The organism is Paenibacillus arenilitoris (assembly GCF_014705655.1).
Classification (GTDB): domain Bacteria; phylum Bacillota; class Bacilli; order Paenibacillales; family Paenibacillaceae; genus Pristimantibacillus; species Pristimantibacillus arenilitoris.
The window spans coordinates 57672-115342 of record NZ_JACXIY010000012.1; the positions used below are offsets into that span (position 1 = coordinate 57672).

The 57671-nt window shown below is 51.8% G+C and carries 54 protein-coding genes (2 of these 54 cut by a window edge); 38 read left to right on the forward strand and 16 right to left on the reverse strand.

Going from position 1 to position 57671, the window contains the following annotated elements:
- The 5 genes from IDH41_RS09420 to IDH41_RS09440 form a co-directional block, all read left to right on the forward strand.
- Nucleotides 1-201, forward strand: the end of a protein-coding gene (locus tag IDH41_RS09420) for a D-sedoheptulose-7-phosphate isomerase (RefSeq protein WP_190860376.1). 432 nt of this gene lie to the left of the window's left edge; only the last 201 of its 633 coding nucleotides appear in the window; its start codon lies off the left edge, out of view; it ends in the stop codon at nucleotides 199-201.
- Nucleotides 198-1187: an ROK family protein gene (locus tag IDH41_RS09425; RefSeq protein WP_190860378.1), complete on the forward strand. Its 990-nt coding sequence runs from the start codon at nucleotides 198-200 to the stop codon at nucleotides 1185-1187. The genes IDH41_RS09420 and IDH41_RS09425 overlap by 4 nt, the downstream gene beginning before the upstream one ends.
- A gap of 6 nt (nucleotides 1188-1193) precedes the next feature.
- On the forward strand, nucleotides 1194-3359 hold the full coding sequence (locus IDH41_RS09430; RefSeq protein ID WP_190860380.1) for a Sip1-related alpha-galactosidase: 2166 nt from the start codon (nucleotides 1194-1196) through the stop codon (nucleotides 3357-3359).
- 77 nt (nucleotides 3360-3436) lie between these two features.
- Entirely contained in the window at nucleotides 3437-6601 is a 3165-nt protein-coding gene (locus tag IDH41_RS09435) for an FAD-dependent oxidoreductase (RefSeq protein WP_190860382.1), read from the forward strand.
- 96 nt (nucleotides 6602-6697) lie between these two features.
- Entirely contained in the window at nucleotides 6698-8185 is a 1488-nt protein-coding gene (locus IDH41_RS09440) for an FGGY-family carbohydrate kinase (RefSeq protein ID WP_190860385.1), read from the forward strand.
- A gap of 535 nt (nucleotides 8186-8720) precedes the next feature.
- Here IDH41_RS09440 and IDH41_RS09445 read toward each other — a convergent pair.
- On the reverse strand, nucleotides 8721-9572 hold the full coding sequence (locus IDH41_RS09445) for a helix-turn-helix domain-containing protein (RefSeq protein WP_190860387.1): 852 nt from the start codon (nucleotides 9570-9572) through the stop codon (nucleotides 8721-8723).
- A 121-nt stretch (nucleotides 9573-9693) separates the two neighbouring features.
- Here IDH41_RS09445 and IDH41_RS09450 point away from each other — a divergent pair, with 121 nt between their 5' ends.
- The 7 genes from IDH41_RS09450 to IDH41_RS09480 all read left to right on the forward strand — a co-directional run bounded on the left by IDH41_RS09450 (nucleotide 9694) and on the right by IDH41_RS09480 (nucleotide 20113).
- A complete protein-coding gene (locus tag IDH41_RS09450) occupies nucleotides 9694-11628 on the forward strand; it encodes a glycoside hydrolase family 127 protein (protein WP_190860389.1) in 1935 nt (644 codons plus the stop codon).
- Between the two features lie 122 nt (nucleotides 11629-11750).
- Nucleotides 11751-12005, forward strand: coding sequence for a hypothetical protein (locus tag IDH41_RS09455; protein WP_190860391.1), 255 nt, complete (start codon nucleotides 11751-11753; stop codon nucleotides 12003-12005).
- A 360-nt stretch (nucleotides 12006-12365) separates the two neighbouring features.
- On the forward strand, nucleotides 12366-13418 hold the full coding sequence (locus IDH41_RS09460; RefSeq protein WP_190860393.1) for a LacI family DNA-binding transcriptional regulator: 1053 nt from the start codon (nucleotides 12366-12368) through the stop codon (nucleotides 13416-13418).
- 287 nt (nucleotides 13419-13705) lie between these two features.
- Nucleotides 13706-16501: a beta-galactosidase gene (locus IDH41_RS09465; RefSeq protein WP_190860395.1), complete on the forward strand. Its 2796-nt coding sequence runs from the start codon at nucleotides 13706-13708 to the stop codon at nucleotides 16499-16501.
- Between the two features lie 25 nt (nucleotides 16502-16526).
- A complete protein-coding gene (locus IDH41_RS09470; protein ID WP_190860397.1) occupies nucleotides 16527-17492 on the forward strand; it encodes an ABC transporter permease in 966 nt (321 codons plus the stop codon).
- Between the two features lie 12 nt (nucleotides 17493-17504).
- Entirely contained in the window at nucleotides 17505-18416 is a 912-nt protein-coding gene (locus tag IDH41_RS09475; RefSeq protein ID WP_190860399.1) for a carbohydrate ABC transporter permease, read from the forward strand.
- A gap of 74 nt (nucleotides 18417-18490) precedes the next feature.
- A complete protein-coding gene (locus tag IDH41_RS09480) occupies nucleotides 18491-20113 on the forward strand; it encodes an ABC transporter substrate-binding protein (protein WP_190860401.1) in 1623 nt (540 codons plus the stop codon).
- A gap of 162 nt (nucleotides 20114-20275) precedes the next feature.
- Here the strand turns inward: IDH41_RS09480 and IDH41_RS09485 are convergent, their stop codons facing one another.
- Nucleotides 20276-20701, reverse strand: coding sequence for a VOC family protein (locus tag IDH41_RS09485; protein ID WP_190860403.1), 426 nt, complete (start codon nucleotides 20699-20701; stop codon nucleotides 20276-20278).
- A gap of 222 nt (nucleotides 20702-20923) precedes the next feature.
- Here IDH41_RS09485 and IDH41_RS09490 point away from each other — a divergent pair, with 222 nt between their 5' ends.
- The 4 genes from IDH41_RS09490 (at nucleotide 20924) to IDH41_RS09505 (ending at nucleotide 25302) form a co-directional block, all read left to right on the forward strand.
- Complete coding sequence (locus IDH41_RS09490) at nucleotides 20924-21802, forward strand: sigma-70 family RNA polymerase sigma factor (protein WP_190860405.1); 879 nt, start codon at nucleotides 20924-20926, stop codon at nucleotides 21800-21802.
- 178 nt (nucleotides 21803-21980) lie between these two features.
- The gene (locus IDH41_RS09495) at nucleotides 21981-23675 is read left to right on the forward strand and encodes a M3 family oligoendopeptidase (protein WP_190860407.1); all 1695 of its coding nucleotides are present in this window, start codon (nucleotides 21981-21983) and stop codon (nucleotides 23673-23675) included.
- A 223-nt stretch (nucleotides 23676-23898) separates the two neighbouring features.
- A complete protein-coding gene (locus IDH41_RS09500; RefSeq protein ID WP_190860409.1) occupies nucleotides 23899-24426 on the forward strand; it encodes a histidine phosphatase family protein in 528 nt (175 codons plus the stop codon).
- A gap of 207 nt (nucleotides 24427-24633) precedes the next feature.
- Complete coding sequence (locus IDH41_RS09505) at nucleotides 24634-25302, forward strand: DNA alkylation repair protein (RefSeq protein WP_190860411.1); 669 nt, start codon at nucleotides 24634-24636, stop codon at nucleotides 25300-25302.
- 261 nt (nucleotides 25303-25563) lie between these two features.
- Here the strand turns inward: IDH41_RS09505 and IDH41_RS09510 are convergent, their stop codons facing one another.
- From IDH41_RS09510 to IDH41_RS09535, 6 genes are all read right to left on the reverse strand, one after another.
- Complete coding sequence (locus tag IDH41_RS09510; RefSeq protein WP_190860413.1) at nucleotides 25564-26310, reverse strand: response regulator transcription factor; 747 nt, start codon at nucleotides 26308-26310, stop codon at nucleotides 25564-25566.
- Entirely contained in the window at nucleotides 26307-28052 is a 1746-nt protein-coding gene (locus tag IDH41_RS09515; protein ID WP_190860415.1) for a sensor histidine kinase, read from the reverse strand. The genes IDH41_RS09510 and IDH41_RS09515 overlap by 4 nt, the downstream gene beginning before the upstream one ends.
- 100 nt (nucleotides 28053-28152) lie before the next feature.
- Entirely contained in the window at nucleotides 28153-29721 is a 1569-nt protein-coding gene (locus tag IDH41_RS09520) for an extracellular solute-binding protein (RefSeq protein WP_190860417.1), read from the reverse strand.
- Between the two features lie 65 nt (nucleotides 29722-29786).
- On the reverse strand, nucleotides 29787-30668 hold the full coding sequence (locus tag IDH41_RS09525; protein WP_190860419.1) for a carbohydrate ABC transporter permease: 882 nt from the start codon (nucleotides 30666-30668) through the stop codon (nucleotides 29787-29789).
- Nucleotides 30669-30684: 16 nt separating this feature from the next.
- Nucleotides 30685-31662 (reverse strand): ABC transporter permease, encoded by a 978-nt coding sequence (locus IDH41_RS09530; protein ID WP_190860606.1) that lies wholly within the window; start codon nucleotides 31660-31662, stop codon nucleotides 30685-30687.
- Nucleotides 31663-31882: 220 nt separating this feature from the next.
- A complete protein-coding gene (locus IDH41_RS09535) occupies nucleotides 31883-34984 on the reverse strand; it encodes a glycoside hydrolase family 2 TIM barrel-domain containing protein (protein WP_190860421.1) in 3102 nt (1033 codons plus the stop codon).
- Nucleotides 34985-35123: 139 nt separating this feature from the next.
- Here IDH41_RS09535 and IDH41_RS09540 point away from each other — a divergent pair, with 139 nt between their 5' ends.
- A complete protein-coding gene (locus IDH41_RS09540; RefSeq protein WP_190860423.1) occupies nucleotides 35124-35963 on the forward strand; it encodes a helix-turn-helix domain-containing protein in 840 nt (279 codons plus the stop codon).
- Between the two features lie 139 nt (nucleotides 35964-36102).
- On the opposite strand, the gene IDH41_RS09545 is transcribed toward IDH41_RS09540, so the two are convergent.
- From IDH41_RS09545 to IDH41_RS09555, 3 genes are all read right to left on the reverse strand, one after another.
- Nucleotides 36103-37143, reverse strand: coding sequence for an alpha/beta hydrolase (locus IDH41_RS09545; RefSeq protein ID WP_190860425.1), 1041 nt, complete (start codon nucleotides 37141-37143; stop codon nucleotides 36103-36105).
- 286 nt (nucleotides 37144-37429) lie between these two features.
- A complete protein-coding gene (locus tag IDH41_RS09550) occupies nucleotides 37430-37606 on the reverse strand; it encodes a hypothetical protein (RefSeq protein ID WP_190860427.1) in 177 nt (58 codons plus the stop codon).
- Between the two features lie 198 nt (nucleotides 37607-37804).
- Nucleotides 37805-38821, reverse strand: a complete 1017-nt coding sequence (locus IDH41_RS09555; RefSeq protein ID WP_190860608.1) for a phosphotransferase — start codon at nucleotides 38819-38821, stop codon at nucleotides 37805-37807.
- 876 nt (nucleotides 38822-39697) lie between these two features.
- Between IDH41_RS09555 and IDH41_RS09560 the strand changes: the two genes are divergently transcribed.
- Nucleotides 39698-40069: a VOC family protein gene (locus IDH41_RS09560; protein ID WP_190860429.1), complete on the forward strand. Its 372-nt coding sequence runs from the start codon at nucleotides 39698-39700 to the stop codon at nucleotides 40067-40069.
- A 341-nt stretch (nucleotides 40070-40410) separates the two neighbouring features.
- Here the strand turns inward: IDH41_RS09560 and IDH41_RS09565 are convergent, their stop codons facing one another.
- The gene (locus tag IDH41_RS09565; RefSeq protein WP_190860431.1) at nucleotides 40411-40692 is read right to left on the reverse strand and encodes a hypothetical protein; all 282 of its coding nucleotides are present in this window, start codon (nucleotides 40690-40692) and stop codon (nucleotides 40411-40413) included.
- Nucleotides 40693-40817: 125 nt separating this feature from the next.
- On the opposite strand from IDH41_RS09565, the gene IDH41_RS09570 reads away from it, so the two are divergent.
- Nucleotides 40818-41591 carry an RQC-minor-1 family DNA-binding protein gene (locus IDH41_RS09570; RefSeq protein ID WP_190860433.1) on the forward strand — a complete coding sequence of 258 codons (774 nt, stop codon included), beginning with the start codon at nucleotides 40818-40820 and terminating at the stop codon, nucleotides 41589-41591.
- Nucleotides 41592-41614: 23 nt separating this feature from the next.
- Here IDH41_RS09570 and IDH41_RS09575 read toward each other — a convergent pair whose 3' ends face one another.
- Nucleotides 41615-42547, reverse strand: a complete 933-nt coding sequence (locus IDH41_RS09575) for an NAD(P)-dependent oxidoreductase (RefSeq protein ID WP_190860435.1) — start codon at nucleotides 42545-42547, stop codon at nucleotides 41615-41617.
- Nucleotides 42548-42636: 89 nt separating this feature from the next.
- Between IDH41_RS09575 and IDH41_RS09580 the strand changes: the two genes are divergently transcribed.
- Entirely contained in the window at nucleotides 42637-43026 is a 390-nt protein-coding gene (locus IDH41_RS09580) for a MerR family transcriptional regulator (protein WP_190860437.1), read from the forward strand.
- Between the two features lie 42 nt (nucleotides 43027-43068).
- Here IDH41_RS09580 and IDH41_RS09585 read toward each other — a convergent pair whose 3' ends face one another.
- Nucleotides 43069-43827, reverse strand: a complete 759-nt coding sequence (locus tag IDH41_RS09585; RefSeq protein ID WP_190860439.1) for an SDR family oxidoreductase — start codon at nucleotides 43825-43827, stop codon at nucleotides 43069-43071.
- Between the two features lie 515 nt (nucleotides 43828-44342).
- Here IDH41_RS09585 and IDH41_RS09590 point away from each other — a divergent pair.
- The 11 genes from IDH41_RS09590 (at nucleotide 44343) to IDH41_RS09640 (ending at nucleotide 51024) form a co-directional block, all read left to right on the forward strand.
- Entirely contained in the window at nucleotides 44343-44759 is a 417-nt protein-coding gene (locus IDH41_RS09590; RefSeq protein ID WP_223829598.1) for a VOC family protein, read from the forward strand.
- 265 nt (nucleotides 44760-45024) lie between these two features.
- Nucleotides 45025-45336 carry an antibiotic biosynthesis monooxygenase family protein gene (locus tag IDH41_RS09595; RefSeq protein WP_190860441.1) on the forward strand — a complete coding sequence of 104 codons (312 nt, stop codon included), beginning with the start codon at nucleotides 45025-45027 and terminating at the stop codon, nucleotides 45334-45336.
- A complete protein-coding gene (locus IDH41_RS09600) occupies nucleotides 45336-45581 on the forward strand; it encodes a DUF2798 domain-containing protein (RefSeq protein ID WP_190860443.1) in 246 nt (81 codons plus the stop codon). The genes IDH41_RS09595 and IDH41_RS09600 overlap by 1 nt, the downstream gene beginning before the upstream one ends.
- A gap of 4 nt (nucleotides 45582-45585) precedes the next feature.
- Nucleotides 45586-46044, forward strand: coding sequence for a MarR family winged helix-turn-helix transcriptional regulator (locus IDH41_RS09605; RefSeq protein WP_190860445.1), 459 nt, complete (start codon nucleotides 45586-45588; stop codon nucleotides 46042-46044).
- Nucleotides 46045-46494: 450 nt separating this feature from the next.
- Nucleotides 46495-46740 (forward strand): type II toxin-antitoxin system prevent-host-death family antitoxin, encoded by a 246-nt coding sequence (locus IDH41_RS09610; protein ID WP_190860447.1) that lies wholly within the window; start codon nucleotides 46495-46497, stop codon nucleotides 46738-46740.
- A 3-nt stretch (nucleotides 46741-46743) separates the two neighbouring features.
- Nucleotides 46744-47073: a type II toxin-antitoxin system RelE/ParE family toxin gene (locus tag IDH41_RS09615; protein ID WP_190860449.1), complete on the forward strand. Its 330-nt coding sequence runs from the start codon at nucleotides 46744-46746 to the stop codon at nucleotides 47071-47073.
- A 177-nt stretch (nucleotides 47074-47250) separates the two neighbouring features.
- Nucleotides 47251-47622 carry a hypothetical protein gene (locus IDH41_RS09620; RefSeq protein WP_190860451.1) on the forward strand — a complete coding sequence of 124 codons (372 nt, stop codon included), beginning with the start codon at nucleotides 47251-47253 and terminating at the stop codon, nucleotides 47620-47622.
- 289 nt (nucleotides 47623-47911) lie between these two features.
- Nucleotides 47912-48349, forward strand: a complete 438-nt coding sequence (locus IDH41_RS09625; protein ID WP_223829610.1) for a DUF5412 family protein — start codon at nucleotides 47912-47914, stop codon at nucleotides 48347-48349.
- 374 nt (nucleotides 48350-48723) lie between these two features.
- Nucleotides 48724-49149 (forward strand): NUDIX hydrolase, encoded by a 426-nt coding sequence (locus IDH41_RS09630; protein WP_190860453.1) that lies wholly within the window; start codon nucleotides 48724-48726, stop codon nucleotides 49147-49149.
- Nucleotides 49150-49260: 111 nt separating this feature from the next.
- A complete protein-coding gene (locus IDH41_RS09635; RefSeq protein WP_190860455.1) occupies nucleotides 49261-49902 on the forward strand; it encodes a zinc dependent phospholipase C family protein in 642 nt (213 codons plus the stop codon).
- Between the two features lie 282 nt (nucleotides 49903-50184).
- Nucleotides 50185-51024: a GyrI-like domain-containing protein gene (locus IDH41_RS09640; RefSeq protein WP_190860457.1), complete on the forward strand. Its 840-nt coding sequence runs from the start codon at nucleotides 50185-50187 to the stop codon at nucleotides 51022-51024.
- A gap of 117 nt (nucleotides 51025-51141) precedes the next feature.
- On the opposite strand, the gene IDH41_RS09645 is transcribed toward IDH41_RS09640, so the two are convergent.
- On the reverse strand, nucleotides 51142-51705 hold the full coding sequence (locus IDH41_RS09645; protein ID WP_190860460.1) for a winged helix-turn-helix transcriptional regulator: 564 nt from the start codon (nucleotides 51703-51705) through the stop codon (nucleotides 51142-51144).
- Nucleotides 51702-52064 carry a VOC family protein gene (locus IDH41_RS09650; RefSeq protein ID WP_190860462.1) on the reverse strand — a complete coding sequence of 121 codons (363 nt, stop codon included), beginning with the start codon at nucleotides 52062-52064 and terminating at the stop codon, nucleotides 51702-51704. Before IDH41_RS09650 ends, IDH41_RS09645 begins: the two co-directional genes overlap by 4 nt.
- A gap of 288 nt (nucleotides 52065-52352) precedes the next feature.
- On the opposite strand from IDH41_RS09650, the gene IDH41_RS09655 reads away from it, so the two are divergent.
- From IDH41_RS09655 to IDH41_RS09685, 7 genes are all read left to right on the forward strand, one after another.
- The gene (locus IDH41_RS09655) at nucleotides 52353-52799 is read left to right on the forward strand and encodes an RrF2 family transcriptional regulator (RefSeq protein WP_190860464.1); all 447 of its coding nucleotides are present in this window, start codon (nucleotides 52353-52355) and stop codon (nucleotides 52797-52799) included.
- Nucleotides 52800-52928: 129 nt separating this feature from the next.
- Nucleotides 52929-53570, forward strand: coding sequence for an NAD(P)-dependent oxidoreductase (locus IDH41_RS09660; RefSeq protein WP_190860466.1), 642 nt, complete (start codon nucleotides 52929-52931; stop codon nucleotides 53568-53570).
- 12 nt (nucleotides 53571-53582) lie between these two features.
- Nucleotides 53583-53894, forward strand: a complete 312-nt coding sequence (locus IDH41_RS09665; protein WP_190860469.1) for a DoxX family protein — start codon at nucleotides 53583-53585, stop codon at nucleotides 53892-53894.
- Nucleotides 53895-54388: 494 nt separating this feature from the next.
- Nucleotides 54389-55153, forward strand: coding sequence for a sugar phosphate isomerase/epimerase family protein (locus IDH41_RS09670; protein ID WP_190860471.1), 765 nt, complete (start codon nucleotides 54389-54391; stop codon nucleotides 55151-55153).
- A 371-nt stretch (nucleotides 55154-55524) separates the two neighbouring features.
- Entirely contained in the window at nucleotides 55525-56331 is an 807-nt protein-coding gene (locus IDH41_RS09675; protein WP_223829611.1) for a carbohydrate ABC transporter permease, read from the forward strand.
- A complete protein-coding gene (locus IDH41_RS09680; protein WP_190860473.1) occupies nucleotides 56328-57158 on the forward strand; it encodes a carbohydrate ABC transporter permease in 831 nt (276 codons plus the stop codon). Before IDH41_RS09675 ends, IDH41_RS09680 begins: the two co-directional genes overlap by 4 nt.
- Nucleotides 57159-57255: 97 nt before the next feature.
- Nucleotides 57256-57671 carry the 5' end (the start) of a response regulator transcription factor gene (locus IDH41_RS09685; protein WP_190860475.1) on the forward strand. It continues 1135 nt past the right edge of the window, so the window shows 416 of its 1551 coding nt (coding positions 1-416); its start codon is at nucleotides 57256-57258; its stop codon lies off the right edge, out of view.

Consider the following 57671-nt stretch of genomic DNA (forward strand, 5'->3'; position numbering starts at 1 on the left):
AACGTCGTTCGCGCCGTGCAGGTGGCCAAATCGCTAGGCATGGCGACGATCGGCTTGACGGGCCAAAGCGGCGGCCGGCTGCATTCGCTGTGCGACGTCACGATCCGCGTGCCGTACGAGTCGACGCCGGATATCCAGGAGCGTCATCTCCCGATCTACCATACGCTTTGCATCATGCTGGAGGAGGCGTTCTTCGGATGACGGTTCTGCTGGGCGGCGTGGATATCGGCGGGACGAAGTGCGCGGCCGTGCTCGGCAGGGCATCCGGGGACGGGATCGAAATCGTGGCGAAGCGCGGCTTCCCGACCCCGGGCAGTCCTCGCGAGGCGATGGAGGCACTCGGCTCCGCGCTTGTAGAGCTTATGGAGGAGCATCGCGTCTCCGGGCTGCGGGCGATCGGCATTAGCTGCGGCGGTCCGCTGGACAGCGCGGCGGGGCTCATCCTGTCGCCTCCGAACTTGCCGGGCTGGGACAGGATCGACGTCGTGACGCCGCTGAAGGAACGGTTCGGCGTGCCGGTCGGGCTGCAGAACGACGCCAACGCCTGCGCCCTCGCCGAATGGAAGTGGGGAGCGGGGAAGGGCTCGCGGAACATGATTTTCTTGACCTTCGGAACGGGAATGGGAGCGGGACTCATCCTGGACGGGCGCTTGTATTCGGGAACGAACGACATGGCCGGCGAGGTCGGCCATATGCGGCTGGAGCATGACGGGCCGGTAGGCTACGGCAAGGCGGGATCCTTCGAAGGCTTCTGCAGCGGCGGCGGCATCGCGAAGCTTGCACGCGCGAAGGCGCTCGAGTGGCTGGCGGACGGACGCGCCACGCTGCTCTGCTCGAAGCCGGGCGAGGCGGACGGCATTACCGCCAAGCTGGTCGGGGACGCCGCAAGGGCGGGTGACGAGCTCGCGCTGGACGTGATGGGCACGGTCGGGCGGCAGCTCGGACGGGGCCTCGCGGTACTCGTCGACGTGCTGAATCCGGAGCGGATCGTAATCGGCAGCATCTACGCGCGGCAGCAGGCGCTGCTTGAGCCGGGCATGCTGGAGCAATTGCAGGTGGAGGCGCTGTCGCTGTCGCTGCGAGCGTGCCGCATCGTGCCGGCCGGGCTCGGCGAGCAGGTCGGCGACGCGGCGAGCTTGTCGGTCGCGCAGTACGCGCTGACCCGCGAACAGGAAGAAGGAGGCTAGGCCATTATGTTTACTTATAACGATTCATCCGCTTCCGCGGCGTCCGTCATGGACGGCGGCCGGAAGGCGCTCGGCGGCTTCGGCGTGACCGTTCGCCTCGAACAAGGGGAGAAGGAGCTGGCGTTCGTCTCGCAGGAGGAGAAGCGGGGGGCCGACGAGCTCGGCAGCCATACGATTATCGAGCGCGTGTATCAGGACGACGCGGAGCGGCCCGAAGCGGTCGTCCGGCTCAAGCTCCGCTGCTACGACCGGTTCGTCCTCGCCTTCGCGGACGGCCGGATCGTCAGCGAGAACGATTTCGGCAACCACCGCGCCTTCGCCCCGGACAACGGGATTACGATCAAGCTCGGCAAGCCGGAAGGCATCGAAGGGGTGCTTGCCAATTACCAGCATAAAGATTGGTGGACGCGCCCGCATTTCGATACGGACCTGACGAAGCTGCCGGGACGCACGCTTTCGCTGCTATGGCGGACGGACGGGGCGTATTACCATATGCTGCCGGTATGCGGCACGCAGTACCGCACGGACCTTGCGGGCGGCACTTCGAACGAGGAAGCGTTGCATGTCCGGATTTCCTCGCATCAAGGCGGCATGACGCGCTGCGATACGTTCGCGTTCCTGCTGGGGGTAGGGGAGGATCCTTACGAGCTGGCGGAGCAAGGCGTCGAGACGGCGCTTCGCGAGCTTGGCTATCCGACGCTCCCGCGCCGAAGGAAGACGTACCCGGAAGTGCTGGATTATTTGGGCTGGTGCAGCTGGGACGCCTTCTACCACAAGGTGGACGAGGAAGGGCTGCTGGCGAAGGCGGGCGAGCTGCGGGAGAGCGGCCTGCCGGTCAAGTGGGTCATGATCGACGACGGCTGGTCGGACATCGCCGACCGCAAGCTTCAAGCCTTCGACGCGGATCCGGCGAAGTTTCCGCAAGGCCTCGCGCATACGATCGGCGCCTTGAAGGAGCGCTTCGGGGTCGGCTGGGTCGGCGTCTGGCATACGATCGCCGGCTATTGGAACGGCATCCATCCGGAGAGCGAGCTTGCGGCCAAGTACGCCGATTACTTGTTCGAGACGAACCGGGGCAATGTGATTCCTTACCCGGACGCGGCAAAGGGCTTCGGCTTCTGGCATGCGTGGCACGGTTATTTGAAGCGCCAGGGCGTCGATTTCGTGAAGGTCGACAGCCAGAGCGCGGTGAACAACTTCCTGCGCCACCACCGTCCGGTAGGGGCGTCGGCGGCCGCGGCCCATTCGGCGCTGGAGGCGTCGGTGTCGATGCATTTCGACCGAACGATCATTAACTGCATGGGCATGGCGTCCGAAAACATTTGGCACCGCCCGGTGTCGGCCGTGTCGCGCAACAGCGACGACTTCGTTCCCCGGGAGCGGAGCGGGTTCCGGGAGCACGCGCTGCAGAACGCGTACAACTCGTATTTTCACGGACCGTTCTATTGGGGCGACTGGGACATGTTCTGGACGCAAAACCATGACGATGTGCAGAACGCGGCGCTGCGCGCGGTAAGCGGCGGACCGGTCTACTTCAGCGACGCGCTCGGGAAGACCGATCCTTTGATGCTATGGCCGCTTATTTACGGTGACGGCAGGATCATCCGCTGCGACCGGACGGCGAATCCGACGCCGGATTGCTTGACCGTTCAGCCATCGGACGCCGGCATGCCGCTTAAGCTGTGGAATACCGCTGGGGGCGCGGGTGTCGTGGCGGCTTTCCATATCGGGGAAGGCGCGGCAGCCGCGGCGGGCACGGTGTCGGCGCAAGACGTGCCGGGGTTGACGGACGGCCCGGTGCTGCTTTACGATTTCTTCGCGAAGACGGTCCGCAAGCTGGCTTCGGGAGAGAAGGCGGCATTCGAGCTTGAGGCGGAGGGGTGCAAGCTGTATTTGCTCGTACCGGCGGCCGCGGACGGCGGCGCGACGCCGATCGGGCTGACGAACAAATACGTTTCGACCCACGCCGTACGGGAGCGTCGCGCATCTGGCGGTACGACGGTCGTGACGCTGGCCGAGGGCGGCAGCTTCGCCTTCGCCGCGGAACGGAAGCCTTCCGGGGTGCGCGTGAACGGAACGGAAGCGTCGTTCGCGGAGCGGCCCGGCGGCTATTTCGAAGTGGACTGCCAGGACGCCCGCGGAGAAGTTACGATCGAAATCGTCCAAGCGTAAGCTTGGGCTTTTCGTATTCGGCTACCCGTCCGCCGCGCCTCGCGCGCGGCTTCAAATAAGCGAAGGATGTGAATAAAATGAACGGAATGCTGACTGCCGCCGACCTGCCCGTGCTGTTCGAGGCGGATGCGGCGGTGATTTGCGGCTCTTTCGCCGGCATCGCCTGCGCGGTGCGGCTCGCGGCGCGGGGGAAGAAGGTCGTCGTGCTCGAGCCGAGGACGTACCTCGGCCGGGAATTGACCGCAACGCTCCGGCCGTGGCTGACGCTGCCGGAAGGCACGCGCCCGGAGCTGCTGCCGCTGCCGGTCCGGCATATTTTGAAGGGGCAAGGCGAGGCGGCGGAAGGCCGCGATGTGCCGCTGCACCCCGATTCGCTGAAGCGCGGCCTGGAGGATTTGCTGGCGGAGCATGGCATCGACCTGCTGTACGCGACTTTGCCGATCGCGGTTATGCGCGCATCGGGGCGAGCGGCGGGGCTTGTCGTCGCGAACAAGTCGGGCCGCCAGGCGGTGCGCTGCCCGCTCGTCGTCGACGCGACCGAAACGGCGCTTTCGGCCGCCTTGTGCGGGGAGGACGCTCAGGCATACGCGGGGGGCTCCACGGCGCTTTATCGGCGTACGCTGGAATTTACGGGCGTTGCCTTGGACGCGGATACGGCGCTGGAGGTGCCGGCGGATATCGGCGTCGCCGGCAACCGGATCGCGCTGCGCCAAGGCTACCTGGGCAAGGAGCATCGGCTGGCCGAATTCGGCTTTGCCGCGGACAGCGGCAACCGGCTGGCTTCGGACAGGGACCGCGAGGCGGAGGCGCGGCGCATCGGCATGCGGCTGGCCAAGCACTTGATGAACGAGGTGCCGGCGTTCCGCAAGGCGACCTTCGCCGCGGCTTCGCACGAGCTGCTCGGTCCGTTCCCGATCGATGCGGGTAGCGAGGCGGAACGGAGTGGCCGATTCGAGCCGGAAGAGCTTGCCTCTTCCGTGCCCGGCGTATATGTCCTCGGAGCGCGGCTCATCCGGCATGGCGACGCGTCGCTGCTGGATCCGGTGCAGGCCGCAGCGGCCGGCGAGCGTCTGGCGGACGCTCTGCTTGCGAAGCAGACCGATACGGATGTACCGGACTGCGAAACGTATGAAGCCGTTGCGGGAGCAAGCGGTTTGTCCGGCGGCGCGGAGGATTGGGAGATCATCGTTCCGGCTCTGACCGGAAGCGACGGGACGGGGCGAACGGTTTGCGTGGGGGCTCAGCCGATCCCCCTCCTTAAGCACGCGGACGTCCTCGTTGCCGGCGGCGGAACGAGCGGCGCCTGCGCTTCGATTACGGCGGCGCGGGAAGGGATGGATACGCTGCTGCTCGAGCTGAATCCCGGCCTCGGCGGCACCGGCACCTTCGGCGGCGTCGACAGCTATTGGTTCGGCAAGCGGGACGGCTACGCGGCGCAAATCACGGAGGACGTGCTGGCCGTGCAGCGCGACATCCGCTACAAGGGACATAAGTGGAACCTCGAGGCGAAGATGTACGCTCTGCTTCGGATGGCGAATCAGGCGGGCGTCGATCCGTTGTTCAACGCCATTACGTTCGGCGCGGTCAAAAGCGGAAGCCGCGTAATCGGCGCCGTCGCGGCAACCCGCTGGGGCGCTTATGCGGCAACGGCGCATGCCGTGATCGACGCGACCGGCGACGGCGACGTCGCGGCGATGGCCGGCGCGCCGTTCGTCTACGGCTCCGAGAAGGATCATACCGTCATGTGGTATTCGCTCGCCCAGTTCCAGACGCCGGTCAAGCTGCAGAACAATTTCACGAGCATGGTCGACGTATCGAACGCGCTCGATTACACGCGGGCGATCCTGGCCGGCCGCCGCCGGGGCAGCGGCTGCCACGATCACGGCATCTACGTCGCGACGAGGGAGAGCCGGCATATGATCGGCGACGTCGTCATGCGGCTGACCGATCAGCTGCTTCACCGCCGCTGGCCGGACGTAGTCAACGTCCATTTCAGCAACCATGACGTGAAGGGCGTCAGCGGCGCGGAGTGGGTGAACGTCGGCTTGATTCCGCCGAATCTGGAAATCGAAATCCCTTACCGCATGCTGCTGCCGCGAGGGCTGGAGGGCATTCTCGTCGTCGGCAAGGCGATATCGGCGACGCATGACGCCCTGCCGGCGATCCGGATGCAGTCGGATCTCGAGAACCTGGGCGCGGTTGCCGCGCTGGCGGCGGCGCAGGCCGTGCGGTCGAGGATCGCGCCGAGGAGCATCGACGTTAAGGCGCTGCAGCGGAGGCTGGTTCGGGAGCGGCTCATCCCCGAAGAGACGCTTGCGAGAGAGCTTGCTCCGCTGCTCTACGCCGACGACGAGCTGAGCCGGCTGGTCGATTCCATCGAGTCCGAGGAGCCGCTCTACGAATATTCGAACATGCGGATGAACGAGGTGTACCGCGCGGCGATGCCGTTCGTCGAGATTTGCTCGGCGGGGCCGCGGATCGTTCCTTACGCAGAGCGCGCCATGGCGGAGGCGGTCGGCGTGAAGCGGATTCGGCTGGCGCAGGCGCTCGCCATGCTCGGCTCGAGCGAAGGCGTGCCGGTCCTGATCGACGCGATCATGGCCGAATTGACCGGCGACGGGCTGCCGGTCAGGACGGCGGACATTATGTACGTGCAGCTCCCGCCCGATCACGGGGCGATGCCGGACGTCGCGTACTTGCTTTATTCGCTCGCGCAGGCGGCGGATCCGCGCTCGGTTCCGGTATGGGAGAGGGTGGCGGCGCTGCTCCGTCCGGACGAGGACGATTTCAAAGATACGCGGCAAGGCATCTTTTATTACGTCGACGCGGTTTGCCGGGGCGCGGAGCGGCTTGGCGACAGGCGGGCGATTGCGGTTCTCGAGCGGCTGCATGCCATCCCGCTGTTCAAGGATCAGCAAAGCCTGAGCGGCGCTCAGCCGGACTATTTTCTGGAGCGGCGGTCGATGCTCGAGCTTGCGATAGGACGCGCGCTGGCAAGATGCGGAAGTCCGGCGGGGTATGACATTTTGATCCGCTACTTGGACGATGTTCGTTCGCTGCTCGCGAAGAACGCGCTGCTGGAGCTGCAGCGGCTTGGCGGCCGAAGCTTAGGCAAGGACGCGCGGCAATGGCGCGTCTGGCTGGAAGAGGCGAAGCCATATGAGAGCACTTACCCGCTGACGATGCAATTGGATATCGAGCCTGACAGCGAATCGCTGCTGCGCCGGATCGAGCCGAGGTAATGGCGTTACGGCCGTACAGGAGATTTTGCGGGGAACGGCGTTGTCCGGCGTTGGCTGATCGCGGCCGGAAACATCTTCGGGGATGGAGGGAAACGGATGATTATCGGACTGGATATCGGGACGACCAACATGAAGGCCGGCCTCTTTGACGAGAGAGGGCGGCTGCTTGCCGAGGCGAGCAGCCCTAACGAGTGCCGAACGCATGCCGACGGATTTGCCTATTACGACCCCGAACGGCTATGGACGGAAGTCGCGGCCATGATCCGCCGGCTCGCGGCCGGGGAGCCGAAGCGGACGGTGCGGGCGATCGGCATCGCGAGCATGGCGGAAAGCGGCCTGCTCGCGGACAGGAGCACGGGCAAGCCGCGGTCGCCGATCGTTCCGTGGTTCGAGCGGTGCTCGCTCGAGCAGGCGAAGGCGATCGAGAATGAAGTCGACGCCTTCGAGCGGTTCCGCGCGACGGGATTGCGGCCTTCGTTCAAGTACGGCCTGGCCAAGCTGCTGTGGCTGAAGGAGAGGAACGGGGACGCGCTTCGCTCCGCCGTATGGCTGTCCGTCTCTTCGTATATCGCCAACCGGCTGACGGGGAGGCTGGCGGAGGATTATACGCTTGCGGCAAGGACTTACGCATTCCGCATGGCGGATAAACGCTGGGACGCGCCGCTGCTTCGGCATTTCGGCCTGGAGGAGGCGTTGTTCCCGCCCGCCGTGCCGGCCGGCGCCGCGGCCGGCAGCGTGACGACATCGGCCGCGGAGGCGCTGGGGCTGCCGGACGGCGTCCCGGTGTTCCTTGCCGGGCACGACCATGTGTGCGCTTCGCTCGCGGTCGGCTCTTCGCTTGACGGCGGCATTTACAACTCGATGGGGACGGCCGAGACGGTCGTTGGCGCGTTCGCGGCCAGGGAGCTTACGAAAGCGGATTTTGCCTCCGGGCTCGCTTATGGGTTCCACCCGGTGCCGGGCCATTTGTTCTGGCTCGGCGGGCATTCCTCGTCCGGAGGATCGGTGGAATGGATGAGGGGGATTCTCGGCGACGAGAAAGTCGGCTACGAACGAATTTTGGAGCTGCTGGATGAAGCTCCGCCTTCGCCAAGCGGCATCATCTATCTTCCTTATTTGACGGGATGCGGGGCGCCGACGCCCGATCCTTACGCCAAAGCGGCTTTCATCGGCCTTACGGCGCGCCATGGCCGAGGGGAGCTGCTGCGGGCGGTGCTGGAGGGCAGCGCCTATCAAATGGAGTCGATCCGCCGCTGCGCGGAAGCGGTATCCGGCAGCCCGATCCGCCTGATGCGCGTCGTGGGCGGAGGGGTCCGCAACCGCCGCTGGCTGCAAATCAAGGCGGACGTGTCCGGCATTACGCTGGAGGCGCCGGACATTCCGGAGGCCGCGCTCGCGGGCGCCGCGATTACGGCCGGCGTCGGCTTCGGCCTGTACGGCTCTTACGAAGAGGCGGCCCGGGTTTTCGCGGCCGGCGGCCGTATGAAAGCGGTGTTCGAGCCGGACCCGGAACGCCATGCCAGGTACGCCGAGCTGTACGAGCGGCAGTTTCTGAAGTTCTGCCGCGCGTTGGCCGGGGCATGAGAGGATGGATTCCTAATAAGGAGGCTGTCTCAAAGGCCGTGATACGACCCGAGAGACAGCCCTTCCTGGCTTCGATTGCCATGAGACGACGGTGCTAGTTTCAAAAAATGAAACTAAATTGCTCTTAGCGCCACTCACACCTTCCGTAGTTTCAATATTTGAATTTATTCGTTTCCACTCGCGCTGCATCTATCGAAATTATGCTACTAGTTTCAAAATTTGAAACTAAACGTCTACGAATTATTCTTCTTTCGTGTTTAGTTTCAGTTTTTGAAATTGAAAAGGTAAGCCTAGAGGTCGGATGGCTTTCGCTCGCCCGCAGATTGCGAAGGCAAGGCGGCAATCGGTCAAAACGAGAAATTCGGTGAAGGACAGCTTCCCAAGCCCCGCTATCGGTGGTGCAAGGATAACTCCTTAGCATCACCTTTTTTCGATTACATCCTTTTTTTGATGAAGCGAACCGTCCATTTTGCTAGCAAACCTGCTTTAGGGACAGCCCTAGTCAGCCGCATTTCGTTCCGAGAGCACGATTCCCTCAATTCAAATACTGCCTTCGAAATTTAAGTGGAGATAGACCGAAGCTTTGTTTAAAACAAGCTGAAAAATAAGGCGAATAACGGAACCCCACCTCATCGGCAATCCGTTCGATCGACCATTCCGTCGTGACGAGCAGGCGTTTCGCCCGCTCCAACCGGAAATGGTGCAAGTACTCGATGGGCGTGCGGCCATATTTGGATTTCATACAACGAACGATGTAATTGGGGTGAAAATGCAAAGCAGCCGATAGCGTTTCGTTGGTGATTTTTTCCTTGTAGTTCTTTTGAATGTAGGCTGCCGTTTGTTCCGCCAACCGGTCTGCCACAGAGCGAGTGCGGCTTGACCCGCTTTCCAGCATGGCGAGCAATTGGGCAAGCAGCCGTTGTTCCTCCCAGAAGAAAGAATCGTCCGGCAGATCAAGCAGCTGCTGCATCAGGCCGAATGCCTCTTGAAGGTTGGACAGCCGAGACTGCTTCGGCAGACGCAGCGTGTAAGGATTGATAAAAGGCCGGGACGAGAAGAGAGCTCTGACCGATTCGGATTGAACAAGTCTTTCCCGCCTGACCGTATGCTCGAAATGAACCCAGTAAAACGACGTATCCCGATCGCAAGGCCGAATCGAATAATGCTCCCCGTCCGGAAGCAGAAGCAGCGTATCTCCCTCCGTCAGCGTCCATTGCCGATTATTTTCTCCAATATGAAGTTCTCCATTAATGACCATCAACAAATCGTATAGGCCGAGATTTTTTCGATTCGTGTGATTGTCGCCGGCCCGGAAGTCTGAGCGACCCGAACCCAAATAGTAGGGCAAGGGAGGCGTCTTTAATTCGATCATCGCATCTTCGCTCATCGTCTGCCTCCAATTGTGTTATTTATTATAAAAAAAGGTTCAATCCATTTCTATTTAACCGCTATCCCACAGCATATAATTGATTTTACCAAGAGTCAATTTCTATAGGAGGATATTCCAAATGGAGAACACGCAAACCTATATTCGGGACGACTTCTGGCAAGATTATACGGAATTGGTGCGTCAGACCGTCATTCCTTATCAATGGGAAGCTTTGAATGATCGGATTGAGGGAGCGGAGCCCAGCCACGCCATTCGAAATTTCCGGATTGCCGCGGGGCTGGAGGAAGGGGAGTTCGGAGGCTGGATATTTCAAGACAGCGATCTCTACAAATGGTTGGAAGCGGTCGCCTACACGCTTCGTCATTATCCCGATCCCGAGCTGGAGAAGACGGCAGACGGCGCCATCGACCTGATCGGACAAGCCCAGCATGAGAACGGGTACTTGAATACTTATTTTTCGATCAAAGAACCGGGAAAGCAATGGACGAATCTCTACGAAGCGCATGAGCTTTATTGCGCAGGCCATCTGATCGAAGCCGCGGTCGCCTATTACCAAAGCACGGGCAAGCGCAAGCTGCTGGACATGGCTTGCCGCTTCGCCGATCTGATCGATCGTCTCTTTGGAGAGGAGCCGGGCCAAATCCGGGCGTATTGCGGACATCAAGAGATCGAGCTTGCGCTGGTGAAGCTGTACAAGGCGACGGGAGAAGAACGTTATTTGAACCTGAGCAGCTACTTCATCGACGAACGGGGAAGCAAGCCCAACTATTTCATTGGAGAATGGGAGCGCCGCGGCAGGACGAGCATTTGGTCGCAAGGCATGCCCAATCTCGAGGTGTATCAGAGCCATCTTCCCGTACGCGATCAAACCGCGGCTGTCGGCCATTCCGTTCGAGCTGTTTACATGTACACGGCCATGGCCGATCTGGCGCTGCTGACCGGCGACGACAAGCTGCGCGAAGCTTGCGAGAGACTATGGGACAATACGACCCGCAAGCAGATGTACATTACCGGAGGGATCGGTTCGACTCATCTTGGCGAAGCGTTTACGTTCGACTACGATTTGCCCAACGATACGGTATATGCGGAAACCTGCGCTTCGATCGGTCTGATTTTTTGGGCGCGCAGGATGCTGAGGATTGAAGCGAAGAGCGATTACGCGGATGTGATGGAAAGAGCGTTGTACAACAACGTGCTCGGAAGCATGTCCAGGGACGGCAAGCATTTCTTCTATGTGAATCCGCTTGAAGTGTGGCCGGACGCAAGCAGCAAAAATCCGGACAGGTTCCACGTGAAGCCCGTTCGCCAGAAGTGGTTCGGCTGCTCCTGCTGCCCGCCGAACGTTGCCCGGTTGCTAAGCTCGCTGAACGATTACATTTATGATGTGTCCGATCATGGCAAGACGGTTTATACTCATCTGTTTATTGGCAGCGAGCTCGGCTTCGAGACCGCGAACCGCAAGGTGACGCTGCGTCAGAGATCCGAATTGCCTTGGAGCGGCAGAGTCGAATTTGCGATCTCGGTTTCGGACAAGGCTAACGCCGCGTTTGAGCTTGCGCTGCGAATCCCCGACTGGTTCCAAAAGGGTCTTCCCGTGCTGAAAGTTAACGGAGCAGAGCACGCCTATCGCGTGGAGAACGGATACGCCAAGCTTGAACGGGATTGGTCGGACGGCGATACGTTGGAATGGCTGTTGCCGCTTGAATCGAAGCTGATCGCAGCCAACCCGTTAATCCGGGCCAATGCCGGCAAAGCAGCCATTCAACGCGGACCGCTCGTGTACTGCGTGGAAGAGACGGATAACGGAGCGCCGCTTGCTTCCATTTCATTGGCCGAGGAACCGAACCTAACGGATCGGTTTGTATCCGATTTGCTCGGCGGCTGCATCGTCGTGGAAGGCGACGGGTTGGCGGCGGACGAATCCGAGTGGCCTGCGGATAAGCCCTATCAGCCGCTCGGCAAGCGGAGCAAGCCTGTCAGGTTCAAGGCGATTCCTTATTATTTATGGGGCAATCGCAAGCCTGGCGAGATGAGCGTCTGGCTTCGATATTGATCATTCCAATATTTCGCATAAAAAAAAAGTTCTGAAGGTCCCTGGGAGTTCCCAAGGACCATTCAGGCTTATCCGGTACGGCGGTGATGAACATGAAATCGGGAAATGACCGGAGGACGGGTATGGATCGAATGACCTTGAAAAATCGCATCCTTTTGCTTTTTTCCGCGGCAACGCTTATCCCTTTTAGCTTTACCTGCGAGGCTTACGTTTACATCGAATCCGGGTTCAAGTTAACGCGGAGCATTCTTGATCTTGATGGAGTCAGCAAACATACGGTGGTCTCCCTCATTTCTAAAGCCGATTACAACCGGGAAAAAAATCAATGTCGGCTTGTTACGGAGGCTGACACTCCTTGTCGCCCGATCTCCAAGTAACCGCCGGCATCGCGCCGAATCATGACAAAAGCATCCGCCTCGACTAGTGTCAAAATTTGAAACTAAACCTCCGATCGCCGCTCCTTATCCACTAATAGTTTCAAAATTTGCACCTACTCGCCCCATATCCTCGCCATCCCCCTTGCCCCGCGCCTATTAATCTCAAAAACTGAAACTATACCGCCATTCCAGTCGGAAATCCTGCGATTAATTTCAATATTTGAAACTCACACCGAAGCAGCCGGTTTCCCGCCGCCGTTCATTCCGGCCCGAAATACGCACGCGAGTCCTCGTTTCCATTTCTACTAAAGTCTGTTATTCTACTGAAGTACGCATTTTACGGGCTGAGGAGGAGCAACGATGAAACCGGTTACTGTCTATGATATTGCAAGGGAAGCGAACGTCTCAGTAGCCACGGTGTCGCGCGTCATCAACAACACGGCCCCGGTGAAAAAGTCGACGAGGGAGAAGGTGCTGGAGCTCATCCACAAGTACCAGTTCCAGCCGAACGCGCTGGCCAGAAGCTTGTTCAAGAAGGAGACCGGGATGATCGGCGTCATTTTGCCGGACATTACGAACCCGTTTTTTCCCGAGGTGCTTGCCGGGCTGGACCAGGAGGCGAGAAGCAAAGGGTACACGTTCTTCCTATGCGATACGGTGTCGACGAACGGGGATTCCGTGGAGCAGTACGTGCGCGAATCGCAATATTTGAACATTTTGATGGAAAAGCAGGTAGACGGAATCGTCATGATCGGCGGCCGGATCAATCTGGCGAAGCCGGAGCGGGAGCTGGTGAGCGAGGTCGCGGAAGCGAGCAAGCGCGTGCCGCTGCTGCTCATTAACGGCAGCTTGCCCGGCGAGAGCATGACCCGCATTTACGCGGACGAGCGTGAAGGCGCCGAGCTGGCGACGCAGCATTTGATCGATCTGGGCCATCGCGACATCGCCTTCGCCGGCGGCTTCAAGAAAATGTCCAATACCCTCCAGCGCATTCAAGGCTTTGTTCGGACGATGGAGAAAAACGGCCTGCAGGCGAAGAAGGAATGGATGCTCGACGGCGGATTTTCCGTGGAAAGCGGCAAGGCGTTCCTGAACCGGTTGCTTGAGCTGCCGGAGCGGCCGACGGCCATCTTTTGCGCTAACGATCTCGTCGCGATCGGGGCGATGAAGGCGGCCAGCAAAGCCGGGCTGCGCGTACCGCAGGACCTGTCGCTCGTCGGATTCGACGATATTCCGTACGCGTCCAACAGCATTCCGGAGCTGACGACCGTTTCCTTGAAATGCTACGACGTCGGCAAAGGTGCGGCGGAGCTGCTGCACCAGATGATTACGAAGAACAAAGTGAACAAAAACACGAAAATCAGACCCGAGCTGATCGTCCGCGAGACTACGGCTTGCCCGAGCAGAAATTAGCCGGGTCAAAAATTTTATTATTGACAACGCTTACAACGTTGAATACAATCAAATTGTCAAAACATTGCCGGTTGGCGGCGATTCAAATGTAACCCGTTTCATTTCGCAACCGTAAACGCGCCATACGATTCAAAGCACAAAATACACGACAGATTACCGTAACAGAAAGCAAGAGCTATTTGCATCGGTCGCTAGAGTGTATTTATTTTTTTGCCGAAATGTAACGGGTTTCATGAAACGGGTTACACTATTCGAGCTTATCTATCCTTTTATTCGGAGGAATCGACATGAGCATGGAAACGAGGCCGAAGACGGTCGTACAATTCGATTCGGACGCGGTACGCATACACGGCAAGCCGCACATTCTGCTGTGCGCCTCGCTGTTCTATTTCCGGATACCGCGCAGGCTGTGGAAGGAGAGGATGCTCCAGCTGAAGGCGTTCGGCTATAACAGCATCGACGTGTATTTCCCTTGGAACTACCATGAACGCCGGGAAGGGGAATGGGATTTCGACGGCGAGCGCGACGTTGCGGCCTTCCTGGATACGGCGAAGGAAACGGGGCTTTGGGTCGTTGCCAGACCCGGCCCGTACATTTGCTCGGAATGGGACGGCGGCGCGCTCCCGGCCTACCTGCTCGCGAAGGAGGACATGAAGCTGCGCGACAACGATCCCGCCTTTCTCGGCGCGGTCGCAAGCTGGTTCGACCGGATTTTGCCGATTCTGAAGGCTTATCAGGAGGGCGAGGGCGGATCGGTCATCGCCGTGCAGCTCGACAACGAGCTGGACTTCTACGGCTGCGACGATCCGCCGGGCTACATTGCGGCGCTGCGCGACATGGCGCTCGCCCGCGGCATTGCCGTTCCGCTGTTCGCCTGCGCCGGACAGGGCGGATTGCCTCAAGCATCGGGACTTGCGGACGGCGTGATGCCGACCTGCAACTTCTATCCCGACGACCGGGACCCGGAATTCGAGGAGAAGGTGCTGCATTACCGGAGAACGCTTGCGGAGCGAGGCTATCCGCTGCTCGTGACGGAGACGAACCGCGCGCATTATTTGCTCCGGCGGCTGCTGTCCTGCGGCGCCAAGCTGCTGGGCCCGTACCTGCAAGCATCCGGAACGGACTTCGGCTTCACGAACGCGACGAACAATTGGGGCAAGCCGCTGGCATTTATGGCTTCCGATTACGATTTCGGGGGCATGATCTCGCCGGAAGGCCATATTCGGGAGGAGGCGTACGAGGGCCGTCTTCTCGGCCGGTTGATCGAAGCCTACGGCGCCTCGCTTGCGGAAGCGGCGGCGGAGGAGGATACCGTCTGGACGCTTGAGGGGGACGCCGTTAATTCGGCGGGGCCGTTCGCGCTGCGGTTGAAGACGGGCGGCAGCCTGCTGTTCGTTACGAATTTGGAGGATCGGGACAAAGAAGCGGCGATCGCGCCGGCATCGGATGCGAATGCGAGCGTCTCCGTTTCGTTCACGCTGCGGGCCGGCCGCTCCTTAACGCTCCCTTCGCAAGTGCCGCTTATCCAATGGGGCTGGGAAGGCGTGCTCGAATATTCGACCGCCGAGCTCTATATGGCGGAGGAGACGGCGGGCGGAACGGTGCTTGCGCTGCATACGGAAGGCCGGGGAGAGATCGGCCTGAAGTTCGGCGGGCCGGTAGAGGTCTCGGCGGAACAAGCGGCGGTAAGCGGGCAGGACGGAACCGTTATCGTCCGCTTCGACGGGCAGACGGACGCTGCCTGCGTCATCCAAGACCCAACCGGACGCCGATTGAAGCTGCTTATCCACGACCGATTGAAAGCGCTTCACATGGAAGGTTTGGACGAGAACGGAGATGCTCGGATCGGCGAGGCTCTCCGCTATCCGGACCTACCGTCCGAGGAGGCGGCCGCGGATTGGACGCTCGGCGGGTTCGAAGCTTCGGAGCCGATGACGGCTCCGAACGAGCGGATAAGCAGGGATAAGGCGGATTATTTGGAGCGCGAGGGCATTTACCGGGGCTATGCCTGGTACGAAGCGGCTGTCCGGGTGCCGGAAGGCCGGTCGGTGAAAGGCGTGCTGATCCGGCAGGGCAGCGACGCGGTGTCGCTGTATGCGGGAGGCGAATACGCCGGAACGGTTACCCCGGGAGGCGGAACCGCCTATATCCCGCTTGGCGAAGAGCCGGCGAACGGCCGGTTGGTTGCAAGGACGGAAATTTGGGGCCATTCGAACTTCGACGACATTCGGCTCCCTGCCCTTCGCCTGAATGCGATGAAAGGGCTGAGGGGAATGGCGGCCGTTACGGAGGTGCGGGAGCTTAGCCGGAACTGGAGTCTTTATCGCGCGAAGGACCGGACGCTGCGGAAGGAGCATATCGAACCGGCCGATGACGGCCTGTGGCCGGTCGTAGGCTTCGGCGGCTGGATGTCGCCCGATCATCCCGCCTTCGAATATTACCGGAAATCGTTCGCGGCGTCGGAGGACGCAAGCTCGTGGACGCTGCATTTTCAAGGATTGGGGTCGCTCGCGAGACTGTTCGTGAACGGAGAGGAAGTCGGCGCGGTCCATCCGTTCGACCCTTACGTGGACATAACGCCTTACGTGACGGCAGGCGAGACGGTTCGGCTGACGGTATTTCTGGAGCGCGTGCTCGGCTTGCCGGCAGGTCGGGTGACGTTGTACGAGGGCGTCGAAGCGGAGGGCTGGACGATAAGCGGCGCGGAGGAGGAAGCGCTCCTTGAACATGCGAAGTCGCATCGGGACGCAGCGGTTCAGGCAAATTTCCCCGTGACGCTGCAGGCGGGCGAGACGGCTTGGCTGCAAGCCCGCACGGTGAACTCGGAGCAAGGAAGCGGCTGGCGTGCGAAGGTGAGCGGCTCCGGTCTTAAGCTGACCGCGTTCATGGAAGGGAGGATCGTCGGCCGGCTATGGCTGCCTTGCGAATCGAACCGGCCCGTCGTGACGGGCGGCAGCCCGGATTCCTTCTACCTGCCGGGCGTATGGTACGCGGACGGGAAGGCGGCTCTCTCGATTTTGCTCGAGGCGGTCGACCCGGGCAAGCAGGGAACGCTGGAATCGATTCGGTTCGTATCGGTCTAGCCCATCATGACTAGGAGGGATGAGAATGGCTGCCATTGCCGAAATCGCGCAGGAAACGAAGCCGCAGCGCGTCAGTAGCGGAAGAGCAAGACGGTTCTGGAATAACCGGACGCTTCTTCTCATGTGTTTGCCGGCGATCGCGTTTTTCATCATATTCGCTTATTTGCCGATGCCAGGCCTGTACTTGGCCTTCATTAATTACAACTACTCGGACGGCATCTTCAAAAGCCCGTTCGTCGCCTTCGACAACTTCCGGTTTCTCGTCATCAACGGGGACCTGTGGCGGCTTTCGTTCAATACCGTCGCCTATAACCTGGTCTTCATCGTGCTCGGCAACGTGCTGCAGATCATGGTCGCCATCCTGCTGAACGAAATCCGCAAGAAGTGGTTCAAGAAGGTTACGCAGACGATCATGTTTTTGCCGCATTTTATATCCGCCGTCCTGATCGGCCTCATCGCCTATAATATTTTGAGCTACGACTACGGCTACTTGAACACCGTGCTGGAATCGCTCGGCATGGAGCCCGTGAAGACGTACTCCAACCCGAACATCTGGCCGTTCATCATCGTGCTCACGTTTTTGTGGCAGTCGACCGGCTACGGATCCATCGTTTATTTCGCGGCCATCATGGGGCTGGACAACGAAATCATCGAGGCGTCGGAGATCGACGGGGCCAACGCGTTCCAGCGCATCGTTTACATTATTATTCCGTGGCTGAAGCCGACCTTCATCATCCTGATGCTGTTCTCGCTCGGCGGCATTCTGAAAGGGAATTTCGGGCTGTTCTTCAACCTCGTCGGGGCGAACAACACCGCCTTGTACGCGACGACGGACATTATCGAGACGTACGTGTTCCGCTCGCTCATGACGAACTTCAACTTCTCGATCGGCAGCGCGGTGAGCCTCTATCAATCGGTATTCGGCTTCATCATCGTCATTACGGCCAACTGGCTCGTGCGCAAGGCTTCGCCCGAAAACTCGTTATTCTAGGAGGTGTCGACATTGGAAAATACAGGGGAATCCCGGAGCATCCGCAACGACGCGAGCGGCATCGCCGTCAAAGCGTTCGGCTATCTGTTCATCTCGATCTTCGCGATCTGCTGCCTGCTGCCCTTCCTGCTCGTCCTCGGCACCTCGTTCACGGCGGAGGCGTCGATCAAGAAGTTCGGCTTTAATTTCTGGCCGCGCGAATTCAGCACGTTCGCTTACAAAATCGTATTCGAAAACCCGGATCTCATGATCGGGTCGTACATCGTCACGATGGCGATCACGATCGTCGGCACGGCCGCGGGGCTGTTCATCGTCGCGATGACCGGCTACGCGCTCCAACGGCCGGACTTCGGGTACCGCAACGGCATTTCGTTCTTCATTTACTTCACCACGCTGTTCTCCGGCGGACTCGTGCCGTTCTATCTGCTCATGACGCAGTACTTGAGCCTGAAGGACAATTATTTGGCCGTGCTGCTGCCGGGGCTGCTCAGCCCGTTTCTGATCATTATGATGAAAAGCTTCGTTCGCTCCATCCCGCACGCAATTACCGAATCCGCGAAAATCGACGGCGCCGGCGACTTCACGATTTTCATGAAGCTCATCCTCCCGATGACGACGCCCGCGCTCGCGACGATCGGCTTGTTCATCGCGCTCGGGTACTGGAACGAATGGTACAATTCGATGCTGTTCCTGTCCCCGGACATGGAATACCGTCCGCTGCAGCTGTTCTTGTACAACGTCGTAACGAGCGCCGACTTCATCCGCAATTCCTCGGCCGCCTCGAACGTGGAGCTGCGCGACATGCCGCTCGAATCGATGAAGATGGCGACCGCGGTCGTCGCGACCGGTCCCGTTATTTTGTTCTATCCGTTCGTGCAGCGGTATTTCATCAAAGGGATTACGGTAGGCGCCGTCAAAGGCTGATGTGTCTGGGGCCTAGCGGCCTCTTCACATAACGGGCAACGCCCGATTCATGAAAACAAAGGGGAGACACGCAAATGTCCAAGTTCAAACGGGTTTCGGCTTTGCTGATCGCAGTGATGACGGTTATCGCACTAGCCGCTTGTTCGGGCAATAACGGCGGGAACGGCAGCAACGTCGGCAACGGCGGAACGGCCGCGAACGGCGGGTCCGGCAATTCGGGCGGCACGAACGCGGAGGGCGACGCGGGAGAGGTCGACACGTCCAAGTTCGTCAAAATCAGCTACGTCGTGCTGGGGAACAAGCCGACGAACGGCCAGTTCGAGACCGTGCTGGCCGAAGTGAACAAGAAGATGAAGGAAAAAATCAACGCCGAGCTGGAGTGGAAATGGGTCGAGTGGGCGGATTGGCAAACGAAGTACAACCTTCTGCTCGCGTCCGGCGAGCCGATCGATCTGATTACGATCGGAACCGACTGGCTGGATACTTGGGGCAACGCGCAGCGCGGGGCGTTCATGCCGCTTGACGAGCTGCTGCCGAAGTACGCGCCGCAGACCTGGAATTCGATTCCCGAGGAAGACTGGGCGGAGAGCAAATACAAAGACCAAATCGTCCTTATTCCGGAGAACGATTATACGCAATGGGTCAACCACGGCTTCTTCTACCGCGGCGATTGGGCGAAGGAAGCCGGCATTACCGAGCCGATCAAGGATTGGGAAGGCATCGGCCAGTACCTGCAATATGTGAAAGACAACAAACCGGATGTCGTTCCGTGGGATGCCGTCGCCCAGACGAGCACGTTCGGCGGCTTCGTGCAATCGTACACCGATAACCTGGACCTTCCGATTTCGACGGGCTACCTGCCGGTATTCACGACGAAGTCGTACGACGAGAAGTTCACGGTCACAAGCCCGGTATTCGAAGAGACGTTCGTGGATTTCGCGACGATGATGAAGGATTGGGCGGACAAAGGCTACTGGCGCGAGGACGTGCTGAACAACAAGAACGACAACCGCGCATCGCTGCGCGCCGGACTGTCGGGTCTCGACCAGCACCATACGCAAACGTTCGGCGGCCTGCGCGTGCAGATGGACAAAGACCAGCCGAACTCCGAGCTTCAAATGTTCCCGTTCAACCGCACCGGCGGCAACAACCTGCTGGAGCTGTCCATCACGCACGGCGGCACTTCCGTCGGCGCGCACAGCAAAAATCCGGAACGCGCCCTTATGGCTTACGATCTGATCCGCAACGACGAAGAAATTTACCACCTGATCAACTACGGCATCGAAGGCGTTCAATACGAAATCAAAGACGGCAAGCGCGTCCAGCCCGAGGGCTACGACGATGCGAAGCATGGCTTCTATGCCGACTTCTGGGGCGGCCGCGTAGACAAATTCGAAATTCCGAGCGCGACGACTTGGGATCAGCTCGAAGAAACGCTCTACGCCGAATACGATCAAATCAAAAAACCGTATCCGTACGGCCAATTCGTCTTCGACAAAACGCCGGTCGAGGCGGAGCTGACCGCGATGACGCAGGTGACCGGCGAGATGGGTCCCGCGATCACGTACGGCAAGGCGGGCGATCCGGCCGCGGCCGTCGAGGAATTCCGCAGCAAGCTGAAGACGGCCGGCTACGACAAAGTGCTTGCCGAGCTGCAGCGCCAGCTGGATGAGTACAAGAAGCTGATCGAAGGGTAACCGCGATTAACGAAGCTGCCCTCATAGCCATGGACGATGGCTGGGGGCGGCTTCATTTTTTTATCGCGAAACGAGCTTATGCCGCCAAAGGCCGGCACAGAACCGAGCTGCGCAAGATGCAGCTAGCGGTTCGTGCGTAGCGTCAGCCGTTTACACTTGGCCTTATTGACGGCCTTTTGCAAGGATTCGGAATGTGACGCCGAATTTATCCGTGACATTGCCGTAAGCGGGGCTGAAGAAGCTGGCTTGCAGCGGCTCGTTCACTTGACCGTCTTGTTTCAAGACATCAAAATATCGGGCAGCTTGATCCTTGTCGTCGGTTTGAACGACGATCGTTATTTGCGTCCCCTTCTCGTAGCGGCTTCCGGTGACGTGATCGGAAATTTGCAGCTCCGAATCGCCGATTTTCAAGACGGCGTAATTAATCCAGTTCCTCTTCTCCGGCGGCAGCGGAGCTTCGGGACTTTCCGGCATGTCGCCGAATCGCAGCATATAGGCGACCTTGGCATCCAGCGCCTTCACGTATAACTCGATCGCTTCCCTGGCTGATCCGTTCATTTCAAGAAAAGGGATCAAAATCGTACTCACCATAACCAACTCCTCAGTATCATTTTTTTCGGGACGCCTTCAGCATGGTTCGCTTGCTCCGGTTTCCCTTGTTCACTTGCTATGTCGCAAGCCGGGGAGGAAACGTGACGGATGCGGCGAAATTTTTTTAAAAAAGTTTAAGTTTCGCTCTTTCCGTTGTCACGTTTGTCGGGATTCGTACGACATATAAGGAAAAGGGATCTGAAGAAAGGAATAGGATGCATGAACGATAGGAATCGGCTTGCGGAACAATTCGAGGCTCATCGAAATCACCTGCAATCGGTCGCTTACCGGATGCTCGGATCCGCAAGCGAAGCGGACGACGCCGTCCAGGAGTCATGGATCCGGCTTAGCCGCACCGATGCCGCCAAGGTCGAGAATATGGGGGGATGGCTGACGACGATCGTCTCCAGGGTGTGTCTGGATATGCTGCGAACCCGTAAATCGCGGCGCGAGGAGCTTACGCTGGACAACATACCCGAACCGGCGAATAGCCGCCAGGACGAAAGCGATCCCGAGCACGAAACGTTGTTGTCCGACGCTGTCGGTCTTGCCATGCTGATGGTTCTTGGAAATTTAAACCCCGCCGAACGCGTCTCGTTCGTATTGCATGATATTTTCGCCGTGTCATTCTCGGAAATCTCCCCGATCATCGGGCGCAACGAGGTTGCGGCCAGACAACTCGCGAGCCGTGCGCGCCGCCGGATTCAGGGAGCGAAAGCGATTGCGGCTTCGGAGGAGTTCAAACGAAAGCGGGAGCTTGTCGATGCCTTCCTTGCCGCGTCGCGTTCCGGGGATTTCGGGAAGCTGCTCGAGGTATTGGATCCCGATGTGGTGCTCCGGCAAGACCCTGCCTTTCCGCCTGTCGCGGCATGGCCGGTCGTTCACGGCGCGGAAGCCGTGGCGAAGGGCTTCGCCGGTCGCGCCCAGGGCGCGCGCACGGTGCTCGTGAACGGAACCGTGGGCGTGGTCGTCGCTCCCCGCGGTCAAATGCTGTTCGTGCTCGAGCTCAAAATCGTGGACGGCAAGATCGCCGAGATCGACATGACGGCCGAACAATCGCGGATTCGCCAGCTCGACTTGGCGGAATTGAGTGGTTGATGGGCCGGCGGCCGGTGAACTCATTAACCAGGTCCGCAGGGAATGGGGTATAATGGAAGCATGGCTGCGCGCATGTCGGCCCAGCGCCCGGTTTGCCGCCGGATGCGGCAAATGAACCCGGCACATGGCTTTGGCAAGCGCGCTTCGGCCTTAATAAGCGGAAGGCGGTGCATAGTGTATGAGATTTAGCGATTATACATACGAGAGGCCGGACGTGAAGGCGTTCGAGGAGAAATTCAAAGGACTGCTAGGTACGTTCGCCGCGGCGGGAAGCTACGAGGAGCAGGACGCGGCGATGGCGGGCATGAACAAGCTCCGCAGCGAGTTCGACACGATGCAGACGATCGCGAGCATTCGCCACTCCATCGATACGACCGACGAATTTTACAAAACCGAGCAGGACTTCTTCGACGAGAACGGCCCGGTCGTGCAGGAATTCGTGACGGACTATTACCGGGCGCTGGTCGGCTCGCAATTCCGTTCCGAGCTCGAGGCCAAGTGGGGACGTCAGCTGTTCCGGCTCGCCGAGCTGTCGCTGAGAACGTTCAGCCCGGCGGTGATCGAGGACCTCCAGCAGGAGAACAAATTGACGACGGAATATACGAAGCTGATCGCTTCCGCGAAAATTCCGTTCGAAGGCGAAGAGCGCACGCTCGCGCAGCTCGGTCCGTTCCAGCAATCGACCGACCGGGATATGCGCAGACGCGCAGCCGAAGCGTCCTCCGGCTTCATGGCGGAGAACGAAGCGACCCTCGACCGCATCTACGACGATCTGGTCAAAGTGCGCACGCGCATCGCGAAGAAGCTCGGCTTCGACAACTTCGTCGAGCTCGGCTACGCCCGCATGAGCCGGACCGACTACGACGCGGGCATGGTCGCGAATTTCCGGGCACAGGTGCGGGACCATATCGTGCCGGTCGCGACGAAGCTCAAGGAACGTCAGCGGAGCCGCATCGAGGTCGAGCAGCTGCTCTATTACGACGAGAACCTCGCTTTCCTGTCCGGCAACGCGACGCCGAAGGGCGATCCGGACTGGATCGTGGCCGGGGGAGCGAAGATGTACGCGGAGCTGTCGCCGGAGACGGACGCGTTCTTCCGCTTCATGCAGGACAACGAGCTGATGGACCTCGTCGCCAAGAAGGGCAAGCAAGGCGGCGGTTACTGCACGTATATTAGCGAGCACAAGGCGCCTTACATTTTCTCCAACTTCAACGGCACCTCCGGCGATATCGACGTGCTGACGCACGAGGCGGGGCATGCGTTCCAGGTGTACGAGAGCCGCGGCTACGCGGTGCCGGAATATGCCTTCCCGACGTACGAAGCGTGCGAGATCCATTCCATGAGCATGGAGTTTCTGACTTGGCCGTGGATGGAGCTGTTCTTCAAGGAGGACGCGGACAAATACCGGTTCGACCACCTCGCCAGCTCGCTCATCTTCATTCCGTACGGCGTCACCGTGGACGAATTCCAGCATTACGTCTATGCGAATCCGGACGCGACGCCGGCCGAGCGGAAGCAGGCGTGGCGCGAGATCGAGAAGAAATACCTCCCTCATCGCGATTACGCGGACAACGCGTACTTGGCGGCAGGCGGCTTCTGGCACAAGCAGGGACATATTTTCAATTCGCCGTTCTATTACATCGACTACACGCTGGCGCAGCTTTGCGCGTTCCAATTCTGGAAGAAGTCCCGCGAAGACCGCGAAGCCGCATGGAACGATTACCTCGGCCTATGCCGTCTCGGCGGCAGCCTCTCCTTCACGGAGCTCGCAAGCGCGGCCGGCCTGAACTCGCCGTTCGAAGACGGCTGCGTCGCCTCCGTCATCGGCACCATCGAAGCGTGGCTGGACGGCGTGGACGACAAGTCGCTGTAAGGCGTTTAGATCAATCGCAGCCGGACGCTGCTAATAGTACCGGCGGCAGTCTGGGACCGTTAAGTCCCGGATCGCCGCCGGTTTATTGTGTCGGAAGAAAATAAGGAAATGGAAAATCTGGCAGGTTAACGTGTCAATGTCGCCATTACAGGTTCCCATTTTGTGGTATTGTTATATCAATCTTACTATTTTATTTGCTGGCTGATACGTGGGAGGTAATTGAGTGATATACGTTGTAAGACATGGGCAAACAGATCTGAACAAAGAAGGAAGGCTTCAGGGAAGACACGGACTGCAATTAAATGAACATGGAATGGCGCAAGCTAAGTCTCTAAGAGAAAGTCTTAATGACATTAAATTTGATAAGGTTTATTCATCACCTCAAGAAAGAGCTATTCAAACATCTGAGATAGCAACAGGTATGAAAGCGATAATTGATAATAGACTTGATGTATTTGACTTAGGCGAGGCTGACACTCTGAAAAGAGGCGAAGTAAAGATGGCTGGAGTAGTTCCTGATTCCAGTGTATATAGAGGTGTTGAAGATATAAATACCTTTATAAAGAGAATTTTTGAATTTATGAATCAACTTAAGGATGAGTATGGAACGAAAAATGTTAATATTTTGCTATCTGGTCATAGGTGTACAACAGGCTGTATCGGTTCTTATTTTGAAGGTATTCCGAAGGATGGCAATGTTTTAAGGTATTCATCAGATAATGGTCAATATAAAATATATAAATTTCATTGAAGAGAGACCGAAGACCCCATTGAGCTATCGGGAGACGATAGTTCACAGCTGCTCCTTTTTCATTACGCTAACGGGAGAATAGTTAAAAGGGCGATGAGGGTAACCCCCATAATGCGGTAATATTGTTATCAAGGAGGGATTTCGTTCGAAACAGTCGAATCTGAGGACATATTATGGAACAGCGCTTTAATAAAGGAGTTGTTTAAAATGAATGAAAATAAAGGTACAGAAATAAAACGTTCTTCAAAAGCAGAAAACATTCTGCCACAAATCAATAGTAAAACTAAGCTTGGCGACTTACGAAAAATCGCGAAGGACATTAAAATAGATCACGAACTAGCTATGGAGCTTTGGTCAACCGAAGAGTTTTTGCCCAGACTATTGGCAATCTTAATTATGGACAAAAAACTTCTTTCAGAAGATGTGCTAAATAAGCTTGATAAGGATATGCAGATTCACACATTTGATGAGCGAAATAACTTAATGGATTGGTTAATGGCTAATCAGCTCACCAAGGACAAGGAGACAATTGCATGGATGGAGTCATGGGAAAATAGCCCTTCTGCTCTTCAAAGGCGAGTTTTCTGGTATTATCAAGCACGATTGAGATGGACTGGACAAACACCGCCTGATAACACCGAAGACTTACTATCTGCAATTGAAGCTAATATTACGCTGGAAGAACCGGAAGTACAATGGGCTATGAATTTCACCGCAGGCTGGATAGGCGTTTATGATCAAAAGAATCGAGCACGTTGTATTAAACTTGGTGAGAAAACGGGTCTTTATAAAGATGAAATGGTATCAAAGGGATGTACTCCCAATTATTTGCCGGAGTTCATTGCGATTGAAGTTAACAAACGACATAATAATTAGTTACCTTTCGATAGCTCCATGAAGACAGGCTGCCGGGTATTAAGGGACCAAGAAGAGGTTGGGACAAGAAGCCAAAGAGGTGGGAAATGCTGCGCGCCTGACCGCTGCATATGTTTTCTCCATATCGAAATGACCTCCGGTATAGTAATTTGCTTCGACTCATCGAAATAGAAAGCGCATTCATGAATGGCGGCAACCAATACAATGATCAGAGCATACGTGACAAACAACTGATCACGTCACATTACTCCTTAATTCGCCTTATTCATCGAGGCTGTCTTCCGTCTCCACGCCTTCTGCGATTCCCCTATAGCTTCCCGGTGTTCTGCCTGTGTATTTCTTGAACACTTTCGAAAAGTAATGTTTGTCCTCGTAGCCAACCTGCTGACCGATCAGGCTGATGGTCAAATACTGCTCGCTCTCCAGCAGCTTCTTTGCCTCGCGAATGCGTATCTCGTGCAAATAATTGACAAAGTTCGAGCCCGTTTCTTTTTTGAATAAGCTGCTAATGTAATTCGGATGAAGATTCACGAGATCGGCCAGCTTGTCCAAGGAAATATCCTCCATAAAGTTCTCCTCCATATAAGAAAGTATTTTTTGGGCATGATGCCGATACTCGGATTCCGTTGCGGCGGCACTTGGCAGTTCTTCCCGAACACGATTAAGCAGAATGGCAATTTCGTCCCTATCTATCGGCTTTAGCAAATAATCGATGACGCCGCAACGCAATGCCCTGCGAACATATTCGAATTCGTCGTAACCCGTCAGAATAATGAAACGGTCGCAAAGTCCGCTTTCCCTGGCCTCCTCAATGAGCTGGAAGCCGTTTTGCTCCGGCATATGAAGATCCGTGATCATCACGTCCGGCATATAGGACTTCATCTTCTCGATTGCTTCTCTCGCGTGTCCCGCAGTCTGCACTTCCGTACAGACCGGTGCGACTTCCTTAACGACTTTCACCAATCCGCCCAGAATCAATGGCTCGTCGTCCACAATGAGAATCTTCATCCTGCGTTCACCGTCCTTCTTGTCAAATATAGAGTAAATACCGTGCCTTTGCCGAGTTCGCTTTCGATTTCGAGCCGCGATGATCCGCCATAAAACGATTTGACTCTGGCTGCAACGTTGTAGAGCCCCCAACCGCTTTCACCTTCTTGTGGAATGCCGGCGTCGCAAGCGTCCAGCCTGCTTCGTATCTCCCTCAGTCTCTCCGGAGGAATCCCTACCCCATTGTCTGAAATGACAATCCGTACCTCTTCCATCTCCTCATAGGCCTCCATTCGGATTCGAACGTGCCGCAGAACATTCGAGACGCTGTGGACGATACAGTTCTCAATGAGAGGTTGCAAAATAAATTTAGGACATGGCATGCTACTAGCGTCTAACATAACCGCAAAGTCGTAAGTCAGTCGTTCCTGCAGACGTTTCTTGTGAATATTCAAATAAAAACGAATGATCTCTATTTCTTTGTCCAGCATCGTCACATCCTTCCCGGTGGTAAGGCTGTAACGCATCAGCTTGCCGAACCAGAACGAAATATCGGCAACCTCCTTGTCATTGTTCGTTTCGGCGAGCATTCGGATCGTTTCCAGCGTATTGTACAGGAAATGCGGCTTAATCTGCGCCTGTAGTACCCTATAGGCTGCTTCTTTATTTCGCAGCTCCGCCCGGTGCACGTTATTAATTAATTTCTCCATGCGATCAATCATGTTATTGTACGTGACGATCAGGAAACCGATTTCGTCTTGTTTGCCAGGTCTTTCTAATTTTACGATCATAGGCTTCAAATTCCCGTCGTTGACGGAGCGCATATGCCTTGCCATCTGAAGAATTCGTTTGGCTATGAACGAAGCCAAAAAGTAATAGGATACCGAAAATATGGTCAAGAGCCCCACAATCACGGCCACGATAACCATTTCCTTTTCTCTGATTGCGTGAAATACATCGCTGATTTGTCCGACAATAACGACGCGAACATCCAACTCTTCCAGGTACATTTGGTTAACTATCGTTTTTCGATCAATGAAAGAAGAGGTCTGCGGATTCGAATTCACCAGCCGTAATATTGGCTTGACTTCTTTTAATAATTTTTCGTCGGTAAGCAGCGAATTCCCCGTCTCCGATAGCAGGTAAGCCCTCCAATTGCCTTCTACGCCAGCCGCTTGGTAAAATTTCCTCAACAACTCGTCTCCGGCGTGAATCTGCAGGATACCGATCTTTTCCGTAATCAACGTATTATAGAGGCTTTGCAAATAAACAAGCTCGGATTGATTATCGTTCCGATAAAGAATCGTCCATTGGCCGCTCCCTGGCTTCAGCGATCGGACAATGTTCCCCACTTCCGGATCCATGCTGGATACTTCAAGAAACTGCTCTGGAATGGGCATCACGTGATCTTTCATTTTGTAGATCATCAGCGAGCTGATTTCCTGATTAGCAAACATCGACTGGGTGAAAGCGGGACTGATATAGCGAAGATAAGCATAAACGCTTTCCTTGTCGGAATGGTATTCTCCGTCCAAATAAGCGGTGACGTAGGGGTTGTATTGCAGCACCCGATGCACCGATGCTATTCGGGTCAGATCCGCTTTCATGTTGGCGTATGCTTGTTCCAATATTTTTTGACGGCTTTCTACAAATTGCTGCGACAGATTGTCGTATATGAACGAGTACATATAACTTCCAAGGGCAATCATCGGGATTAGAATCAAAACGACATATCCCCATATCATTTTGAGTACGATGCTCATGACGTTCGAACTCCTCCTGATGACGGCGCGGTAAGCGTTCCCGTGTTCTTGCAAAAATACCAATAGAGGCGCCTATGCGCCTCTACCAGCTAATCGGACATTACTTCAGCAAATCCTTTTTCTCCTGATACGTTTGGTTCGCCCAGTCTGTCAACTTCTGAAGCCCGATATTCTCAGCATTTTTTACCAAGGCTTCATAGTTTTGCACGGCTTCCTCCTCGGTTTTCGCCAAATAAATTTTTACCTTCTCGTTCCTGATCATATCGTCTATCTTTGTCTTGATCGTTTTCTCCGAAGAATCCGGCTTCGTTTGGATCATACCGACGGCTGGTTTGGAGGTTTTGATTTCTTTTAGCTCCATCAATGCCTGAGTCGTTTGCGTACCTGGTTTATATCCCAGCATCCCCTCTGTGATGCCATCGTTGTAGAGGTACCACCACTTGATTCCGTTGCTATTTACGAAATCAGCGTCGGACGGATCATATTTTAGGTTTGGATAACCTTCCTCATTCCAAGTCCAATGCTCGCCTTCAACCCCGAACATAGTCAATTTTTTGCCCTCATCGCTTGCTAGGTACTGCAAAAATTGGATAGACTTCTCTGGATTTTTGTTGTTTTTGGTAATGAAGGTTCCGGCGAAGCCAAGCCCCGTGCCTACGACCTTCGCATCTTTCGATAATGCCGTAGGCAGCATTTTGAAGGAGAAATCTCCTCCGTCGTTATTAATGGCGATGTTGTCCTTGTCCGCCGTGCTTACCGTTTGACTGTGGGCGAACGCTTTGCCGCTCGTCGCATATTGATCGTCGATCAAGTCATTGGCATGAGCGAAGTTCTCGGCTTGTATATAGCCGTTGCGATAAAGGCTGTTCATGAATTTGAAGAAATCTAGCATTTTGGGATGCTTGAGGTAATATTCGATCTTTCCGTCCTGTTCGTACCAATTCTCAAAGTAAGCATCGATGCCAAACTGAATGATAAAATATTGTTCGATCCAGTTTTTGTCCATCACGAGCGGTACCGTATCGGGATACTTCTCCTTGACCATGGCCAAAACGTTCGTGAAATCCTCCAACGAGGCGATCGTAGGATTTCCAAGCTCCTTCAGGATGTCTTCCCTCACGGCAATGCCGGGGTTGCCGTCGCTGCCGACCGCGTATTTGTTCTGCTCCAATTCCGCTTGCGTGGCGAAAGAGTTCCGCACCGTGTAGAAATGGCCGTCATCCATCGTGTGAATTCCGATTCTCGTGTCGTCGATTTTAAAGTCCGGCGCGTACTTTTCGATTAATTCATTCCAGGGATACGACAATTTGGAATCGGACAGGCGATCAATTTGGGCATAAGTAAAAATGAGATCCGGCAAATCGCCGGAAGCAATCATCAGTGGAAGCTGTTTGTCATCCGTTGCGACCGTCACGTTTAATTTAACTCCCGTCATTTCGGTTATTTTTTCCGCTACCGGACCTTTCCATTCCCGGACCGGATACCATGGCATGTCGATAAATAACGACAGCTCTTCGATTTCTCCCCCCTTCGCCGATCCGCCGCCGGAGTCGGACGCTTGCGGGTTACCGCTGTTCGCGCCGTTGCCGCTGCATGCCGACAGCAATGACAATACTAGAATAACCGCTACAGATGCCGTCAGAGTCTTTTTAAACTTGCCTTGATTCAAAACAACCCCTCCTATGATTTGTATTATATATTAAAGCAAAAAGCTTTAATAACAAGCCGGCGGCATCAGCCCTTGACGGAGCCAAGCATAATGCCATGTATGAAAAACCGCTGCAGGAACGGATACACGCAAACGATCGGTGCGATTGAGACCACCATGGCGGATAGCTGCAGGGAATAACTGGTGACGCCGGACGATGCGCTGTTGGCGGCACCGACAGCATCCATCGGCGCATTGCTTTTGTTTATGACCTCCATCATCCGGTAAGCAAGCGTCCGCAAATTGTCGGATTGAACAAAATAAGCGGAGTCCACCCAGGAATTCCATTGGCCAACGCCCATGAATAGCGCCATCGTAGCGATGAGCGGCATCGAAACCGGGAGGATGATGCGATAGAAGGTAACAAATTCATTCGCTCCGTCCATATACGCGGATTCTTTCAGCTCCCCCGGTATTTCACGGAAGAACGAAATGGCGATCAGCAGGAAGAACGTACTTAGCATGGACGGGATAATGTAGACCCCAAATGAATTCAGCAGCCCGACGGAACGCAGCACTACGTAGTAAGGAATCAGACCGCCGGAGAAATACATAGCGAAAATAATCATAGTAAAATAAAACTTGCTAAACAAAAGCTCACGATGCGAAAGTCCATATGCAACAAGGCACGTAAGCAGCACGCCCAGCGCGGAGCCGGATATCGTGCGGACCACCGTCACCAGGAACGCCTTATACCATTGCGGATCGTTCAAAAATGCGGCATAGTTCTCGAACGTCACGTTCCGGGGCCAGAAATATATGCCTCCGAGAAGCGAATCGGTACCTTTGTTAAACGAGAGAATCAAGACATAATAAAACGGGTACAGCATGGCCAGCATGATGACCAACAAGATGACGGTAACAACGCTGTCCATGACAAGATCCTTTTTCCTTTGACTTACATTCATCGATGGATCTCCTTTTCTAAAACAGGCCAGAGCCCGAAATTCGTTTGGCAATGTAGTTACTGGAGAAAATCAGCGCGACGGAGATGACGGACTGAATTAAATCGATGGCTGCCGCATAGGAGAACCTTCCGTCTTTCAGGCCGACCTTGAACGCATATGTCTGTACGATTTCGGAGGTAGGATTGTTGATGCTGTTTCCGAACAGAAAAGCTTGTTCGAAATTGGAGCCGACCAACCCGCCGCCTAGGATGCTTCCAATCGTAAGGATGAGAACAACGACAATCGTGCCTTGCATGCCGGGAAGCGTAATGTGACGAATCCGAGCCAGCCTCCCCGCCCCGTCTATCTTCGCCGCTTCGTAAAGCGACGGGTTAATGCCCGTAATGGCCGCCAGGAATATAATGGTCCACCATCCCATCTCCTTCCACACGGCGCTACCAACGGCCAGCCCCCAGAAATAGTCGGGGTTTGTAAGTATGTCAAGCGGCATGTCGATAAGTCCAAGTCTCAGTAGCGCTTTATTTACAAGTCCGATATCGGTGGACAAGAAGGCGAATGAAATGCCGACGACGACAACCCATGAGATGAAATGGGGCAGGTAACTGACGGTTTGCGCGAATCGCTTAAATGCCCCGTTTTTGACTTCGTTGAGCAGAATCGCCAGCAAGATCGGAGCCGGGAAGGTGAACAACACTTTAAGAAGGCTTAAGGCCAACGTATTCCTGACAATCGTGCCGAATTGGTAGTCGTTAATAAACTCGTCGAAATGCTTGAGTCCGACCCATTCGCTGGTGAAAATCCCAATAATTCCTTCGGATATCGTGTAATTCTTGAAGGCCATGATAATGCCGAACATTGGCGTATACGAGAAAACAATGAGAAAAATCATCCCGATACCAACAAACAAATGAAGCATCCATTGCTTTTTAAACCGCTTCCAGATTCGACCTTGCTCCGAATTAACCGCTTCCATTGCTCGTGAATCCATATTCATGCGATAATCCTCCTTTGCTACAAGTCTATATGTTCGGGACAGCACCCAGATAGACGACATTCTTAAGAAAGCGTTGTCATTTTTGAAGATACCATCGTTCAAAACGTAACGTACTCGCCCGTCGAACAAACCAGATGAAACAAGACCGTTGACTTTGGCATGTGCCATTGTCAACGGTCTTAGAATTTCACTTCTATTCTTAGCTTCGGGGCTTTGCTGTTTAATCCATGATTTCTAAAGTGATCTTGTAAACATAGATGCCCTTTTGGATTTTATATTCATCGTGAATATTCTTGGTCCAACCGTTGTCTCCGCCAAGACCTGCATGTTTATAATCGATATGAAGGAAAACGGAATCGGATGTGCCAAGCTCGTCTTCATAAGCAGCATTGTCATACTGTCTGATGCTGTATTGATGAATATCAAAATGGAAGCAACCTGCCGAGGTAACTTTTACCTTGCGATCATCCGCGGACATTACTAAATAACGGACATCTTCCTTGCCCCCGCATGCAACCGGCACGATGTAGGGAACATGTTGTTCTTCAACAGAGCTTTCATATATACCGACGAAGGCAGACGTTTTACGGTCCGCATAGTTTTCCCATGGCCCGCGGCCATACCATTTGATATTTTTCCAGGCAGCAGAGAAGGTAAAACTTAAACCGATTCTCGGAATCGTATCGACATTGGCATTATTCACGACAGTGTTGGTAACTTCAATGCCTTTACCGCCAATCGCATAGTCAGTTCGTGTTTCAATGCAACCATGATACAGAGCATGAACCTGAATGATTACGGAAGCAGGTGCTGAATATACCCGGATACGCTTGATCTCTTTCTGATTGGAGTCCAGCCCGAGGCTTCTCCAGTCATCCGCATAGTTAAGCGTCTCGCCATGTATACCGGCGTCGATACCCGTTGGCGGGCGATAGAAATTGTTAGCTCCGCCCGTAAAGTAGTCCTGGTTATTGTATCTCACATAAACGAACTCTGCCGTTTCTTTCGAGAATATCACGTTCGTATTTTCATTATGAATATGAATTCGCTCTGCGTTTTCTTCATATACCAGGCTTCCGCTTTCAATATCTCCGGTATGTGTTTCATAAACAGAATCATTCAGCTCGATCTGACATGCATAAATACAGGTTCCCTTATTTGCATAATAAGTGTACTCATTAAGATAAGCATAGAAATTTAGGAACGCTTCTCCAAATACCTTGGTTGGATCGTATGGCGCCTGAACACTGTCCATCGATCCGGCCGGCGTGCTCAATTTAGGCAATGTACCGTTTTCGACAACCTTCCCGTCGCAAACAAGCTCCCAACCGATATCCAGGTGGCTTAAGTCTCGATGCGTATAATGATTATAAATTCGATAACTTTTGTTACCCGGAACATAATAAGGCCGTTCAAAGTAATCGATCTGGACGGGAGCCTGAACATATTTGATTTCATTGGCAGCCGGTTTCGGCGTTAAATCCGGAAATACAATGCCGTTCAGGCACATATCGGGCGCTGCATCCATAATCTCTTCCTTGAACGCTCCGCCATATACATATTTTTTGTTCCCGGATTCATCATGCTTAACAAGCGCTTTATCCTGGAAATCCCAAATAAAACCGCCCTGAAACCGCGGGAATTTATGAATGAGGTCCCAAAATTCCTTGAAATTTCCGTTGCTGTTGCTTTTCGCGTACGCATATTCGCACATAATAAACGGCCGCAAGTCTTCGCTATCGGCCATGCAATCCAGAATCCAATCCTTCTGAGGATACATGGGTGCGACGATATCGGTAATATTGGCCGGAGGATTCAAGGACTCATACTGGACATATCTTGTTTTATCATATTCCTTAATCCAGCCGTACATTGCGGCATGGTTCGCTCCGTAACCGGATTCATTTCCAAGAGACCATAGAATGATCGAGGGATGATTCTTGTCTCTCAACACCATCCGTACTGCACGTTCCATATAAGCATGCGTCCATTCGGGAGATGCGCTCAACTGGCCGCCGATGCCATGGGTCTCAATATTGGCCTCATCCACGACATAAATGCCCAGTTCATCACAGAGGTCGTACCATTCGACTGCATGCGGATAGTGACTCGTTCTTACCGCATTGATATTTAGCGATTTCATGATCTTGATTTGCTCACGCATATATTCCGGCGATACCACGCGCCCCGTTTCGGGACAAAACGCATGAAGATTGGTGCCGCGGATGATGAGACGTTTGCCGTTAATTTTCAATATCCCGTTCTTATCGATGTTAACTTCGCGGAAGCCGACATTTGCACTCTCGATATCAACGACATTTCCGTCAGGGCCGATCATTTCCAATACCAATCTATAGAGGTAAGGTATTTCGTCGCTCCACAATTGGGGACTCTTAACGGATTGTTTGACCTTCGCCACAAAGATCTCTTGCAGGTAGGCTCTGCAATCCGCAAATTTCGGCGTTTCAAATTGCGTAACCAATTTTTGCTCGTGATCATAAAGAGACAGGCGCACACGAGCTTCCCCGTAACAGCTTGCTTGATTATTGGGATAAACCGTCACGGCTAATTCGGCATTGTCGTAATCTCCCAAAAAGTGTGTTTCGATTTTATAATCATGAATGCGCATTCGCGGTTTTGCGTAAATCAGAACATCTCTGTAAATCCCCGATAGATGCCAGTAGTCCTGGTCCTCCAAATAAGTGCCGACTCCAAATCGCATCACCTGTACGGCTAAATGGTTCTGTCCCATTTGGATGTAATCCGTAATTTCGAAAGAAGCGTTAAGCTTGCTGTCCTGCGAATAACCGACGAGCTTCCCGTTTAACCACAAATAAAAACAAGATTCCACGCCGGCAAAATCGATAAATAGATCTCGGCCGTTAAAATGTTCCGGAATTTCGAAATTTAGGACATAGCATCCGGTAAGGTTATCCTCTGGCACATAAGGCGGATTCAACATAAATTCATCTTTCTGCAGTTGAATTTCATGACGGGAGTCCGCCCCCTTCCGTGCAAAGGGATACTTGATATTGGTATAAATAGGTTTTCCGTATCCGGAAAGCTCCCAGTTGGAAGGAACAACGATATCATCCCAATGGGAAACGTCATATTCAGTTTTATAGAACTCATCGGCTACAATATCTGGAGACGAAAACAACTTAAATTTCCACGATCCGTTTAAGCATTTTACGTATTTTGACGTTCTGCGGTCGCCGCTTAGCGCTTGTTCTAAGGTTTCGTATACGCCGTAAGGCTCATGCATAGGGTAACGGTTCTTTTGAGCGACATGCGGATTCTCCCAGTCTCTGTTCAGCTTCATACGTTTCGAATAGCCTCCCTGCAGTTGTTCTAATTGGTTGTAGTAAAAAATCGATACCCTTATAATATATGGAGTAGTCTTCATATAAAATGTTAAGTCTGGCAATTCATTTATCCATTTTGGTAGGTGTAGCGACGATATGAATTACGACGAGATAAAGGAAAATGATGTCGCATACCGGTGTATCGGCGGTGATTTCGACCAAGGCATTTTGTCGTGCGGCTTTATGAGAAAAAGAACGGCAGACCGTTCCCAGTATGACTTTAAGATCGGATATTACAGCTGTTTTTTGATCCTGCAAGGCAGCGGACGATTTATCTCACGGGACGGTACCGTTATTCCGATGCAAGCGGGGGATCTGGTTCAGCGTTTGCCCGAACGATTGCACTCCACCGAAATCGAGCCAAATGGGGAATGGATAGAGTTTTATATTAGCGTAGGTTATCCAGTCTATGATTACTTGAATACGCTTGGACTTATAAATTCCGATAAGGAGGTGCAAGCAACGCAGGTTACGGGCGATTTTGTTTTTGATTTCGTTGCATTGCTAAAAAACCTAAAAGGCGCTTCAGATGAAAAGCTCCCCTATTTGCTGATGCGAGCGCAAGAGCTCATGATCCGATTGCACGGCAGCGTTCATTATACGCAAAGAGAGCACAATGATCCTAGAGTATCGAAGGCTTGCCAACTAATCTGCGGCTCCAACGATATCCATTATGATATAAAGGAAGCTGCGGCAGCCGTAAAAATGGGCTATGAGAATTTCAGGAAGTTATTTAAAGCCGCGACCGGGGTTTCCCCTCACCGGTATCACATTGAACATATAATCAAACAGGCAAAAATGATGCTCCTCTCCGGACTCCCCATCAAACACGTAGCCGATAGTCTTGGTTATGCGGATATTTATTCCTTTACCAAACAATTTACGAAATCGGAAGGAATGCCTCCAGGACGTTACATCCGTAACCGGCTCAGATGACAAATAACCCCCACCTGGCGGCGGGAGCGAGATTCAACCTATAATCCGAATTGTTCATACTTACGCATTCAAGACCGCCCGGCTTTGGGCCGGAATGATCAGTCGAGGCAATCTAATTTTGTTTGGTATCAAATACATATTAGTGTGCCTCTTCATTCCCGAAGGAAAGACGGGCAAATTGATATACACCATTGCTCCAAACTTGAAAATCATGGACCCCGTCCTTAATTAGAACGCGGTAAAACCTATCGAGGTAATCCCCGCCAAAATCAGCGAGTTGGTCGATCGATTTGGCGTAGCAATCGATCGATACGCTGTCGGCGTCTCCGCATGTCATATACAGCAGTCGAAGCCTATGGCCATTTGATGCGATGCTCGCACCCAAAAACTTGCCGTTGCTCGAAGTAGGCGCGTTAGAAAAAGCGCCTACATAAGCGAACAAATCGGTCATGCCGCGCGCAGGAACTGTCTCGACAAGCCCGTTGCTCCATTCGCCAGCCATTCCGGTAATAGCCGCAGAATCGCAACGAAATCCGCCTAGGATTAGATTCAATGCCTGCATCCCTCCCATGGATAAACCTGCGATTGCCCTGTGCATACGATTGTATTCGACTGCTTCAGGAGCTGTCTCTTGTATATTCGCATACGTCTTGAATTCAGATTCAATAAACGGGATCAAATCGTACCGGAGCTCATAATCAAAATAATAGAACCCGAGCATATTAGTCCCTTCGGAATTGAAGGTACGATCCGTCCAGTCTTGCGAGCTTCTTCCATTTGGCATCACAACAATGACCGGTTCGATATCTCCATTCGCAATAAGATTATCCATCATATTGCATAAGATAGAATGCCCGCCCTCACTCCCGCTTCCGAGTAACCACTCATGTTGATCTCCACCTACTCCGTGCAGCAAATACAGCACATTATAACGGGTATCCGCATCTCTTTTGTCGTAGCCCGCAGGCAGATAGACGCTGCAGCTTTTCATGATGGCCTGTCCGCTAATTGTGGCTCTTCCCGCCTCCAAAGGATCGATCTGACGATTCGTCACGAGCTGGCGCGACGGATTTATATAGTTGTTTACAGGATAAAAAAGCTCTCGTACTATTCCTTGCTTGCTGCTCTTGGCAGCCTTCATGTACGCAGTGGGAATTCTCGTATTTTCTAAATTCTTCATCGTTTATCCTCGCTTCCTCTCCGCATTTGGTAATAAAGATCATATATTAATATCGTGATTATATTACAATATTGTTGAATTTGCAGTGTCATCGGGAGTAAGAAGCTGGAGCGATTGGATTAGTTATGAGGGGAGTCCGGTGGCGACAGGAAAGAGGGGAAGAAGTAAACCCGCGTCAGACGCGGAATGGAGGGCTGTGACAGGTTGCCGGTGGGCGACCTGTTGCAGCCCTCTTCGGGTTCTCGTTCAACAGCTTGCAAACAAGAACCCAAGGAGAAAAGTGGGTTCAATCTAAGGAAGCCAAGTCAATCGAAATGTGGTTGAAGTTAAGTGTCAGCAGGATTGGCATGCCCCACATCTTGTCGGAAAGCCTCCCATGTCCGATCCGTTCTTCGCTGAGCTGAACGGCGCGGGCTGCTTCGCGGTGGAGCCGTCCTTTTTCAGTCAGCACATATTCGGGCAAGAGACGGGTGTCGCCTCTCTGACGGAGAAAGATGGAGGAGCAAGCCATCCTCGACCATCTTCTTCAGATTAGCGCTGAGCCGGGAGGGGGCAATGTTAAGCTTGTTCTGGAGGGGCGTGAACCGGCCTCCATTACCTTCAAGCGCTAACAAGATGGGCATCGTAAACATTCAAAGGTTTTCGGAGTTCTTTTTTAGCGTCAACCCTGCGCAGGGCTGGTCTTCATTTCATAGATTTTTTGGAGCGTATGGACATGCTTCGTCTTCTCGTCATCGTCCTCCGTGTGGAGATACGACTCCACAAGCCTGTACCCGAATACGAGAAGGATCATCTCGTAGACGCAACGATCGGCGATAGGGGGTGCATCCGCATACTCCGAAAAGCCTTTGTAATACGCGGGGACACATCGCTGGTAGTATTCGACCATGTGATCGATATCCGCTTCATCCGCAATCAGGCTTGCGAGATCCTCGCCCAGATAGCCCCATCCGGATGTATCCCAGTCGATGAGCGCGATTTTCCCGTCGGCATAGATCAGGTTGGTCACCCAGAAGTCCCGGTGGCATAGCACGAGGGGCAATTTTTCGATGCGGGCGAGTATCTCGTCTGCGTGCTCATCGATGTCGATCAGCATTTGCCGTACGTGCTGCGGGAATTCGCAGTCTTCCGAGCGTATATAATCGTAGACAACCGGCCATGACCGGTAATGCAAATACGTATTCTTCATGAGATCCGCATGGCTCAGGTTGGTCAGGCTCTGCAGCACAGCGGGCTGCTCCGCATACAGCTTGCCTTGATAGCGTCCTAACTCCAGCGCGGCCTGTTCATACATGTCACCAGTCAAGTCTAAACCGGTTACGCCATCGATATATTCCAGCCACAGCTGGAATTCATTTTCTTCGGCATTGACCTCGGCGTGATAACATGTCGGCCAGCGGAAGGCATCCGAGAACGTCGCTCCCAAGTCAGACGCATAGAGATCATATTCCCGGCGCCATGAACCCGGATCGCCGTAACGCTCCCATTTCTTCTGGATTTTCAGCACGATACGGTACGGCAATTTTTCGCCGTCCGCTGATTCCGCGATCCCCGTTACCAGGTACACAATTCCCACAGTTCCGCCCTGTAACGGCATGGTTTGGCAGTCGGCCGAGATGATATCCGTCTTGAACCTTTGGCTTAAGGCATAGATCAGCGTTTCGAGATTCATATTTATTTCTTCCATCCTCCATTTTTTTTCGTTTGTTTGCTAACCATGGCGATCGTTTTGCACGGTTTTGGTATAGCCTGCGGCATGCCCCGAGTAATCCGCGCTTGACCGTGAAGCGCTCGCGTCGAAGCTCCGTCACAAATCCGTCATGGTATTTTGTTTGCTCCTTTAATGTTGTTTTTTGGAAGCAAAAATGCCACGGACAAGCAGCCTCTAAAGAAGCTGCTGTCGCGCGGCGTCAGGACGCAAAAAAGATACGACCTTCATCGTATCCGGCAAACAGCAATATTCACGAAAGGTTACTTTGGATGGCATAGCAAATAATACGGGCGTTTTCCCGCTTCATTCGCGTATGCCTGCTATTCGGTTTAGGACCAAACCACCATATAAGTAGTTGTCATTAAAACACATCTCCCTTCGTGTCAGGAACTTGCTTATCGACAAGCCGTCTATAAAATAACCTATTTTGGCAAAAAAATCAATGCCGGAAAGCGCAGATTATGAACAAAGGCTACCGGAACGATCGGCGGCTTTCTTTTACCTGACTGGCAGGATAGCTCAATAAAGGAACTTTACTTAAAATTGTCTTGTTCGGAGTGGATCCGTCAATATTGATGCTGATCAGGATAACAGATGTGACCTTTGGCTTTTTTTTCTATCAACTCTTTGGAGGCAGGAAAATGTTAAAAGCATATTGGAAAAGATAATGGCGCTTCAGCCTTGAAAGTCAAGAAAAGATGTCAAAATTCCCAAGAGCTATGGAGCAAAGATTTTCAACCGGAAACCTCATTGCGCTAACGGGCAGTATAACTTCCAACGAAATGATGTACACTTCATTTATGCAAAAAACTTTCTAAAATTTATTTTTGATGAGGAGGAAATATGGAATTAGGAGCATTTTCTATAAGCTTAAGTGTAAAAGACATTAATCAATCAAAATCATTTTATGAAAATCTAGGATTTCAAGCCTTAGGCGGAGATATTGCCCAAAATTGGCTCATTATGAAGAATGGAAGTACCGTTATTGGTCTATTTCAGGGAATGTTTGAAAAGAACATTCTGACGTTTAATCCAGGTTGGAATGAAAATGCCGAAAATCTTGATTCGTTTACAGATATCCGAGACCTTCAAAAGCAGCTTAAAGCAAAAGGAATGAAGATGTTGTCAGAAGCAGATGTTACAAGCGAAGGGCCAGCAAGCTTTACTATTGAAGATCCTGATGGTAATACCATTCTGGTAGATCAACATAGATGAAGTAAAACATACCTAACGGATACGATAGTGAAATGATTATGACAGGAGCAGGCGCCGCGGCGACCTGCTCCTAATCGTTGAAGTCCTCAAATTGGAGGGATAATAAACTATGCGGTACTTTTTCAAGCTAAATGCCTTGGGCCCTTCACGATCATCGGTTTGTTGCCGGTGGTCGTGACGATGGTTGCCAGATTGTTCACGCCAAGATCAATCGCCATCATCTGTCCTTGTTCCGCTTGCTTCTTGGATAAGAGAAGACCAGTTCCACGACATACTGTCCATGACGGGGAACGTCTCGCACTTGCATAAGTTTTCCTCCCACGCAGCCCGGCAACAAGGCCTCACTCTAGAACTTGGAGTCGGTCGTTCGTTTCTTGCGCAGCGGCCAGCTTCCGTTGCTTTCGCTTCTCTGCTTTTCGTTTGCGCTCTTCGTACATGTCGCGAACCCAATCTTCGACCGGCGCTTTCCAACGTTGGCTCGCCGAAGGAATGTTCTTGATCAGGCTCAGCGGATTGAGGCCCATCTCTTTGGCCATTCGCAGGGCTTCGTCGCTGAGACGGCACCGGAATTTTGCTTCCTTCCACTGCTGTTCGATCTTTTGCTTTTTCTGTATGCTAGCCATTATGTTGGTCCCCCACAGTATTTCTTATATTTCTTCCCGCTACCTCAATCATTTCCAATCATTGATGCATGTAGTTTATACTATTCGTAAATAGATGTATAGGACAAGTATGGGGGGCGAAACAGATGCGTAAGGAAAAACAGGAAATCCAGCAGGAGGACTTGCTATTAATGCTGGATGCGGCAGACGAAATTGTCGGGCGAGCGGGACGGTCGATGCTGGCGAAGCTGCTCAAGGGGTCCCGCGACAAGAAGCTCTTGACGCTGGGGTTGGATCGGGCGGCAACGTACGGTTGCTTCAAGTCGCTGACGCTGGAACAAATTACGGATCGCGTCGACTGGATGATCAAGAACGATTATCTGGCGATCCAATTCGATCGAGACATGCCGCTTCTCGTCTTTACTGAACGGGGCTGGGACATCCAACGAGAACAGACCGCGGAGCACCTGCTGCAGCAGTGGAACGCATGGGTGGAGGCAGGGGTGACCGATGTGGATATGTCCTACTTAAAAGAGCGGAATCGCGGTATGATTCTGTTGTTCTTACAGAAGGCGGCCGACGCGAGGGACGCGCGCTTCATCCCGTTGCTGAAGCGATGGGAGGCCGTGGACGTCAAGAAAGTGAAGCAAGCAATTCGGGAGGTCGTGAATGCGTTGGAACAAGGCTCGAGCGTTCCGATTCAGGTAGAGGGGGTGCCGACTTCCTATTATGCAGCAGGGCCAACTATGATGGAAGCTCGGGGTCCCGAACGGTTGAAATGCTGGGAGTGCGGGACCCGATTCGAGTGGTCGGTGGAAGAGCAAGACTCATTCCGCATGCGCGGCTGGGAGCCGCCCAAGCGATGCGAGCCCTGCCGCGAGCTGCGCAGAAGGCTGAGGGACAGACTTATGGAGGAGTGAGTATAAGCCGCCAGAATCGTTCCCTAGATTGACGCAGGAATAGACCGCGAGAGGGCAAATTGATTTGCAGGACGGTTGATCATCGTCTCGAAGACGCGTTCGAAGCCGTCATTTCCGTATCCTATGGCTACCATCTGTTCAGCGACGGCTTGGATGGGCAGCAGCCAATCGGCTGGCACGCCTAATTCCTGGCTGCTATTAATAATGTTATCCAGCGCAAATTTGTTAACCGCCAGGTTGGATACGTCCGTGACATAATGGCCTTCATCCAGAATGCGGGCGGCTTCCGAAGTTGTCAGTGAAGGCACAATCAAGTGCTGCAGCCAATTGCTTGCATACGGCAGGAACTCCGCCGCTGTTATATTGGCAGTGCGGAGCAGAGCGTGGGCGTGCAAATAACTGTACCATGCGCCGTACAACATGGTAAGCATCGCCAGATCATACAGAAGAGCCGCACCTGGATCTTCTTTCAGATAGGTCGTGCTTCCCCCCATCACCTTGAGTACGGACTGATAAGTATGGAACAGTTCCTTCCGTCCGCTATAGAGAATCAGCGCTTCCTGCGTTCCGATCAGCGGGGGTACAGTCATGATCGCTCCATCTAAATAATCGATTCCTTTCTCCTTAGCCCATCTGTCTAGATGGCGCGCTTCCTCCGGCGTCCCGGTAGTCAAGTTGACGATGACACGACCGGCAAGCTCCGCTTCCATAGGAATCAGCGTGCTTCTCACGACTTCATATGTCGACAAACAGACCACAATCACTTTGCTAGCGGCAACTGCCCCGGCTGCTGATTCAGCTTGAACGGCCCCGTTGCCGATAAGGCGGTCGGCTTTGCCCGCAGTTCGGTTCCAGACCGTCACATGATGGCCTTCCGCCAGATATGCAGCCGCCAGCGCCAGTCCCATATTACCAAGCCCTATGACGGTTATTGGGATTAAATCGGTTTTCTTCATGTTATCTTCCCCCCTAGATTAAATGGTTTCTTTCCGTGGCACAACGACATATAATTGAAATAAATAACGTGCGAGGAGACCCCTCAATTATGAAAATAAGCGAATTATCCCGTCTTACAAATGTCAGCCCGCGCGCAATACGACATTATGAAGAAAAAGGGTTGCTTACGGCGGGCAGACTTGACAACGACTACCGTGAGTTTAGCGAATCTGCCGTCGATCGGGTCCGATCGATTCAGCTCTATTTGAAGCTGGGATTTACGGCAGATGAAATACGGAGCTTGTTCCAGTGCGAGGTCGCCTCGCCGGATGATTACGAATACTGCGAAGAAATGCAGGAAATCTACGAAGAAAAACTACGGAAGGTGCAAAGCCAGATCGATTCCATGCTGCAATTGAAGCGGTTGCTGAAGCGGCAGGTTGCGCTGACGGCTGCCAGCAAAGAGCAGAAACCACAGATATCCATCCGGCATGCATGATCATCTTGATATGGACACGGCGAACGCTTGCGCTACCGTTCCTTATTCTACGGAAAGGCCTTGTCCCAGACCGCCGTCTACGGTCAATTTGGCGCCTGTCGTGAAGGTAGCCTCGAAGGCGAGGAACAGCACGGCCTTGGCCACCTCCTCCGGCGAGCCATGACGTTTCATTGGCGTAATCTGGTCGCCAAGCTCCTCGAAGGCGGACCGTTCCGATTCCGATAAGCCTGCTACACCCATCGTCGGCGTTTTGATGAAACCGGGACTGACCACATTGACGCGAATGCCCCGCGGCAGCAATTCAGCCGCAAAACCAGAGGCAAATGAACGCAGTGCCGCTTTTGAAGCGCCGTAAACGCTCATTCCCGGAGTGCCGCCTTCATCTGCCACGGATGACGTAATGATGATCGATCCGCCCTCTCGAATGAACGGAGCCAGACGCTGAACCGTAAAGAATGCCCCCTTCGTATTAATGCCAAATGTTTTGTCGTACGTGCTTTCGGTCACTTCCGTGAAAGGTTCGAGCAGCGCGATTCCTGCATTGATGTGGACGAAGTCGATCTCGCCGAACCGTTCGGCGACGTAAGCGCCTAATGCATCAATATCCGCCATTAGAGACACATCTGATTGAATGACGTGTGCCCGTTCTCCCAGTTCCCGCCTCGCTTTTTCTACATTGATCGGATTGTGTCCTGTCAGTATGACCTCAGCTCCCCCCGCCAGCAATGATTTGGCCACCGCCATTCCCATACCGTGCGTACCTCCAGTTATAACAGCCTTCTTGCCCTCATATTCCCTCATGATCTTGTTCCTCCCGTTCACAATATTTGTTGATGTCTTTCTAAGGAGAGTATAAAGGTTCACGCTAGCGTGAAGGTCAATAGCTAATTCGGATATGATCTGAACCGGCTAGCGGTAGTGAAGCCGGCTAATGTTGGAGAACGCATCGCTGACCCGCTTTGATCAAACGTTCAAACAGCATCTCATTCATCACTTCTGGGTAAGAATATATGTTTGGTATACTATCTGTAACGCCTTGGAAAAATCCGAGAGATTCGGGTACCAGCCATTCGATTATCGAAAGAGGGTGAAACGGTTGATACGGGTCCACAAAACGACCTTCAGCACGAGCAAAGCGGATGTAGATCGCCTGTTTGCGTGCAATCGTATTTCGGCAGATGTTTGGAACGACTGTCTGGAGATTGCGCGCGCCTATCATCAGGAACACGGCAAGCGGATCGATCAGACCCAGCTTCAAAAAGCTAACAAAAGAAACGATTCGTTACATAGCCAGAGCATCCAGGCGGTCTGTAGAAATGCAAATGAAAAAGGAGCTGATCGCAATAAATATCTCTCGATTGGACCATTTGGTTTTAACTGTAAAGGATATTGATAAAACATGTGATTTTTATAGCCGGGTATTAGGAATGGAAGTGACCACTTTTGGAGAGGGGAGAAAGGCACTCCACTTTGGACAGCAGAAAATAAACCTGCATGAAGTAGGTAAAGAGTTTGAACCAAAAGCAAAAACGCCCATGCCTGGTACTGCTGATTTATGCTTTATAACAGATACCCCAATTTTAGATGTGATTTATCATTTAGGTAGTTGCGATGTACCTGTTGAAGAAGGTCCTGTAATAAGAACAGGAGCATTAACTCCTATAACATCTGTGTATATAAGAGATCCTGATGATAATCTAATTGAGATTTCTAACTCCGTCGGACCAACATAAACGTCAGATACAGGGGAACAGATAGCGATGCTCTGCTCCCTGATTAGTAATTACCGGGTAAGCAATATAATCATACCTATTGCTACAATACCTAGAACAACTTCCGAACGGAATGGCATCACTTCATGTACACTTTTAATGAAAATCATTCTCGTTGACATTGGTTAAAGCATGTGTTTTAATTTAGTCAGTAACTAACTAAGTTACTTAAATAATAAGCGACTTAATAATCATGAAGTTTCACATTATAAGGAGTGATTGGGTAATGTTTATCAGTCAAGCAAGTTTTGAAGGCCATAAGGGCGTTGAACAAATGATCTTTAATAAGCTCCAAAAAAGTATGAATGAAACTATTGGTGCAAAAGGTCTTGTTTCTGCAGAATGCTGGTCGCGCGAAACTAAGGATAATGTTGAATATGTATTCGTTACAAAATGGGATACTAAAGAGGATTTTAAGTTATGGGTATCCAGAGAAGATCATGTTGAAGGACACAAAGAAATGAATAAATATAAAGGCCAAGAACCGGCGGAAAAAGCTAAAAAGACAATTCGTCAATATGAAGAGGTAATTTTATAATGAAAATTAATAAAAAATATGAACCCTTGCTTTATGTTTTCCTTTCAGCGCTGTGCATGTCGCTTTTTATTTCATTTATATTGGTTTCTATAAACACTGGCTACAACGATGTGTTTTTGAAAACGTGGTTAAGAATGTGGAGTGAAGCTTTTCTATGTGCATTACCTGCTGCTTACTTTTTTCCGAAGGGAATACGGAAGCTATTGAAAGCAATTACGTTTTCAACTGAGGAAGGAAGAGGATAATTCAATGGAGGAGGCTAATAAAGTCAAGCCAATAGAGGAGTTCCAGGATATTTTTGAAAGTGTGTTTCGTAAGTTAAAGAAAGGCAATGAGTTCTTTCCCAAAACCGACTACAAACTTGCTGCAGGGCACATGTTTATTCTTTTACATCTTTACAAAAAGGGAAGTTGTACCGCTTCTGATATTTCTTCATATCTAGGTATTACTTCAGCAGGTGTAACTGGTCTTACTGACACCCTCGAAAAAAATAATTTAATAAACCGCAACCGATCTGAAAATGACAGAAGAGTTGTCCACCTTTCACTCACCAATAAAGGTGAAAAATTAGTTGAGCAAGTTATGAGTGCGAGAGTAAACTTATTTGTTCAAGTCTTTAAGGACTTTGAAGAGAAAGAAATCGAACAAATCACTAATGTTTTCAAAAAGTTAGATAGGATCTTGACCAATAATAACCCGTTAAACTAGCGGGGAACGATAGTATCATAACAACAGGCTACCGGCATCATCGGTAGCCTGTTGAGGGCAGATTACATTAATGAAGCCCGGATCAACTAATTAGGAATGAATGATCGAAGGCGTTATTATTTTCGATTTCTACTATAACCATCTAGATAATGATTCATTGTTGCAATAACATCTTGTTTAACTTCACGTTTGAGTCCATGAAGTCCGTTCTTATCGATAAAGTCAATAACACAAGATTTTTGAAATCATTAAAATTCCTGATTGGCGTTTTTTTCGCCATTTCGGTCAGATATGCAATTCTTTTCTCATACTCCCGACAAAGCATGCTACAAAACAATGCCTCTTTGACTAGACGAATGGGCGCGGATGTTAAATATGATGATAAATTTGATGTGTTATTTTACGAATAATACGGGTATAATGGACATAGTGAAGAAAGGAGTTGTTATGATGCCCAATATAAAGCCCATTTCTGATTTGAGGAACTATAACGAAGTTCTGCGTGATATTGCCGTTGATGAGCCTGTTTTTTTGACCAAAAATGGAAGAGGACGTTATGTACTCGTAGATATAGAGGAGTATGAAAAAACACAAGCAACCATTAAGTTATTGTCCAAACTATCCGAAGCTGAAACTGCTGTGAAAGACGGGGATTGGCTATCATCGGAAGATGTGAAAAACCGTTTAGGAGTCTAGGTTATGTACAGAATTCGGGTTAACCCCCTTGCATTTCAAGACTTACAGGAAATCAAAGCCTATATCGCCGAGGAACTTTGTCATTTGGAGGCTGCGGTGAGTGTCGTAAAGATGATCATCTCACGTTATGAGCAGTTGAGGGAATTTCCGTTGTTAGGCAAAGAATTGTCTGCATTAATTAACGTGAAAACAGATTTTCGCTACCTCATAAGTGGCAATTATCTCATATTTTACAGAGTCGATGTCGAATATGTTTCCATCTATCGCATACTTTATGGCAGGCGGGATTACATGCGAATCCTGTTTGGTGAATTACAGGACGATGTTGAATAATCAATGATTATTCCAATAAGACAAACACCACGATACTGCAGCGGTGTGGAATATTGTATGAATACGCTAAAATTAGTTTCATAAACAGGCCAGGACGAGGTTGCGCATTAATTGGCAACCTCGTTAAGCTATTGGGCAGTTTTCTTTGAAATGGTACGAAGGAAGGACAGTTCTAACATGGAACACGTGTCAAATGTAGATAAGCAGGAATCAATAAAATCTTTGCAATCGACAATCAGTAAACTAGAGAATGCCTTGTCTCAGATGACTCGCGATGGCGCAAGTACTACTCTAGTAAAGAAACGACTCAAAGCTATTTACATCGGCTCAGCTATGCTAGAAAACGTTTGGAATCAAAGCCCCCATCATTATACCCAGGAAGATTTAGCAGAGGCTCGCAATGTTATTACTGGTTTATTCTCATCAATTGAAAACAGTTATGCTAAGTCAAAGACTGGTAGTCCCCAAAGAACACTTCTGGAAAGAAGAATTAAAGCATTAGAACTAGCTGTTCAAGCGATCGACAAACTTTCCATTAATAACTCATAATGTAAACGAAACACCACTAAGCTAACGGGAGACCGATAGTTGAATAAATACCCCGATGCTGCCGGCATGATCGGCAGCATCGTTAAGCTATTTGGGCAGGATAGCGCAACAATACCTATGTCTACTGCGTATTAGGTTATAATTGGGAAGCGAATAATAAGGGGGGATTATCATTATTCTAATTTTATTTGGTTTCTTAATTTCTTTCATTACCGTTATATTATTTTTGATATTATGTGTTAACATAATAATTTCTTTTATTAAAAAGAGGGCTTTTCCTAAAAAATTGATGATTGCAACGTTGTCAGGGGTTGTGTTGGCATCTTCAATCTATTTTTATGAGATGTACTTTTTTACATTTAGTGATATTGATAGAGAATCCACCCAAAAGGGTTCTGGACCTTTAACATCCCCCACTGAAGAATATACGGCTAATGCTTTTTATGAACTTTATGGTGGTGCAGCAGGTGGTGTTAATGTATGGGTTGAAATAACAAACAATGAGAAGAATAAAGTGCAAATTGTTTATTATAGTGATGCAAAAAGTAATTTTGCTATGGAATGGGTGGATAAGAATACACTGTACATTCTAAATGACGAACCTAATTATCCAAATTCGAATAGAAGTATCAAATTAGAAATCGGTAAAGAGATTTATCACGAAAATGGTTTGGCTTGTAAGAGTTTATTAATGAAAGGCGAATATGAGACTTGCTACCAAAACTAATATCTCTTATCGCGCTAACGGAGAAGTACGACAAGTTCTGCTACAAGCGCCTAAATAGATATTTGATTTTCACTTCATTCAAACAAGCGGACTATTATAATACGGCCATGATACTGGGATGGCAGGATCGAGTAGAAATGATTTCAATCAATTTGATATCTTTGTCAAAAAGGAAGAAAAAGACCTTGCAGAGAAACTAATAAATAACGAAAATCTCCAATCACCTCGATTCAACGAGTAACGAAAGCTCCATGAAGACAGGCTGCCGGATGATCGACAGCCTGTTCAACTATCGGGCAGTGATAATTCAATCACTTTGCGAATAATTAAAGAGTTTTATAATAAATATTACGATTATACGGGGAGTATTAAAAATGAGTACACCTAAACATATCGTTTCTGCAGCGGCAATTGTTGTGAATGAAAAGAATGAATTATTACTTATTAAGGGACCAAGAAGAGGTTGGGAGATGCCTGGTGGTCAAGTAGAAGAAGGAGAATCCTTAAGTCAAGCTGCAATAAGAGAGACAAAGGAAGAATCCGGAATAGACATTGAAATTATCAAATTCTGCGGAATATTTCAAAACGTAGGCAATTCAATTTGTAACACCTTATTTTTAGCGAAGCCAATAGGTGGAGAATTAATACAATCACCAGAAAGTTTGGAGACGGGATTCTTCCCGCTAGACGAAGCACTAAAAAAGGTTGAATGGAAAGATTTCAGAAAAAGAATTGAGTACTGTTTAAACCCTGAAATTCAACCTTTTTGTATGGAGTTTCATGATGAGAAGAATATATGATATCTCAAGAAGCCGCAGGCAACATCTATTATCGAAGGAAGTAAATGGCGCAATCAATGAATCATATTTATGGGGTGATTCGCCGTAAAATTTGGGGCGAGGTGGGATTTTATGGGTTCGCGGTTGATGCATTTAATCATTGGTGAGATAGTTGCTTCTAGCCTTGATGGTATAAAAAACAAGAGAGATTTTTTGATAGGTTCAATTGCGCCTGATGCTGCTTTCTCATTTGAAAGAAAAGTTGCTACCCATTATTTCGAAGGGGACGTGGACAAGAGAACCAGGCAGGTAAATTATCAAAGATACATGGATACATACTTGTCAGACATAAAAGATGACTACTCATTAGGATATTTGACTCATTTAATCGGCGACAACGTGTGGATGGAGTACATCTACTATCCATATGAATTGCAGCAGAAGCAAGAGTTAGACCCGACCTTTTTGCAAAAATGGCACTCTGATTTTAGAAAAATGAATACAAAACTGCTTTGTCATTATAAAATGGGATACCTTAAAGATTGGTTGGAAATTTATGCTCTCCCGAGAGAAATAGAAGATATAACTCGAGACGACTTGCAAAAATTTATTGAAGAGATGTACGGAGATTTTGAAATTATAGAACAAAATAAAAGTTGCGAACTTGAAGTATATAATTATGATGACATCATCGAGTACATAAACTTATCCATATCTAAGGCTATTGCTGTCATAGAAGAAATGATTTTTGATGCCCACGCACGATTACACTAACGGGTACGATAGATGAATGTCTTAAGAGTGACCGCCCCACTGCCAGGTGAACGATCCATTTCTGACTAAATAACCAAAGCCGACCGCCTTTGAAGCGGTCTACTGTGCTGTCGGAGTCGTGTTGGTCGCACGGCTCTTTCTTTAGTTTTATTATAATGGTGTGAGAGTTTATACATGCAATCAGTAATCGTCCAAAGTCTGTGAATTTACAGGCCTTGACATTGCCCTAAGGTGAATGTTGTAGGATGAACATACAGACCACTGCTGGAGGGAGACATTATCTTGCTTACTGTCGGCCATATTGCGCGTTTGTTCGGAGTGACCTCCAAGACGCTCCGGTATTACGATTCCATTGGATTGTTCACCCCGAGTAGAATAGGAGAGACCAATCATTACCGGCTATATTCTTCCGATCAATTACCCGAACTGCGGCGAATTTTATTGCTGCGCTCCATGGGGCTGAGCATTGAAGTGATATTGGAATTGAAACGCGCCGGAACCTTGGATGACGATGACAAGATTATACGACTCCTGCAAGAACGTGCGAACGATATTCAAGAGGAAATCGTGTCCAGCCAGAAGCAGTTCTTTGCCATTCAACAGATGGTCAAGTATATGACGTTAACTGGAGGCATACCGATGGAACCAAAAATTGTGGAGAAAGAGGCATTTACTGTTGTCGGGATGGCATGGAACAGCAAATCTGATGAGGGTGACATTCCCGGGTTGTGGCAGCGATTCATGTCTCGCGAGCATGAAATTCACGGTAAACTTCAACCGTTAGTTTCCTATGGTATTTGCGTGCCTAGCGATAATGAAGAGGAGTTCACTTATGTAGCGGGATTCAAAACCAATGAAGAATCCATCCCGCAAGGGATGAAGAAGATTATTGTACCGGCGCAGCGCTACGCTATTTTCACCCACAAAGGAAATATCGGGGGATTAAGCGAGACGTATGAGCTGATTTACAGCAAGTGGTTGCAGCTTCAAGGTCTCGAGTTGGTCAAGGGCATTGACTTTGAACGATACGATGAGCGGTTTACAGGAACGGAAGAGGAAAATTCGGAATTGGATATTTATATCCCGATAGCGGTGTCGACGGGAGAAGAGGGGAAGAAGTAAACCCGGTCAGTCGCGGAATGGAGGGCTGTGACAGGTTGCCGGTGGGCGACCTGTTGCAGCCCTCTTCGGGTTCTCGTTCAACAGCTTGCAAACAAGAACCCAAGGAGAAAAGTGGGTTCAAACTAAGGAAGCCAAGTCAATCGAAAGCTGCTGAACCGGATGCTGAACTTGCTTTTCCAGCTGATACAGAAATGAGGGCCGAGGTTCCTCCGATATATGCTTACAGACTAGGCCGTCATCATGAAATTGTTGTAAACGCAAGGATAAAATACGCGGAGTAATACCGTCGAGCAATTGACGAATTTCTTGGAATCGCGTGTGGTTGAAGTTAAGTGTCAGCAGAATTGGCATGCCCCACATCTTGTCGGAAAGCCTCCCATGTCCGATCCGCTCTTCGCTGAGCTGAACGGCGCGGGCTGCTTCCCGGTGGAGCCGTCCTTTTTCTGTCAGCACATATTCGGGCAAGAGCGGGTGTCGCCTCTCTGACGGAGAAAGATGGAGGAGCAAGCCATCCTCGACCATCTTCTTCAGATTAGCGCTGAGCCGAGAGGGGGCAATGTTAAGCTTGTTCTGGAGGGGCGTGAACCGGCCTCCATTACCTTCAAGCGCTAACAAGATGGGCAATGTCCATTGCCCGGTCAATTCCCGGCTCAGTCTCAGAACCCGTTCTTCCTGGCTCAAAGCTCAGCAAGTGTTTCGGCAAGCATCAGGTTATGCCCATCGGGATCGACGAAAGTTGCGAGCTTGGCCATCCCGGGGACATGCTCCACTTCACCGACGAACGACACGCCGTTAGCCCCCAGTTGCTTCATTGCATCTTCGATATTCAAGACTTCGAATACCGTCGAAGAGGTTGCGGGTTCAACAGCCTCTGCTACCGAAAATCCAATGACACAATCCTTGGTATTCGTGTTCACCATCGCCATGCCGCTTGACGAATCGTGGAAAATCACCTCAAAACCAAGCTTGCCGGAATAGAATTCCAATGTTTGCTCCAAATTTGCGACACTGTACCATACGGTTACGCCTGATCTGTACATAGAACAACCTCCTGTATGAATATTGATATGATTACTACCGATAATATACCATGTATACTATCGGTAGTAAAGTCGTAAACTGAAATGATATGGTTCATTATGGTGCCAGAACTGCAACCAACCGCCAACGGTCTGCAAAAAGCTGTGGATCAAATTAGAGGGAATAGTGAATTAGAGATATAATGTTGAAAAATTATCGTACGAAAAAACGACTTGCGTAATAGCTACATAACACGTATAATGTGCTTATGGAAGTTGCACTTTAGTGATATACAGGAGGGAGAAGATATGAGTAACGCGTCGCGTGGAGTTCACATTGGTCCCCCTCGTCTTAAAATAGCCATTCACTCCGTTGTCTGGTTAGCTAAAAGTGGCAGTATGCTTAGCAGTGCTACGATAGCGAGTCAAGTCGATTCACATGCTACCTTCCTGCGAAGAGTGATGCAGTCATTAAACCATGCTGGAATTGTCGAATCCAAAGGCGGTCGCGAAGGCGGATATTTATTAAAAAAATCGTCCACGGAAATTACTTTAGGAGATATCTATGAGGCAATAAGCAGCTGTTCTAATGAAGCCGAAGCCGAAGTCGATGTGGATTGTGGAGAAGCTGGAGAACAGTTAGATGTTGAGCTTGAGAAGATTCTCCAAGAAGCCGAAATGAAGACCATTGAGCATTTGCGGAATTACACGATTGCCCAATTGATGGATCGAGTCCATTTCTTTAAAGAACAATAAAGCTCGATTGCAATAATAAGTTGCAGCGCGAATGCAACTTTTTTATTAGAATAAATTGTGCTTGTTATAAGCACAAAAAAATTTAAACGAACTGTGCTTTTCGCAAGCACAAATTAGAAAGGAGTCAAAATGAATATCACTTTATTTGGTGCAAGCGGAGCCATTGGCAAGATCGTGTTGGAAGAGGCGCTAAGAGATACGAATAACACGGTTACCGCATACGTTAGAAATCCAGATCGCCTTAAAACGGTACACCCGAATGTAAAAATAATCGTTGGGGAGCTGGGAAATCAGGCCTTAGTTCATCAAGCAATTGAGCATTCGGACGTTATCATTAGCACACTTGGTCCAGCATTATCGCGCAAAATAAAAGGAACCCCAGTAGCTGATGGTCATGAAGCCATTATTAATGCGATGAAAAAACTCAATAAGAAAAGACTAATCACTTTGGCTACTCCTACGCTGCAATCAGATGAGGATAAAAAACAGTTCAGCACCGTTTTCCCTGGAATAATGGCAAAACTATTTTTGCCCAGTGGTTATCTGGAGATGAAGAAGATGGAGAAGCTTATTAAACATTCTCCACTGGACTGGACTGTCGTTCGAATTATTAATCCAAACGTAAACCATCGGAACCAAGAGTATGCCTTTTCGTTCGGTGATAAACCCGCAAAAATGGGAGTATCGCGGGAGAATGTAGGTAAGTTCATGTATCGTGTGGCAAAAGAAAATTTATACAGCAAGAAAATGCCCATAATTTTCAATCGATAAGGAGAGACGTACATGACTATTTTTTCGATTATTTTGCAAAGTATATTAGTACTCATGTTCTTAATGGCGGGGTTTGGGAAAGTATCCGGCTCCAAGATGCATGTCGAGGGCTTCAAGCATTGGGGATATCCGCAATGGTTTCGCGTTGTAACGGGTATTATCGAACTTGCCGGCACAGCTGCATTAATCGTTGGCTATTGGGAATCCAGCTGGGTAGCCTTGGGCGCGTTAATCCTTGGCATTACAGGTATCGGCGGTATTATCACTCATATCCGAGTTAAAGATCCCTTCAAGGATACATTCATGATTCTGTCCTTGCGATAGGAAGCCCGCAGCAACTTGTTGAAAAGATTCTCTATCAGCATGAGCTTTTTGGTCATAGCCGTTTTATGGGGCAGTTTGACATGGGGGGGACAGCCACTCTCTAAAGTAGCGAAAGCCATAGAACTACTGGCTACAGAAGTTGCTCCGGTTGTTCGCAGAGAAATTCAAAAGAAACATAATGATTACGCTGCCAGTCGATACGCTTCACGCACAGTTCCAGCAAGCGGGACTTCGAGCAAAAGATTGTGAGTATTCAACAAAACTTCTCTAATGGCGACTTCGATATCGTAACGGGTGATATCGATAAACGATCTGGTCGTCCAGCGCGAAATCTGGAATCAATCCTGTCCGCTTCGTTACCGGCCATCGTCCAACGACGGTCAAATGCCCGGCCCAAGTTCGATAACCTCAGTAAAGCAGCGCTTACATGAGCGGTGGTACAATGAAGTCGTTGCTACCAACAATGGCGAAAAATCGGGGAAGGCGGCGAAATCATGAAGAGATCCCAGATCGCGGCGCAGTTGTACACGCTAAGGGACTTTTGCAAGACGGAAGACGACTTGAGACGGACGCTGGGCAAAGTAAGGGAGATCGGTTACGAAGCGGTGCAGGTGTCGGGTGTCGGCCCGATCGCGCCCGAGGCCATCAAACAAATCGCGGACGAAGCGGGCTTGCGCATTTGCGCGACGCATGTAAGCTTCGAAGCGCTGCAGAACGACTTCGCGGCGGAGGTCCGGAAGCATAAGCTGTGGAATTGCGGCTATGTCGGCATCGGCTCCATTCCGAAGGAGTACCAGAGCGGCGCGGAAGGGTATGCGGCCTTCGCGCGGGAGGCGTCCGAGGTCGGACGGCGGCTGAAGGAGCAAGGGCTGCAGTTTATTTACCACAACCATCAGTTCGAATTCGAGAAGTTCGGCGGCCGGACCGGCATGGACATCCTGCTCGCGGAAAGCGACGCCGACGCGTTCGGTTTCGAGCTCGATACGTACTGGGTCCATGTCGGCGGCGTCGATCCGACCGAGATGGTCCGCCGCGTGAGCGGCCGGATGGGCGTCGTCCATCTGAAGGATCTGGCGATCGACGGCCGTCAGCAAGTGTTCGCGGAAATCGGGGAAGGCAATCTGAATTTCAACGAAATAATCCAGGCATGCCGCGAGACGGGCGTCGAATGGTACGTGGTGGAGCAGGACGTATGCCGCCGCGACCCGTTCGAGAGCCTGGCAATCAGCTTCAAGTACTTAACGACTCTCGCCCTGTAAATGCCATCTGTTCGAAACATAGCACGTCCGCTACAACGGAAGCCGTTTCTCCAGCCTAATGCTGCGGGAGACGGCTTCTTTGCTTGCGCGCCTTGGCAAAAACCCAATAGAAGTCCACCAAACCTGACCTTATTCAGATATGGCGGAAGAGCGGCAGCCTTTAAAATAAAAGTAATCATAGTCTGCAGCTATGAACCGATATCGCCAGCTTAAGGAAGGAGATCCACATGACGACTAAGCTTATGGCGCAGGGGCAGTCCCCGCTTCTCGGGAAGGCGGGCACGCGCTCGCGCAAACAAAAAGCGTTCCTGTATGGCTTTCTGTTTACGCTTCCGGCTACGCTCGGCTTCCTGCTGTTTACGGCGGGGCCGATGGCGGCAAGCCTATTTCTAAGTTTAACGGATTACTCGATATTCAAGGACGGCATCCGATTCGTCGGACTGGACAATTTCATCCGGCTGTTCACCGAGGATGAGCTGTTCTGGAAATCGCTCAAGGTGACGTTTTATTTCGTCGTTCTGAAGGTCCCCGCGACGATCATCGTCTCCTTCGCGATCGCGCTGCTGCTTAATATGAATCTGAAGGGCAGGGCACTGTTCCGTACGATCGTCTACTTGCCGAGCATCGTGCCGGCGGTCGCGACCTCGATGATCTGGATCTGGCTGCTCAATCCCGATCTCGGCCTTGTCAATACGGTGCTGCGCTGGCTCCATCTGCCGACAGGCATGTGGCTGTACGCAGAGAACAGCGTCATACCGTCGATCGTACTGACGACGATGTGGGGCATCGGGGGCACCGTCGTTATTTTCCTGGCGGGACTGAGCGGCATTCCGAATCAATATTACGAGGCGATCGAGGTGGACGGGGGAGGATGGCGGCATAAGCTGTTCCATATTACGATTCCGATGGTCAGCCCGACGATCTTCTTCAATACGATTATGACCATCATCGGCTCGTTCCAGGTATTTAACGAAGCTTACATTTTGACGCAGGGCGGTCCGAACAATTCCAGCTTGTTCTATATTTTCTACTTGTGGCGCACCGCGTTCCGCGATACGGAGATGGGCTACGCGTCCGCGCTGGCCTGGGTGATGTTCGTTATTATTATGCTGTTCACGCTGCTCATCTTCCGCACGTCCAAATCATGGGTTTATTACGAAGGGGAGGGCCGTTCATGAACGAATCGCTAACGAAACGACTATTCGGCTATATCCTTCTGGCGGTCATCTCGATCCTGTTCCTGATGCCGTTCGTCTGGATGCTGCGCAGCTCGCTGATGAGCCTGTCGCAAATTTTCGTAATGCCGCCGGTGTGGCTGCCCTCGCCCTTCAAGTGGGATAACTTCACGAGGGCGCTGACGGAGCTGCCGTTCGACAGGTTTTTTCTCAACACGATCATTATCGTCGCGCTTGGCCTGGCCGGCACGGTCGTCAGCAGCACGATCGCCGCTTTCGGCTTCTCGCGGATCGAATGGAAGGGCCGCAATATCATCTTTATGATCCTGCTCTCGAGCATGATGCTGCCCGGGGCGGTCACGCTCATCCCGACCTTCATCGGCTGGAAGGAGCTCGGCTTCTACGATACGTTCTATCCGCTAATCGTGCCGGCCTTCTTCGGCGGCGGCATGTTCAATATTTTCCTGCTGCGGCAATTCTACATGACGATTCCGCGCGACTTCGACGAGGCGGCCGTCGTGGACGGGGCGACGTATTTCCAAATTTATTACCGGATCATTCTGCCGCTCAGCCGCTCGGCCGTTATCGTCATCTCGCTGTTCACGTTTCTTGGCACGTGGAACGATTTCTTCGGCCCGCTCATTTATCTTAAATCGGCGGAAAAGTATACGCTCGCGCTCGGACTGCAGATGTTCCAGGGCACGTACTCGTCCCAGTGGGACTTGCTGATGGCGGCGTCCGCGGCCGTCATTCTGCCGTGCGTCCTCGTCTTCCTGCTCGGCCAAAAGTATTTTCTCGAAGGCATTACGCTGACCGGCTTGAAGGGGTAACGCAGGTAATTGTTGCCATCCACGGGATTCCGAATCTCCGTTATAATAGTTGGAATACGAAGCGGTTAACCGCTTACGACGGAAGGGACGAATGACGATGAAGCTGCTTGTTGTCGACGACGAAATCAGGCACCGGAAGGGCATGGTGAACATGATCCGCGCGATCCGGCCGGACTACAAGCTGTACGCCGCCAAGAACGGGACGGACGCGCTCGAGATCGTGCGGTCCGAGCGCCCGGAGATCGTGCTGACCGACATCCGGATGCCCGGCATGGACGGGCTCGCCTTTCTCGAGAATATTAATAGCTTGCCGGAGCGTCCGCGGGTCGTCTTCCTGTCGGCCTACAACCTGTTCGAGTACGCGCAGTCGGCCATTCGCCATAACGCCTTCGATTATTTGCTGAAGCCGGTTGACCAAGACAAGGTGGAGGCGACGTTGAACCGCATCGAAGCCCAGCTTCATAAGGAGAGCGGCAGTACCTACAACGCGATTTTGCATGCTTGGCTGAGCGG

Bases quoted from the DNA above. Each gene is read 5' to 3' on its own strand.
- IDH41_RS09610 (WP_190860447.1), top strand. From the start codon at position 46,495: ATGCCCAATATAAAGCCCATTTCTGATTTGAGGAACTATAACGAAGTT.
- IDH41_RS09535 (WP_190860421.1), bottom strand. From the start codon at position 34,984: ATGAAGCTGAACAGAGACTGGGAGAATCCGCATGTCGCTCAAAAGAAC.
- IDH41_RS09425 (WP_190860378.1), top strand. From the start codon at position 198: ATGACGGTTCTGCTGGGCGGCGTGGATATCGGCGGGACGAAGTGCGCG.
- IDH41_RS09525 (WP_190860419.1), bottom strand. From the start codon at position 30,668: ATGAATGTAAGTCAAAGGAAAAAGGATCTTGTCATGGACAGCGTTGTT.
- IDH41_RS09585 (WP_190860439.1), bottom strand. From the start codon at position 43,827: ATGAGGGAATATGAGGGCAAGAAGGCTGTTATAACTGGAGGTACGCAC.
- IDH41_RS09560 (WP_190860429.1), top strand. From the start codon at position 39,698: ATGGAATTAGGAGCATTTTCTATAAGCTTAAGTGTAAAAGACATTAAT.
- IDH41_RS09595 (WP_190860441.1), top strand. From the start codon at position 45,025: ATGTTTATCAGTCAAGCAAGTTTTGAAGGCCATAAGGGCGTTGAACAA.
- IDH41_RS09455 (WP_190860391.1), top strand. From the start codon at position 11,751: ATGGATCGAATGACCTTGAAAAATCGCATCCTTTTGCTTTTTTCCGCG.
- IDH41_RS09430 (WP_190860380.1), top strand. From the start codon at position 1,194: ATGTTTACTTATAACGATTCATCCGCTTCCGCGGCGTCCGTCATGGAC.
- IDH41_RS09495 (WP_190860407.1), top strand. From the start codon at position 21,981: ATGAGATTTAGCGATTATACATACGAGAGGCCGGACGTGAAGGCGTTC.
- IDH41_RS09570 (WP_190860433.1), top strand. From the start codon at position 40,818: ATGCGTAAGGAAAAACAGGAAATCCAGCAGGAGGACTTGCTATTAATG.
- IDH41_RS09650 (WP_190860462.1), bottom strand. From the start codon at position 52,064: ATGTACAGATCAGGCGTAACCGTATGGTACAGTGTCGCAAATTTGGAG.
- IDH41_RS09470 (WP_190860397.1), top strand. From the start codon at position 16,527: ATGGCTGCCATTGCCGAAATCGCGCAGGAAACGAAGCCGCAGCGCGTC.
- IDH41_RS09515 (WP_190860415.1), bottom strand. From the start codon at position 28,052: ATGAGCATCGTACTCAAAATGATATGGGGATATGTCGTTTTGATTCTA.
- IDH41_RS09445 (WP_190860387.1), bottom strand. From the start codon at position 9,572: ATGAGCGAAGATGCGATGATCGAATTAAAGACGCCTCCCTTGCCCTAC.
- IDH41_RS09565 (WP_190860431.1), bottom strand. From the start codon at position 40,692: ATGGCTAGCATACAGAAAAAGCAAAAGATCGAACAGCAGTGGAAGGAA.
- IDH41_RS09630 (WP_190860453.1), top strand. From the start codon at position 48,724: ATGAGTACACCTAAACATATCGTTTCTGCAGCGGCAATTGTTGTGAAT.
- IDH41_RS09480 (WP_190860401.1), top strand. From the start codon at position 18,491: ATGTCCAAGTTCAAACGGGTTTCGGCTTTGCTGATCGCAGTGATGACG.
- IDH41_RS09450 (WP_190860389.1), top strand. From the start codon at position 9,694: ATGGAGAACACGCAAACCTATATTCGGGACGACTTCTGGCAAGATTAT.
- IDH41_RS09505 (WP_190860411.1), top strand. From the start codon at position 24,634: ATGAATGAAAATAAAGGTACAGAAATAAAACGTTCTTCAAAAGCAGAA.
- IDH41_RS09440 (WP_190860385.1), top strand. From the start codon at position 6,698: ATGATTATCGGACTGGATATCGGGACGACCAACATGAAGGCCGGCCTC.
- IDH41_RS09530 (WP_190860606.1), bottom strand. From the start codon at position 31,662: ATGAATATGGATTCACGAGCAATGGAAGCGGTTAATTCGGAGCAAGGT.
- IDH41_RS09540 (WP_190860423.1), top strand. From the start codon at position 35,124: ATGAATTACGACGAGATAAAGGAAAATGATGTCGCATACCGGTGTATC.
- IDH41_RS09460 (WP_190860393.1), top strand. From the start codon at position 12,366: ATGAAACCGGTTACTGTCTATGATATTGCAAGGGAAGCGAACGTCTCA.
- IDH41_RS09465 (WP_190860395.1), top strand. From the start codon at position 13,706: ATGAGCATGGAAACGAGGCCGAAGACGGTCGTACAATTCGATTCGGAC.
- IDH41_RS09680 (WP_190860473.1), top strand. From the start codon at position 56,328: ATGAACGAATCGCTAACGAAACGACTATTCGGCTATATCCTTCTGGCG.
- IDH41_RS09545 (WP_190860425.1), bottom strand. From the start codon at position 37,143: ATGAAGAATTTAGAAAATACGAGAATTCCCACTGCGTACATGAAGGCT.
- IDH41_RS09670 (WP_190860471.1), top strand. From the start codon at position 54,389: ATGAAGAGATCCCAGATCGCGGCGCAGTTGTACACGCTAAGGGACTTT.
- IDH41_RS09490 (WP_190860405.1), top strand. From the start codon at position 20,924: ATGAACGATAGGAATCGGCTTGCGGAACAATTCGAGGCTCATCGAAAT.
- IDH41_RS09580 (WP_190860437.1), top strand. From the start codon at position 42,637: ATGAAAATAAGCGAATTATCCCGTCTTACAAATGTCAGCCCGCGCGCA.
- IDH41_RS09600 (WP_190860443.1), top strand. From the start codon at position 45,336: ATGAAAATTAATAAAAAATATGAACCCTTGCTTTATGTTTTCCTTTCA.
- IDH41_RS09620 (WP_190860451.1), top strand. From the start codon at position 47,251: ATGGAACACGTGTCAAATGTAGATAAGCAGGAATCAATAAAATCTTTG.
- IDH41_RS09625 (WP_223829610.1), top strand. From the start codon at position 47,912: ATGATTGCAACGTTGTCAGGGGTTGTGTTGGCATCTTCAATCTATTTT.
- IDH41_RS09510 (WP_190860413.1), bottom strand. From the start codon at position 26,310: ATGAAGATTCTCATTGTGGACGACGAGCCATTGATTCTGGGCGGATTG.
- IDH41_RS09675 (WP_223829611.1), top strand. From the start codon at position 55,525: ATGGCGGCAAGCCTATTTCTAAGTTTAACGGATTACTCGATATTCAAG.
- IDH41_RS09660 (WP_190860466.1), top strand. From the start codon at position 52,929: ATGAATATCACTTTATTTGGTGCAAGCGGAGCCATTGGCAAGATCGTG.
- IDH41_RS09435 (WP_190860382.1), top strand. From the start codon at position 3,437: ATGAACGGAATGCTGACTGCCGCCGACCTGCCCGTGCTGTTCGAGGCG.
- IDH41_RS09605 (WP_190860445.1), top strand. From the start codon at position 45,586: ATGGAGGAGGCTAATAAAGTCAAGCCAATAGAGGAGTTCCAGGATATT.
- IDH41_RS09655 (WP_190860464.1), top strand. From the start codon at position 52,353: ATGAGTAACGCGTCGCGTGGAGTTCACATTGGTCCCCCTCGTCTTAAA.
- IDH41_RS09590 (WP_223829598.1), top strand. From the start codon at position 44,343: ATGCAAATGAAAAAGGAGCTGATCGCAATAAATATCTCTCGATTGGAC.
- IDH41_RS09615 (WP_190860449.1), top strand. From the start codon at position 46,744: ATGTACAGAATTCGGGTTAACCCCCTTGCATTTCAAGACTTACAGGAA.
- IDH41_RS09665 (WP_190860469.1), top strand. From the start codon at position 53,583: ATGACTATTTTTTCGATTATTTTGCAAAGTATATTAGTACTCATGTTC.
- IDH41_RS09635 (WP_190860455.1), top strand. From the start codon at position 49,261: ATGGGTTCGCGGTTGATGCATTTAATCATTGGTGAGATAGTTGCTTCT.
- IDH41_RS09575 (WP_190860435.1), bottom strand. From the start codon at position 42,547: ATGAAGAAAACCGATTTAATCCCAATAACCGTCATAGGGCTTGGTAAT.